Below are 57,671 nucleotides of genomic sequence, written 5' to 3' on the forward strand. Positions count from 1 at the left end.
GAGTGACGGGACTCGAACCCGCGACAGCCAGGATCACAACCTGGTGCTCTACCAACTGAACTACACTCACCATCGCATTCGCCGGCAACCTCTCGGTCGCTTGCGCCTGCGGTACAGATACTAGCCTGACGAAGACGAAAAAGACGAATCGGCTGGTCAGGCCGGTCCCAGGTCCTTCACGACGGCTGCAAGATCGGCCGGAGTGGGGCCGGGAGGTGCCACGAAGGCCGTGCGCCGGTAGTAACGCAGTTCGCGGATCGACTCCTTGATGTCCGCGAGTGCCCGGTGCGACAGGCCCTTCTCCGGCTGACCGAAGTAGATGCGCGGATACCAGCGCCGGCACAGCTCCTTGATCGAGCTGACGTCCACCATGCGGTAGTGCAGGTAGTTGTCGAGCTCGGGCATGTCGCGGGTGATGAACGCGCGGTCGGTCGCGATGGAGTTGCCGGCCAGCGGCGCCGTGCCCGCCTCGGTGACGTGCTCGCGGATGTACGCGAGGACCTGTTTCTCCGCTTCGGCGAGGCTGACCGTCGAGCGGCGCACCTCTTCGGTGAGGCCGGACCGCTCGTGCATCTGCTGCACGACCTCCGGCATGTCGGCGAGGGCGTCGTCATCGGCGTGGATCACGATGTCCACGCCCTCGCCGAGCACGTTGAGATCACTGTCGGTGACCAGAGCCGCGATCTCGATCAGTTTGTCGCTGCCGAGACGCAGCCCCGTCATCTCACAGTCGATCCATACCAGTTTGTCCTGCACGACAGACAGACTATCCATCGACGCCGCACCCACGAGGCGCGGCGTCGACGGTCCGGGACGAAATGTGCACCGTCATGCCTTCACGGCGACGGTGCGCGGCGCGGCCGGGCGGGTGGGACGACGTGCCGCCGGGGTGTGCTGCCGGTCGAGGGTCCGGCCCTCTGTGCTCACTTCGGTGGCGGTGGACCCGCGCTCCGCGGCCGCGTCCGGAGCGGTGAAGTCGTGCCGCAGGAAGGACTCGGGGGAGTCGTCGAGGATCTCCATCCACGGTGCCGGCAGCGGCGGAGCGACGGTTCCGGTGAGCGTCGAGGGGTAACTGTTGTTGCGGTAGCCCATGATGTCGCGCTTCTTGTCCTGTTTCCACTGCTTGAACACCTCCCCCTGGCGTTCGACGTGGAACTCGGGGTAATCGGTGCGGTCGACGAGATCGCGGATGTACGCGGCCTGGAAGTCGATTTCCTCCACCGGCGACGACAGCTTCTCCTCACGTGCCCGCCAGTGGTCGATGTCCTGCTCGCGGGTGTCGCAGTCGGGCAGGTCGACACGGCCGAGCATGAAGTCGCGTGCGTACCAGGCCTGGGCGTCGAACATGTTGAACGTGAAGTACTGGTCCTGCGCACCGAGGTACATCAGCTTCGGGTTGCGCTGGAAGAAGATGCCCTTGTAGATGTCGCGCGGGTAGAGCCGGTTGTTGGTGCGCAGTGCGAGTTCGTCGGGCAGGAACGGGTAGTGGTGCTTGTACCCCGTGCACAGCACGATGGCGTCGACCTCGCGGGTGCTGCCGTCACGGAAGTGGGCGACCTTGCCGTCGACATGGGTGAGCAACGGCACCTCGGAGAACTGCTCGGGCCAGTCGTGACCCATCGGTGCGCTGCGGTAGCTGAAGGTGACCTGTTCGGCGCCGTACTTGATGCACTGCGTTCCGATGTCCTCGGCCGAGTAGCTGCTGCCGACGAGCAGCAGTCGCTTGCCGGTGAACTCGCGGGCGTCACGGAAGTCGTGGGCGTGCAACACACGTCCGGGGAACCGGTCGAGACCGTCGAAGTGGGGGACCTGCGGGGTGGAGAAGTGTCCGGTGGCGACGACGACGTGGTCGAACTCGTCGGACTCCAGCGCGCCCCGGTCGTGGTTCATCACCGTCACGGTGAACTTCTGCGTCTCGTCGGACCACTCGACCCACCGCACTGCAGTGTTGAACCGGATGTACTTGCGCACGTCGCTCTTCTCGACGCGACCCATGATGTAGTCGAGCAGGACGGCGCGCGGCGGGTACGACGGGATGGGGCGTCCGAAGTGCTCCTCGAAGGAGTAGTCGGCGAATTCGAGGCATTCCTTCGGGCCGTTGGACCACAGGTAGCGGTACATGCTCCCGTGGACGGGCTCACCGTGCTCGTCGAGTCCCGTGCGCCAGGTGTAGTTCCACATTCCTCCCCAATCGGGCTGCTTCTCGTAGCAGACGATGTCGGGGATCTGCTCCAGACCGGCCTTTCGGGCTGCTTCGAAAGCACGCAGCTGTGCGAGTCCACTGGGACCTGCTCCGAGAATGGCGATCTTGGGCGTCAATGTGTTTCTCCTGTGTTCGTGGAATATGTCGCGTAGTTCGTTGCTAGCACACGTCGTTGTTTTTGCGAACGATCCTCACGTCGTCGACGGCACAGATTCTCGTAGGGAACGTGCAGGTCAATGCGGTGTACCAGCCGGGAAACCTTGCCGCTGCTGTTGTGAGCGGAATCACTGTAATGCGACAATTCTGGCATCCGATAAGAATGGTTCTTCCGTGGGTTCGACGGCCCGGTACCGTCGCGGTGGGCGAGGTCGAGGCCGGAGGGGGCGAGCATGACCGACAAGCCGGAGATCACCGCCGCGACCATCGCGGCCGGGTACGAAGTGATCGGCGAGGCGCTGGAACTGGGCGCCGTCGTGCTCGACGGCGTCGCCGATCCCGACGCGCCGGTGCGCATCCCGCTCGCCACTCTGAATCGTCACGCGCTGGTCGCCGGTGCGACCGGCACGGGCAAGACCAAGACGCTGCAGGTCATGGCGGAACAACTGTCGGCGGCGGGGGTGCCGGTGGTGATGGCCGACGTGAAGTCCGACCTGTCGGGCCTGTCGGCCGCCGGCGAGCCCGACGATGCGGTGCTCAACCGCGCGGCCGACACCGGCGACGAGGACTGGACGCCCACGGGGCATCCCGTGGCCTTCTACTCGCTCGGTACCGACGGGGTCGGTATCCCCGTCCGCGCCACCGTCACCTCGTTCGGGCCGATCCTGCTCTCGAAGGTGCTGGGGCTCAACGCCACTCAGGAGTCCACTCTCGCGTTGATCTTCCACTGGGCCGACCGCCACGGCCTGCCGCTGCTCGATCTCGCCGACCTGCGGCAGGTGATCCGGCACCTGACGAGCGACGAAGGGCGCGACGCACTCGCCGATCTCGGCGCCGTGTCGCCCGCGACCGCCGGCGTCATCCTCCGCGCGGTCGTCAACCTCGAGAACGCGGGTGGGGACGGATTCTTCGGCGAACCCGAACTGGAGGTCGAGGACCTACTGCGGGTGATCGACGGTCAGGGCACGATCAACCTGTTCGAGTTCGGCGACGAGGCCACCCGACCAGCGCTGTTCTCGACATTCCTGATGTGGTTGCTCGCCGACCTGTTCCAGTCGCTACCGGAGGTCGGCGACGTCGACACACCGCGGCTCGTGTTCTTCTTCGACGAGGCGCACCTGCTCTTCACCGATGCGTCGAAGGCGTTCCTGCAACAGATCGAACAGACCGTGAAGCTCATCCGGTCCACGGGCGTCGGTGTGGTCTTCTGTACGCAGTCGCCCACCGACATCCCCCGGAGCGTGCTCTCACAACTGGGAGCGCGGATCCAGCACGCATTGCGCGCCTTCACCCCCGAGGACGAGGCGGCGCTCGCGAAGGTCGTGCGTACCTTCCCGAAGACCGACGCCTACGACCTCGCCGACGCTCTGACCGGTTTGGGGACCGGGGAAGCGATCGTGACGGTCCTGTCCGAGCTGGGCGCCCCCACACCGGTCGCCTGGACGCGTCTGCGACCGCCGCGCTCGCTGATGGGCACAGTGGGGGAGAGCGCGATGCGTGCGTCGGCGCAAGCGAACCCGCTCTACGGGAAGTACGGCCGCACCATCGACCGGGAATCGGCCTACGAGAAGCTCACCGCGTCGGTGGTCGGGGCCACCGACGTCGAACCGATCCCGGACATGCCGTCGCAGGCGCCGGACGATGCCGGGGCGTCGGTCGTGGAGCAGGTGCTCGGCAGCGAAGCCGTGCGCAGCTTCATCCGCTCGGCGGCGTCCGCGGCCGGCCGGGAGATCGGCCGGAGCCTCTTCGGCACAGGACGCCGCCGAAGGCGGTGAAGGAACGATTCGTTGGGCGGTCGCCCGTCAGCTGCCGCCGAGCTTCTTGTAGAACGCGCCGGCGATCGGGGCCGAGATGGACCGCGGCGAGAACTGACCGGCAGCCGACATGGCCTTGCTGATCACACCGGGCACGATGCGCATCCGGTTCGCAGCGAGCGCGTCGAGCGACACCTTCGCGGTGTGTTCGCTCGAGATCCACAGGAAGTCCGGGACCAGCTTGTCGACGATCGACGCCTCGGCCGGGTCGGGTTCCTCGGTGCGCACCGGGCCGGGGGCGAGCAGCGTGATGTGCACGCCGGTGCCCTTGAGCTCACCGCGCAGGGACTCGGAGAAGGTGTTGACGAACGCCTTCGTCGCGGCGTAGGTGGCGTTGTTCGGGATCGGCATGTTGCCTGCGGCCGAACCCACCATGAGGATCGCGCCGGAGTTCCGCTCGACCATCTGCGGCAGCACCGCGAGGGTGAGGTCGTGGACGGCGACGGCGTTGAGCTCGACCTGTGCCCGCTCGTAGGCCGCGTCGAGCTCGGCGACCGCGCCGAAGGTGGCGATACCGGCGTTGTTGCACAGGATGCTGATGCGCCGACGTCCGAGTTCGTCGACGAGCGGCGTCCGTGCGTCGCGGTCGGACAGATCGCAGGCGCGCACCTCGACGGTCACGCCGTGCTTCGCGCGCAGGGTCTCGGCGAGGGCCTCCATCACCTCTCCGCGACGGGCGACCAGGATCAGCGAGTGGCCGCGGGCGGCGAGTTCGGTTGCGAGGGCCTCGCCGATGCCGGAGGACGCTCCGGTGACGACGGCACGGGCATCGGGATGGGGATTCGGCAGAGTCACAGTGGGTCAGCGTAGCGGCAGGCTCGGGAGCGGCGACCGGGCCCGCCCCGGCCATGGGGCCGAGTCGTTCGGTGCCGCGCGACGGAGTCGTTCCATGCCACCGCAGCTCCGGAAGCCTAGGCTCCGGGGCATGAATGCGTTCACGGACACGGCGAGCGGGGCCGGGGAGGCCACGACACGTCGTCAGGTCGTCTCGTGGGGTCTGTGGGACTGGGGTTCCGCGGCGTTCAACGCCGTGATCCTGACGTTCGTGTTCTCCGTCTATCTCACCGACGCGGTCGGCGACGACCTGCCGGGTGGGATCTCGGCGAGCACCTGGCTCGGATGGTCGCTCGGCATCGCCGGGTTCGTCATTGCCGTGACCGCGCCGGTGTCGGGCCAGCGGTACGACGCAGTCGGGCGACGGAAATGGTCGCTGGGCATCCTCACCACGGTCACCGTCGCGGCGATGGCGGCGATGTACTTCGTGCGCGACGACTACCACTATCTGTGGCTCGGGCTGGTCCTGCTCGGCGTGGCATCCGTGATGTCCGAGCTCGCGCAGGTCCCGTACAACTCGATGCTGCGCCAGGTGTCGACGCCGGACGACATCGGACGGGTGTCGGGCTTCGGTTGGGCGATGGGCTATTTCGGTGGCATCGTGCTCCTGCTGCTGTGCTACACCGGGTTCATCGCCGGCGACGGCGACACCCGCGGATTCCTCGGTGTGCCCACCGAGGACGGCACCAACATCCGGCTCGTCGCGCTGTTCGCGGCCGTGTGGTTCGCCGTGTTCGCCGTGCCCGTGCTGCTCGCCGTCCCGGAGAAGCCGGTCGCGCGTGGCGACGTCGCCCGCCGCGCCGGTTTCGTCGAGTCCTACCGCGTGCTGTGGCGCGACCTGACGGAGTTGTGGCGGGCGGACCGTCGCACCATCTGGTACCTCGGGGCGTCGGCGTTGTTCCGGGACGGTCTCGCCGGCGTCTTCACCTTCGGGGCGGTCCTCGCCGTCACGGTCTACGGGATCGGAGCGGGCGACGTGCTGATCTTCGGTGTCGCCGCGAACGTCGTCTCCGCGGTGGGCGCACTGGTGGCCGGACGCGTCGACGACCGGGTCGGGCCCAAGGCGGTCATCGTGGGCTCGCTGGTCGCGATGATCGCGACCGGCATCGTCCTGCTCGTGGTGTCGGGTCCGACGATGTTCTGGATCTTCGGCCTGGTGCTGTGTCTGTTCGTCGGTCCCGCCCAGTCGTCGGCGCGGACCTTCCTGGCGCGCCTGACCCCGCCGGGACGGGAGGGGCAGATGTTCGGTCTCTACGCGACGACGGGACGTGCGGTCTCGTTCCTGGCACCGACGCTGTTCGGGTTCTTCGCGTGGTGGTTCGGCACCGACCGAGCGGGGATCGTGGGGTTGCTGATCGTGCTCGGCGCGGGCCTGGTGTCGTTGCTCGCCGTGCGGGCTCCCGAGACGTCGGCGCAGGCGTGAACCGGCTCAGTCGGTGATCGTGGCGAGCACCTGATCGGCGGCGTTGCGGTGCCCGGCCGCGTTCGGATGCAGCGGGATCGATCCGGCGGCCGGCTGCAGGCCGGCCATCCACCGGGTCTCCGGATCTGCGCACGCGTCGTGGTCGCGGCTCGAATCGCGCAGATCGACGTAGTCCACGTCCGCGGCCTCGGCCTGCTCGCGCATGACGGTGTTCAACCGGTCGATCTTCTCCTGCAGGTAGGTCGCATCGTCGGGCCAGATCCGCTGCTCGGGGAAGCACCCGCCGTCGCGGATCCCGGTGGGATAGCCGACGAGCACGATGCGTGCCTCCGGGGAACGCCGGCGGATCTCGTCGATCACCGTGGTGTAGACGGGCGCGAAGGCTTCGATGGCGGCGTCGACACGGTCGGTGCCGTCCGGGGTGTTCGTGATCGCGCACGACGCACCATCGGGTGGCGCCGAGAGATTGACGCATCCCAGCGCCAGCTGGACGAGACCGATGTCGTTGCCGCCGATACCCACGGTGACGAGTTCGGTGTCGGGGCGCAGCGCGTCGTACTGCGGTGGCACCGTCGCGCCGCGGAAGGTGGTCTGCGGCATCGCGAAGTCGAGGGAGGTGGCGGCGCCGCACGAGGCGTCGACGAAGTCCTCGATGCCGAGATCGGTCGCAACGAGGGTGGGGTAGTTGCTCGCCGACCGCCCGCACGGATCGCCTTCGGTCTGCGGGGGGATTCCGGGTCCGGAGGTGAACGAATCTCCCAGGGCGACGTACGACGCGTAGTCTGCGGCCGCTTCCGGCTCCTGTGTGTCGGCGCAGGCGACCGTGCCCACGGTCGCGAACGCGATTGCGGCGCAGGCGATGACACCCGACCGTCGGAGGAGTCTCGGCATCGTCACAGTGGACCTCGCAATTCGGGGAGAAGATGTTTCCGAGGCTACAGGTGTGCCGGTGACGCGGGCGGGCGCCGAACACGGACCGCTCGGGTCGGCCGGGCACCGACCGCTGCGATCATGCCTTGAAATAGACGATCTGGTGCGAGGTCGCGAGCAGGATGCCGTCGCGTCCCCACAGATGTGCGCTCTGGTCGAAGAAGCCCTGTTCGAAACGATTCGCACGTGCGGTCGCGAGCACGGGACTGTCGGATTGCGCGGCAACGGTCTCCGGGTCCGCGTGGAAGTAGACGGTCATCGAGACCGTGCCGGCAGGCAGCACTCGACCCAGCCGTAGGAAGGCGCGGGGATAGAAGATGTCGCACATCGCGGTGAGCGAGGCGAAGTCGAGCGGACGCGACGGGACGTCGCGGACCCACAGTGTCGACGTGGAGTCGGCGACCTCCGCGCTGCCCTCCTCGGGAACGGCTCCCGCGGCGTACCTCATCTCGTAGTTGCGTGCCCACGCGATGTAGTCGGGCAGAGGTGTCGGCTCGAGCGAGTCGGGTGCCGGGGCGGTCGGTGCCTGCAGTTCGGTCGACGACCAGGTGGGGCGACGAAGACCGAAGACGGCTGTCGCCGTGGTGGTGACCTCACCGCCCTGCGACAGCTCGATCGACCAGTGCTGGGTGGTCCGATTCGTGCGCACCGGGCGCACCGCGATGTCGAACGGGCCGTCGGCGATGGGGCCGGCGTAGTTGACGGTCAGGGACAGCGGCATGCCGAGGACATCCGGGTGTCGTTCGACCGCGCGGAGGAGGGTCGCGGCGGTGATACCGCCGAACGGGCCGACCATGTTCGCGTAGGCGGGGTGCGTGTGCCCTTCGGTGTGATCGTCCCGGACCTCGAACAGGTCGACGGCAGCGTCGAAGACGTGAGTGGTCACCGAGACGTCGGTCATGGCAGGGTCTCCTCGGAAAATGGTGTCGCGCAAGATCGGATCCGTACGACAACATACATAGAATATGGGGGACAACCACCACTGCCGGAGGAACGGGTGAGCGCTGCAGAACGACGGGACGGACCGCGCGCGGCGATGATCGCCAGCGCGATCGCGCTGATGAGCGAACGAGGGGTCGCGGCCACGTCGTTCCGGGACGTCCTCGAACACAGCGGTGCGCCGCGCGGTTCCATCTACCACCACTTTCCCGGCGGCAAGGCGCAACTCGTCGAAGAGGCCACGGACCAGGCCGCGAGCCGGATCGAGCGGTCGCTGACGGCGAAGGTCGACGGTCTCGGTGTGGTGGACACGGTGCGCGCCGTCGTCGACCTGTGGCGTGAGGGTCTCGTGGCCACCGACTATGTCGCGGGATGCCCGGTGGTGGCCGCCGGTCTCGGGACCGAACCGCGGGCGCGCGCACGGGCCGGGGAGGCCTTCGACACCTTCGTCGACGTCGTCGCGCGGTCCCTGGTGGCCGACGGCGTCGGCGCGGAGCGTGCGCGGTCGTTGGCGAACCTGGTCATCGCCGCACTGGAGGGCGCACTGGTCGTGGCCCAGGCGCAGCGCAGCCCGGCTCCGCTCGATGCGGTCGTCGCCGAACTCGAAGTGCTGCTCGCCCCGGTCGTGGGCTGACGGAAGCCGCGGTGGGCGGGCTCTCAGCCGTTCCGCCGCCGCGTGACGGCGTTCGCGATCTCGTCCGGCGCCTCCTCCGGGATCCAGTGCGAGACGTCGGGCAGGACCACGAAGTCGTACTCGGCGTCGACGAATTCGCCACACCGTTCGGCGCCGGCGCGGCCGATCGCCATGTCGGCGGTGCTCCAGATGTAGGTCGTCGGGACGCGGACCGGGGGAGTCGAATCGAGATCCCGTGTCATGGCGCGATACCAGTTCAGGGCAGCGGTCAGAGCGCCCGGCGCGGACATGGCGGCGACGTAGTGGTCGACCGAGTCGTGGTCGACGGCAGAGGTGAACATCGCCCGCAGGCGCCGCGCGTCGTCGGCGAGGAGGAGCTCCTCCGCCTTGCCCTCCTGGCGGAACAGGCCGATGTAGGAGGAGCGCTCGCGCTGGTCGGCGTCCTCCCGCAACGCCCAGCCGTAGGCAGCAAGGTGGGGGACCGAGACCGCGGTCAACGCCGAGACGCGGTCGGGATTGTGCGCGGCGAAGTACCACGCCACAGCGGCGCCCCAGTCGTGCCCGACGAGGTGGACGCGATCGAGCCCGAACTCGTCGAGCAGGCCGAGGACATCACCGGCGAGCGCCGGCACCCCGTAGTGCTCGACACCGGTCGGCCGGGCACCGGGGGAGTATCCGCGCTGGTCGGGGGCGATCACGCGGAAACCGCGCTCGACGAGCAGTCGCGCCACCGGCGTCCAGCTGCGTGATGTCTCGGGGAAGCCGTGCAGGAGCACGACGGGCGTGCCGTCCCTCGGACCCGCCACGCGCACGTCGAAGGTCAGGTCGTCGTAGGTGGCGGGTTCGGTCGATGCCATGGGAACCACGTTACGGAAGGGGAGTGTCTGCGACAGGATTTCCCGTCCACCTCGGCGAACCGGCGTCGCGCCGGCCTGTCACCGGTCGCCGGACGTCCGTCGCGGCCGCCATGCCGCCGCACCCAGCAGGATCAGACGCATCTGTTTCTCCGCGCGGGTGACGACCTCCGCCTCCTGCGCGCTGCCGGGACGTTCGACGGCGAGCAGGTCGAGGACGAAATCGAGCATCGCGGTCACCAGCAGGTCGGCGGCCATCTCGAGATCGTCGAAATCCCAGTCCTCGAGGCCCGGGGAGCGACCCAGGTCGGCGGCGAGCTCGCTGGTCAGCAGGCGCAGCTCGACGGAGATCGCGGCGGCCACCTCGGGAACGCCGCCGTGGCGTTCGCGTGCCAGGAACCGGAAGGCAGCCTTGTGAGCCCGTACCTGCTGGACCAGCACGTCGAGCGATTGCCGCGCCCCTGCCGGGCCGGGTGTTCGACGCGCGTCGCGCAGCAGGCGCCGCAGCACCCGCATCGTGTCGGCGGCGAGAGTGACACCGAGCTCGTCCATGGACGAGAAGTGCCGGTAGAACGCGGTGGGCACGATGCCCGCGCTGCGGGCCACCTCCCGCAGGCTCACCCCGCCGAGTCCCCGGTCGGCGGACAGTTCGAGGGCGGCGTCGAGAAGCGCCTGACGTGTGCGTTCCTTGCGTTCGGCGCGGGTGGTCGGCGGGGGTACGGAAGCGGTGGACACCCCCCGAGTCTAGGCACGACGTTCCGGGCGGTGTCCGGTCATCTGTGTCTGCGGTCACATCGGGGTTGACAGACAGGTGTGTCCGACTGTCACACTGATTTCAGTGCACATTCGTTCACTGAGCACGCAGAGGTCTACCGAAAGGCGGACAGACATGATCGTGCGCGACCGTCCGACACCCGTCCCGCGCTCGGGTTCGTTGCGGAAACTCCTGGTAGGAGCACTCGGGATGCTGTCCTATCCGCATCACCCGGACCGCTACCTGGAACTCGCCGACCCACTTCTCGTCACGTCGGCGAACTACGCCCGGATTACAGATGTGGACCGAAGTGCCACCGACTCGCTCACGGTCACGGTGCGGCCCGCGCAGCCGTGCCGACCCCTTCCCGGACAGTACGTGACCGTGTCGGTCCGCGTCGACGGCGTGCGGCACACGCGCTGCTACTCGCCGACGCTCGTCGACGCGGGGTCGAAGCGCAGGCCCGACCTGCGGTTCACCATCGGCAGGCATTCCGAGGGCACCGTCTCGCGCCACCTCCACGACCGTGCGCAGCTCGGAGATGTCGTCGAACTCGGTTCTCCCGCAGGCGAGTTCGTGCTGCCGAGCCCACGCCCTCGACGCCTGCTGTTCGTCGCCGCGGGCTCCGGGCTGACGCCCGTGCTGTCGATGCTGTCCGGTCTCGTCGCCGAGGGGTACGACGGGTCCGCGGTCCTGCTCTACTACACCCGCACCCCGGGTCACGTTCCGCGCCGCGCCGAACTCGAGGCGCTCGCCGACCGCCCCAACATCGAGATCGTCCACGCCCACACCCGCTCCGACGACGGGTTGCTGCAGGGGCGGTTCGACCGCAGCCACCTCGCGGCCGTCGCGCCCTGGTACGCCGACACGCCCACCTTCGTGTGCGGTCCGGCCGAGATGGTCGCGAGCATCCGCGAGGTCTACGCCGAACGGGGCGCCGAGACGATGGTGAACACCGAGGAATTCGTCCTCGCACCACCGGTCGTGTCGACGGACGATGCCGGCGGCGAGATCTCCTTCGCCGAATCCGGCGTCGTTGCCGAGAACACCGGGTCGACGCTGCTCGAACAGGCCGAAGCGGCCGGTCTCACGCCCGAACACGGATGCCGCATGGGCATCTGCCACAGCTGCACCGCCGTCCGGCTGTCGGGGTGCACGCGCGACGTGCGTACCGGCGACGTCGATTCGGAGCCGGGCCGCCGCATCCAGATCTGTGTCAACGCCCCGGTCGGCGACGTCGCCGTCGAACTCTGAACCGGCCGTCCGGCGACACCACCGAAACCATTGGAGGACATCATGTTCGGATTGTCCCTACCCACCGTTCCCTTTCTGCCCTTCCTGTCCGGCCGCAGTTCTTCGGCCGAGAACGAACCGCTCGTCCTCGACTGCGACAGTGTCGAGGAGATCGGCCGTGAACTCGACGCACTGCGGGAGCAGACGCTCGCATCCCTCGGTGACGAGGACCGCGAGTATCTCTACCGGATCATCAAGGCACAGCGCGGATTCGAGATCGCCGGCCGCGGTCTGCTCTTCGTCGGATTCCTCCCGCCCGCATGGGTCGCCGGTGTGGCGGCGCTGAGTGTGTCGAAGATCCTCGACAACATGGAGATCGGGCACAACGTGATGCACGGTCAGTACGACTGGATGCGCGAACCGTCGCTGAATTCCCGTGTCTTCGAATGGGACACGGTGTGCCCGTCGGACCAGTGGCGGCACTCGCACAACTACGTGCACCACACCTATACCAACATCCTCGGTCAGGATCGTGACATCGGATACGGGATCCTGCGCATGGACCCTGCCCAGAAGTGGCATCCCTACTATCTCGGCAACCCGGTCTACGCGACTGCACTCATGTTCCTGTTCGAGTGGGGCGTGATGATGCACGACGCCGAGGTCGACCGGATCGTCGCAGGCAAGCGGTCGTGGCGCGACGTGATCCCGATCTCGAAGGGCTGGTGGCACAAGGCCGGCCGTCAGGTGGTCAAGGACTACATCGCGTTCCCGCTATTGAGCGGTCCGATGTTCGTTCCGACCCTGCTCGGCAACGTCACCGCCAACCTGGTGCGCAACGTGTGGGCGTATTCGATCATCTTCTGTGGTCACTTCCCGTCCGGCGTGCAGTCCTTCACCGAGGAGGAGACCGCCGAGGAGACCCGTGGTGAGTGGTACGTCCGGCAGATGCTGGGCAGCGCGAATATCACCGGCTCACCGTTGTTCCACATCATGTCCGGCAACCTGTCGCACCAGATCGAGCACCACCTGTTCCCCGACCTGCCGGCACACCGCTATCCGGAGCTCGCTCCGAAGGTCAGGGAACTGTGCGAGAAGCACGGACTTCCGTACAACACCGGTGGCCTCACAGCCCAGGTGACGTCGGTCTGGAAGAAGATCTTCAAGTTCGCCCTCCCGCCCGGTTGGCTCGCGCCCGAACCCGAGTCGCAGGTGATCATCCAACGTCACCGCTCCACCGATCGCCGGCTCGACGATGCGGGTACCCTCGCGGACGACACGATCGAGGGGGTCGAACATGGTGGGAAGATTCGAGCGTAACAAGGACACGATCCAGGAGGTCACCGAGTCGGCGGCCACCCACGTCGGCGCGATCGCGGGGATCATCACCGGAGCGGTCCGGGACGTCACCCGCGAGATCGGCGAACTGATCACCGACGCGATCGAGATGCGCGAGGCCGCCCGCGCGGCGCGCGACGACGACGAGCGTGCGGCGCGCGACGGCGAGGAAAGCGGAGAAGGGCCGGCGACGTCGGATCGTCGCTCGGCCCCTCCCGCGGAATAGCGGATCGAGTTCCTACCGGGTGGGGACGCCCGAGATGGTGCGGGTGACGAACTTCGCCACCTCGTCGCGCATCTCGCCGCTGCGCGGCACCGCGCCCGACATCCAGAACGCGCCGTGCACGAGCCCGTCGAACCGGCGGATCGTCACGTCCACGCCGGCTTCGCGCAGCCGCCGTCCGTAGAACTCACCTTCGTCGCGGAGCACCTCGTTCTCGGTGGTGAGCACCAGGGTCGGTGGCAGGGCGTCCACATCGGCTGCGCGTGCGGGCAGCGCATAGGGCGTCTCCGCGTCCCCGGGTGAGGTGAAGTACCGGTCGAGGAACCAGTCCATGTCGGCGGCGGTGACGATGTACCCCTCGGCGAACTCGCGGCGCGAGGGCAGGTCGGCAGCGCGGTCGAGCGCCGGATAGATCAGCACCTGTCCGCGCAGCACCGGTGCGCCTTCGTCACGAGCCCGCAACGCGACTCCGGCTGCGAGGTTGCCCCCGGCGCTGTCGCCCATCACCACCAGGTTGTGCGGGTCGCCGCCGTACTCGGCGATGTGGGCGGTGACCCACTGCAACGCAGCCCACGCGTCGTCGGCCGCTGCGGGGAACGGATGTTCCGGCGCCAGCCGGTATCCCGCGGTCACCACGGTGGCTCCGGTCGCCAGGGCGACCGCCCGGGCCGGTTCGTCCACGACGGTGAGGTCGCCCGCGACGAACCCGCCGCCGTGGAAGTAGAGCACCACCGGCTGCGGTCCGGTGTCCGCCCCGGGGGTATAGATCCGCAGGGGGAGATCGACGCCGTCGCTCTCGTAGTGGGTCTCGTCGACGCGAGCGACGTCCTGCGGTGGGAGTTGGAGGTCGGTGAAGGTCGCGATCGTCGCGCGGACCTGATCGACCGTCATCTGCGAGAACGAGGTGAATCCCTGCTGCCGAAGTCCTGTGATGAGGCCTGCGGCGTGCTCGTCGAGTGCCATGGGTGCTGTCCTTCCGAGTGATGGGGAGTTCGGTGCCCTACGAGGCGGCCGGGACGGTGGCTCGCGCCGGGGCCAGGTCGAAGCCGACGTAACCGCCGTCGACGACCTCGGCGCAGACCTGCCGGTAGGTCGGGGCGCCGCCGAGGTAGACCATGCAGGCACGCGGTTTACCGGGGATGTTCGCGCCCATGTACCACGAGTCGGTCTGCGGCAGCAGCGTCTGCTCGGCGATCTCGGTGGTGGTGCGCACCCAGTCGGCTTCGGCCTCGGCGGTGGGTTCGATGACGTCGAGATCGTGTGCGCGCAGATACGCGATCGCGTCGGTCGCGAAGTCGACGTGGTCCTCGATCGCCAGCGGCATGTTGTAGAGCACCGAGGGTGACTGAGGTCCGGTGATCGTGAACAGATTGGGGAACTCGTTGCTCATGATGCCGAGATAGGTGCGCGGTCCGTGCGCCCACCTGTCGGCCAGGCGCACACCGTTGCGTCCGCGGATGTCCATGGCCATGAGCGGTCCGGTCATGGCGTCGAAGCCGGTCGCGAGCACGATGGTGTCGACCTCGTAGGTGCGGTCGCCGACGCGCACACCGGTCTCGGTGATCTCGCTGATCGGGGTGCTCTTCACATCGACGAGGTGCACGTTGTCGCGGTTGTAGGCCTCGTAGTAGTTCGTCTCGAGCGGCGGACGTTTCGTGGCGTAGGCGTATCCCCGGGGTGCGAGCTTGTCGGCCTTGGCCGGGTCCTGCACCCGTTCACGGATCCGCTCGCGGATGTACTCGGCGGCGGTGTCGTTGGCCTTCCGGTCGAAGAGGATGTCCTGGAAACTGTCGATGAACAGGCGGAACCCACCCGCGTTCCAGCGTTCGTCGAACACCCGCCGACGCTCCTCGGCATCGACGGCGAGCGCCGACGGCCGGACCTGGTCGAACGGAACACCCAGGAAGTGGTTGCGTGCGGCCTCTCTCAGTTCGGGGTAGACCTGCTTGGCCTCGTCCAGCACCTGCGGGTCGAGCGGACCGTTCCCGAGCGGGGTGGCGAACTGGGGTGTGCGCTGGAATACCACCAGTTCCGCGGCCTGCTGCGCGATCAGTGGGATCGCCTGGATCCCACTGGCACCGGTGCCGATGATCGCGACGCGCCTGCCGGTGAAGTCGACGGGCTCGTGCGGCCAGTTCCCGGTCAGCAGCACCTGCCCGCGGAAGTTGTCGATGCCTCCGAACTCGGGCTTCTTGGGAACCGAGAGGTTGCCGGCGCCGGAGATGAACCACCGGGCCGTCACGGTCTCGCCGGTGTCGGTGCGGACCGTCCACCACGAGTTCTCGTCGTCCCAGTGCACACCGATCACCCGAGTGCCGAATGTGATTCCCTTCCGCAGGTCGAAGCGGTCGGCCACATGGTTCAGGTAGCGGAGGATCTCCGGCTGCCCGGCGAACTTCTCGCTCCACTGCCACTCCTGCTGCAGGTCCTCGTCGAACGAGTACGAGTAGTGGATCGACTCGATGTCGCAGCGGGCGCCGGGATAGCGGTTCCAGTACCAGGTGCCACCCACATCGTCGCCGGCCTCGAAGACCCGCACGGACATGTTCATCCGGTCGCGCAGTCTGTGCAGCGCGTACAGGCCGGCGAATCCGGCTCCTACGACGACGACGTCGGTGTCGGGGGTGGTGGAGGAAGTGGTCATCTGTCCTGGCTCCTCGGTATCGGGGATGTCGCTCCGGCGTCGAACCGGAGGTCTGCATCGACGATGACGTGGATCACACACGAGGACGCGGGGTGAATTACCCCATTGGTTACCTGTGTTGGCCGTCACACGACCACCCGGGTATGTTGGGCCCACTATCTCTGAGAAGCGTGACGATGGAATCTGCCCTGCCGGAATCTGCACCACCCCGCACCCCGGGGCCCACCCGTTCGGTGACGACCTTCATCGGTCGCCGTCGCGAGATCGACGAGGCCCGGTCGTGTCTCCAGCGGACCCGGTTGCTGACGATCCTCGGTCCGGGTGGTGTGGGAAAGACCCGGGTGGCGGAGGAACTGGCGGTGCGCACCTCGCGTGCGTTCCGCGATTCGTTCCGCTGGATCGATCTGGCGGTGGTGCGGGATCCGGAGTCCGTTCCCTCGGCTGCAGCGGCCGCTCTGGGGGTGACCGACCAGTCCACCAGGCCTGTGATGGACAAGATCATCGACCGTCTCCGCGACGAGCACATGCTGATCGTGGTCGACAACTGCGAACACCTGATCGCGACCGTGGCCGATTTCGTCGCTGCCGTCCTCGGTGGCGCGCCAGAGGTGCGGATCCTCGCGACCAGTCGTGAGCCGCTCGCGGTGGCGGGGGGAGGCGGAGTACGTGCTTCCCCCGCTGACGACACCGGACGGATCGACGGGGAACCGGGCGGCCGATCTCGGGCGGTTCGAAGCGGTGGGTCTTCTCGTGGAACGGGCCCGGCAGGTGGTCCCGGGCTTCGAGGTGACCGACGGCAATGCCGATGCCGTTGCGCAACTGTGCATCGCGCTCGACGGCGTGCCGCTCGCTCTCGAACTCGCGGCCACCCGGCTGCGTTCGTTGTCTCCGGCGCAACTCGTCGACCGACTCGATCGTCGTTTCGCGCTGCTCACCGGAGGCAGTCGCGTGGCGGTGCCGCGGCAGCAGACGTTGCGTGCGCTGATCGACTGGAGCTACGAACTGTGCTCCGATGCCGAGCGGACGCTGTGGGCGCGATTGTCGGTGTTCACCGGCAGTTTCGACCTCGAAGCCGCGGAGACCGTCTGCGCCGACGACGATCTCCCGAGCGAGCAGGTCATCGACCTGCTCGACAGGTTGATCGCGAAATCACTTGTGGGAGTCGATCGTTCGTCTGCCGTGTTGAGGTACTCGCAACTGGTGACCGTGCGCGAGTACGGTCACGAACTGCTCGACGCCCGCGGGGAGCGCGAGCAGTTGTACCGGCGGCATTGCGAGCACTATCTCGACCGCGCCCGTCGCTGCGCCGAGAGTTGGTACGGGCCGAAGCAATCCGCCCTCCTGTCCTCCATGCGCGCCGACCATGCGGATTTCATGGCAGCGCTCGACCGGCCGATCCGGGACGACGACGAACTCGCCTCGGGGGCGGCGCTCGCCGTCGCGCTGCGCTATCACTGGATCGCGGGCGGCTACCTGTCCACCGGACGGGCCCGGCTCGAACGACTCCTGCAGCGACTTCCGCGCTCGAACAGCGAGCGCGGGAACGTGCTGTGGGTGACCGCGTGGACGGCCCTCATCCAGGGAGACCGCGACGGGGCGGCGGTCCACCTCGACGAGTGTCGTTCGATCGCAGACGAATGCGACGACGTACGGTTGCGGGCCCACTGCGATCACTGGAGTGCCCTGCACGCACTGTTCTGCGGGGCGACGGCCGAGGCGATCGACCTCTACCTCCGTGCGGCCCGGGTCCATCGTGCGCACGGCGACCACGCCGCCCACCTGACCTGCCTGTTCCAGCTGGCCATGGCGCAGACCTACGACGGACGACTCGACGACGCGCTGGAGACGTGCGCTCGTGTCGTCGAGATGGCGGACCAGCACGGTGAGCGGTGGAACAAGGCCTACGCGCTGTGGGTTTCGGGACTCGCGCATTTCCATCTCGGACGCCTCGACTCTGCGGTCGGAGCGGCGAACGGCGCGCTCGTCGTCCAGCGCGATTTCGAGGACAAGATCTGCACGGCGCTGTCGCTCGAACTGCTGGCCTGGTCGGCGGGCGCCGAAGGCGATACGGAGAAGGCAACAAGCCTGTTCGGGGCTGCACGGACGGTGTGGCAACGTCTCGGTACGACGATCGCAGCATTCGGGCCGCACATCGAGCAGGACTCGATCGCAGAGGAGCGTCGTCTCCGGGAAAGGGTGGGGGAGACGGACACCGTCGGCTCTCCTCACCCGCAGTCCGGCATGAGCATCGTCGATCTCGTGGACAGCGCACTGGAGCCGAGGGAGTCCTCGGGAAGGCACGTCTCGCGTGCTCAGGCCTCCGACCGTCGGCACCGCGGTGCGGACGAGCCCGCCTCCCGGACCTCCCCGCTGACGAAGAGGGAACAGGAGATCGCGGGACTCGTCGCCGGAGGCCTGAGCAATCGCGCGATCGCCGACCGGCTCGTGATCTCACGCCGGACCGTCGACGGTCACGTCGAACGGATCCTCGACAAACTCGGCGTGCACTCCCGCACGCAGGTCGTCTCGTGGTTGCATGCCCACGGGGCGCCCGGAGCGTGACCGTGCGGGACGACGCTCCGGCTCAGGACCGGGCCGGGACCGATTCCCGGCGTGCCGCGGGCACCTTCGTGATCACCGTGAGCGCGACGGACACCAGCGCGATGATGCCGATGGTGGTGTAGGCGAGGGTGTAGGCCTTGTCGTCGCCGAGGAGCGTGGACGCGATGATCGGGCCGATGATGCCGCCGATGCTCCACCCGATGAGCATCAGGCCGTAGATGGCGCCGGCGTTGCGGACCCCGAAGAAGTCGCCGGCGGTGGCGGGCATGGTGCCGAATGCGCCGCCGTAGCAGAGGTAGATGATCGCGGCCAGGATCGAGAACAACACCACGCCGGTGGCATGCGGCAGCACGATCAGGCACACGCCCTGCAGCACGAGCAGTGCGGTGAAGGTCTTCATCCGGCCGATACGGTCGGAGATCGCCGCCCACACGATCCGGCCGGCGCCGTTGAAGATCGCGAGCACGCCCACGAGTGCCGCCGCGCCGGAGGCGCTGAAACCGGCGATGTCGGACGCACTCGGCTTCGCCTGCGAGATCAGGGAGATGCCGGCGGTCACGCACAGGGTGAGGATGGCGGTCAGGAGATACCACTGGGGCGTGCGGAGGGCCTCGCCCTGGGTGTACTCCTTGCCGCGGTCCGCTCCGCCGCCGTTGCGGCCGACGGGGTCGAAACCCGGCACGGTGTACCCCTCGGGCGGGTTGCGGAAGAGTGCCGCACCGGCCAGCGACATCACGAGGTAGGCGATACCCAAGGGCAGGAAGGCGCTCGTGGGGTCGTCCGGATTCCGGTCGATGAGCCACTGCGCGACCGGCGAGGTGAGCACGGCGCCGAACCCGAAACCGCCCACGGCGAGTCCGGTGATGAGACCGGTCTTGTCGGGGAACCACTTCTGCAGCATGGCGATCGGGACGATGTACGCGAAGCCCAGCCCGAAGCCACTGATGATGCCGTATCCGAGGATGAGCAGCCAGTAGTCGTCGGCTCCGTCGGTGAACGAGGCGAGGAGGATGCCGAGCGCGTAGATGATGCCGCCGATCAACGCGACGACCCGGGGACCTTTCAGGTCCTGCAGTCGGCCACCGAGATAGGTGCCGATGAAGATCATGCCGATGGTGACGGTGAACGGCAGTGAGGCCCGGACCGTGCTCAGTTGCCAGGAGTCGGCGCTCTCGAGGGCTCCGCCGAAGACCGACCACGCATAGACCGCGCCGATCGAGAACTGCAGCAACAGACCCCCGGCGACGAGGAGCCAGCGGAAGCTGCCCGGAGGCTGTGCCGTCGGGGCGTCGCCGTGTGGTTCGCGCGTGGGCTTGCCGGAGTCCATGCGTTCTCCTTCGTCCTGCCCGCGAGCCGGATCTCAGCTGCGGTAACGAACGGGTTCCCCGCGATCGACTCGTTCACGCTGGGGAACGACGGTGTACTTGGGATCCTTCGCCGACGCGATGCCGGCCTCGTAGACTCCGACTCGCGTACACAGCGAACCGACCATGAGTGCGGCACCGGACACTGCCGACACCACCCGATTGCGGCGACCGACGAGTGCGCCGAGCGCGCCGGCCACCGTCAATGCCTTACTGGCCTTCATCAGTCGCCCGGGGCGGCCCTGGTGGAGCGTCTCGGCCGACAGGCCCATCGACTTCTCCATCTGCTGCTCGGTCGCGAGTTCGACGAGCGCGCCGCCGACGGCGAAGGCGCGCGCCGGCCCGGCCTCGGCGACCGGTGCGCCCAACAGTCCGAGACCTCCCGATGCGGCGGCCGCGGACCCGCAGAACACGAAGGGAATCTCCTTGTAGGCGGAGTGCCATGCCGGAGTTGCGGTGTCGGACAACAGGACCCCGGTGTAGGCGGCGACCGGCGGTGCCGTCAGCGCACCCACGATCCCGGCGGGCCGTCCGAGGGCGAGCAGCAGGCGCACCGGTCCGCGCTTCCATCGGGCGGGGAGCATCTCGGCAATCTCCGCGACCGCAGCGAGGCCCGCGAACGGACCGTGCAGCGACAGGATCCACGTACCGACCGACATCGGGGAGGTCGGTTTGGCGACCCGCAGCATGTTGAGGAATCGGCTCGGTTTGCCGAGATCGTGGACCAGCGCACCGACACTGACGAGCAGCGATGTGAGCGAGCCGAATCGGGCGACGCGACGGAGGGCGGGCCGCCCCGTGAGATCGGCACCCGCAGCGAGCAGCGAACTGCCCGCGGCCACGCCACCGGTGAACAGATAGATCGCGATGTCGTGTTCCCACGGAGCCGGTTTCACGATCTGGCGCCCGTAATAGGATTCGAAGTCGGCCTCCGGCACCATCACCCGGTCGCCGCCGCGACCACCTCCGGACCGGCGGGAGTTGCCCGGGCTGCCGCCGTGCTGCACCTGTGTCATCAGCGCCTCCTCAGGAACGACGCGGCGGCGCCCGCCAGCATCGCGACCGCTGCCACGGCGGCGCGGGTCCACATCTCCGGCAGATCCTTGGTCGTCACCACCGGATCCGGCGGCAAGCCGTAGACCTCCGGTTCGTCGAGGAGCAGGAAGAAGGCGCCGGTCCCGCCGACCCCGTCCTCGGGATCGTTGCCGTAGAGCCGTGCCTCGCTCACGCCGCGCTCGTGCAGGGCTGCCAGTCGTTCCTCGGCGCGGGCGCGCAGTTCCTCGACGTCGCCGTACTGGATCGACTCCGTGGGGCACGCCTGCGCGCAGGACGGGGTCTGGCCGTCGGTGAGCCGGTCGTAGCAGAGCGTGCACTTCTGGGCGATACCGACCTTCGGGTCGCCCTCCGGACCCTTGCGGCGGTCGATGACGCCGTACGGGCACGCGGCCACGCAGTATCCGCAGCCGTTGCAGATGTCGTCCTGCACGACCACCGTGCCGAACTCGCTGCGGAACAGCGACCCGGTCGGGCACACGTCGAGGCACGCCGCGTGGGTGCAGTGCTTGCACACGTCCGAGGACATCAACCAGCGGAAGTCCGGCTTCTCCTCCTCCGGAAGTTCCGTCGGGGTCGCGCCGACGGTCGGCATCCCCAGCGAGACCGGGGGTTTCGACTCCGCGGGGCGCTCGATGAAGGCGACGTGCCGCCACTGGTTGGCGTTGAGCGAATGACTGTTGTCGTACGAGGTGCCGAGCATCGCGAAGAGGTTCTCGGGGACGTCGTTCCACTCCTTGCAGGCCACCTCGCAGGCCTTGCATCCGATGCACACGCTGGTGTCGGTGAAGAAGCCCTTGCGAGCCGGCGGATCCTCGTACCCGGCATCGGGTGCCGGGTCGATCGGTCCGAAGAAGCTGTTGGGGCCGGTCACTCGTCCTCCTCCGGGGGATGTCGGTCGTCCGAAGCCTCCGGGGCACGTGGGTCGTCCGAGGCCGTATCGCCGTCCGGGACCGTCACGATGGGTGGGTACACGTGATCGGTTACCCCGGCCCGCCGCGCATATCCCTCGACGTACTCCCGCAGTGCCGCTCCGGACGGTCGGCGTCCGGCCCGGACGTCGCACGTACCGACCTTGGTCTCCTGGATGAGCACGTTGGGGTCCAACGTGATTCCGAACAGATCGTTGGTCGAGTCGCCGGTCACCATGCCGCCGCTGCCCCAGTGATAGGGCATCCACACCTGGTGGACGGTCCGTCCCTCCACCTTCAGCGGGCGCAACCGCTCGGTCACCAGCACCCGGCCCTCGATCGCGGAGCGGGCGGTGACGACGTGGCACCAACCCATGTGCTCGAGTCCGCGTTCGGCCGCCAGGGCGGGGGAGACCTCCACGAACATCTCCGGTTGCAGTTCGGCGAGATGTTCGAGATAGCGGCTCATGCCGCCGGCGGTGTGGTGCTCGGTGAGACGGCTCGTCGTGAACACGAAGGGGAACACGTCGATGTGGTCCTCCGGCGGCGCCGGATTCATCGGGTTGTCGTCGCGGCGGTACTCCTTGCGCGTCGGGTTGGCCTGCTGCGCGTAGAGCGGGTTGCGGAAGGGCGACTCCACCGGTTCGTAGTGCGTCGGCATCGGACCGTCGACGAGCCCCTGCGGCACGTAGAGGGCACCCTTGCCGTCGCCCTGCATGATGAACGGGTCGATCCCCTCGAGCGCCTCGACACCGTCGGCGCCTTCGGGGGAGCGATAGCTCGGCGGCTTCGTCTTCTCGAAGTCCGGAACGTCCGCACCCGTCCACTGCTGCGCGTCGTCGTCCCACCACACGTAGGCCTTGCGTTCGCTCCACGGCCGGCCCTCGGGGTCGGCGGAGGCCCGGTTGTAGAGAATGCGGCGGTTCATCGGCCACGCCCAGCCCCACTCGGGAGCCACGAACGACTGCTCGTGCCGGGACTTGCGCCGGTTGGCCTGGTTGACGCCGTCGGCGTAGACCCCGGTGTAGATCCAGCAGCCACCGAGGGTGGAGCCGTCGTTCTTCATCTCGGTGAACGACGAGAGCGGCCGGCGGGTTGCGACGTCGTAGCCGTTGATCTCCATGAGCACCGCGTCGGCACTCGGCTCGTCGTACTCGCCGTGCACGGGGTAGTCCCACGCCAGGTCGAGCAGCGGACGGTCGCGCTCGTCGGTCGACTCGGCCAGACGCTCCCGCATCATGCGGCCGAGGTGGTAGAAGAACCACAGTTCCGAGCGACAGTCCTCCGGCGGCTCGACGGCCTTCTCCCGCCACTGCAGCATCCGCTGGGTCTGCGTGAAGGTGCCTTCCTTCTCGGCGTAGGAGGCCGCCGGGAAGAGGAACACCTCGGTGGCGCACTCCTCGGTCACGATCTCGCCGGTCTCGATCTCCGGTGAGTCCTTCCAGAAGTTGGCGCTCTCGATCTCGAACAGGTCGCGCACCACGAGCCAGTCGAGGTTCGCCATCCCGAGCCGCTGGGCGCGCCCGTGGGCGGAGCCGACGGCCGGGTTCTGCCCGAGGAGGAAGTAGCCCTTGACCTTTCCGTCGATCATGTCGAGCACCGAACGGTAGGTGCCGTGGTCGCCGGTGATCTTCGGCATGTAGTCGAAGCAGTAGTCGTTGTCGGCGGTCGCTGCGTCGCCCCAGTAGGCCTTGAGCAGGTTCACGGCGTAGGCGTCGGCCTTCGACCAGAAACCCTTGCTTCCGGGGTTGCGGACACTGTCGACCCAGTCCGTGAACGAGTGGTGCTTGTTCGCGTCGGGCATCGGCAGGTAGCCGGGCAACAGGTTGAACAGCGTCGGGATGTCGGTCGAGCCCTGGATACTGGCGTGACCGCGCAGCGCCATGATGCCTCCGCCGGGGCGGCCCATGTTGCCGAGCAGCAGCTGCAGGATCGCGCCGGTACGGATGTACTGCACACCGACACTGTGCTGGGTCCAGCCCACGCTGTAGACGAGCGCCGTCGTCCGCTCCCGGCCGGAGTTCTCGGTCCACGCGCGGCAGACGTCGAGGAAGTCCTCCTGCGAGACGCCGCACACCTGCTCGACCATCTCGGGGGTGTAGCGGGCGAAGTGCCGCTTGAGCACCTGGTAGACGCACCGCGGGTGCTGCAGCGTCTCGTCGCGCCTCGGGTGGCTCGCCGTCTGCATGCCGTGCGCCTCGTTCTGCAGGCCCGCGGCCGTCTCCCGATGCTCGGCGTGCTCTTCGGAGCCGTTGGCCTGCGACTTGTGCAGGTCGCCGGATTCGTCCTCCACGTCGTACTGCCAGCTCGTCGGATCGTAGGTCCGCTTCTCGGGGTCGAAGCCCGAGAAGAGCCCGTCGAGATCGTCGGTGTCCTCGAACTTGTCGCTGACGAGCACCGCGGCGTTCGTGTAGTTGACGACGTACTCGCGGAAGTCCAGCTCGTTGCTCAGGATGTAGTTGACGATGCCGCCGAGGAAGGCGATGTCGCTGCCGACCCGGATCGGGACGTGCTTGTCCGCCACCGCGCTGGTACGGGTGAAGCGCGGGTCGATGTGGATGACGCGGGCACCACGCTTCTGGGCCTCCACGACCCACTGGAAGCCCACCGGGTGGGCCTCGGCCATGTTGGAACCCTGGATGATGATGCAGTCAGCGTTCGCCAGGTCGGCTGTGTAGCCGGTGGCACCGCCGCGCCCGAAGCTGGTCCCCAGACCGGGGACGGTGGCGGAGTGTCATATGCGGGCCTGATTCTCGATCTGGACCGCCCCCATCGCTGTGAACAGCTTCTTGATGAGGTAGTTCTCCTCGTTGTCCAGCGTGGCACCGCCGAGACTGGCGATACCCATCGTGCGCCGGACACGGTGGCCCTTGTCGTCGAATTCCTGCCAGGTCTCGCGGCGGGTCTTCAGCACGCGGTCGACGACCATCTCCATGGCCGTGTCGAGATCGAGGTCTTCCCATTCGGTGCCGTAGGGCCGGCGGTAGCGGACCCGGGTCTCGCGTAGCTCGCTGGTGACGAGGTTCTTGCTCGCCGAACCCTTGGGACACAGGCGCCCGCGGTTCACCGGACTGTCGGGATCGCCCTCGATCTGGACGACCTTGTCGTCCTTGACGAAGATCTTCTGTCCGCATCCGACAGCGCAGTAGGGGCACACGCTGCGGGCGACACGATCGGCGGTGGAGGTGCGCGGTTCGATCTCCTCGGTACGACGGGACCGTGCGGCCTTGCCGCGTCCGAGCAGATCCTTCCCGAGGAACTGGCGCAGGACGGGCCAGGGGAGGGACGTGTCCTTCTCCGCCATCTGTGCTCCTTTCCTGCGCTCTCGTTCCGAAGCTACCGTCTACCCCCGCTTCGTGCCGGTTAATCCGGTGCAGGTGTGTCGGCATGTCCGACGATGAACGGGGTCAGCGCACCCGGATCGCGTGTTCGCCCGCGGGAACCACCTCGCCGACGACCGGATGACCGGGCAGCTCACCGACGACCAGCAGACCGCCGGACGTCTGGGCGTCGGCGAGCAGGAGCAGTTCGTCGTCGTCCACCTCGGAGTCGACCGCGTCGCGTACCCAGTCGAGATTGCGCCGGCTCCCGCCGGGGACGAATCCCTCCGCGAGCGACTCCCGCGCCCCGGCGACGTACGGCACGGCCGCGGAGTCGATCACGGCGGTCGTGCCGCTGGCCCGCATCATCTTCATCAGGTGCCCGAGCAGACCGAAACCGGTGACGTCGGTTGCGGCGCGGACACCGGCCTCGTGCGCGAGCTGCGCCGCCTCGCGGTTGAGTGTCGTCATCACCGCGACCGCTTCCTCGAAACGCTCGCCGGTGGCCTTGTGACGGTTGTTCAGGATGCCGAGACCGAGCGGCTTGGTGAGGGTGAGCGGCAGGCCGGGCGTGGCAGCGTCGTTGCGCAGCAGGCGATCCGGATCGCCCAGACCGGTGACCGCCAGCCCGTACTTCGGCTCGCGGTCGTCGATGCTGTGCCCGCCGGCGAGATGGGCACCCGCCTCGGCGCACGCGTCGGCACCGCCGCGCATGACCTCGGCGGCGAGTTCGAACGGGATGAGCTCGCGCGGCCAGCCCAGGAGGTTGACCGCGATGATCGGCGTGCCACCCATCGCGTAGACGTCGGACATGGCGTTGGTGGCGGCGATCCGTCCCCAGTCGTAGGCGTCGTCGACGACCGGCGTGAAGAAGTCGGCCGTCACGATGACGGCCCGGCCGCTCCCGTCGGGCGCCGGTTCGATCCGGACCGCGGCACCGTCGTCGCCGTTCTCCACACCCACCAACAGTTCGCCGGCGGCCCGTCCACCCTGCAGACCGCCGAGCACCCGTTCGAGTTCACCCGGCGGAACCTTGCATGCGCAGCCGCCGCCGGCGGCGTACTGGGTGAGTCGGATGGCGCCCTCGGGAAGGTCGACGTGTGCGGTCATGAACCCAAACATACGGGCGAGTCGTAACCGAGGGCCCGACTTCGGTTAGGGTGAGCGCGGAGGTGGTTCTCGTCTGGTGACGGTCGCGGTCTTCAAAACCGTTGTGGCCCAGTATCTGGGCTGGGCGGGTTCGATTCCCGTCCGCCTCCGCCAAATGTTTTCGTCGACCGTGGGATGAGGAGCGCGTGCCGGATCCGAGACGGGACGTTCCCCGCACCGACCAGGTCCTGGCCGATCCGCGCCTGCGCGAGGCCGTCGACCGGCTCGGCGCCCGACTGGTCAAGCAGACCGTCGTCGCGGCCCAGCAACGGTGCCGCGACGGCGAGATCGGGCCCGACGCCGTCGCCGACGTCGCGGTCGCGTCGCTGCCGCAGCAGGCGACCACCCTGCGTCGCGTCGTCAACGCGACCGGCGTGGTGGTGCACACCAATCTCGGTCGCGCCCCGCTGTCCCGAGCGGCGGTCGAGGCGGTGTCCACCGCGGCGGGTGCCACCGACGTCGAACTCGACCTGGCCACCGGCCGGCGCGGACGGCGAGGACGCGGCGCCCTCGAGGCGCTCGCCGAACAGGTACCCGACGCCGGCGGCGTCCACGTCGTCAACAACGGTGCCGCGGCTCTCGCCCTGGTCACCCGGGTGCTCACACGCGGTGGTCGCTCGATCGTGATCGCACGGGGCGAACTGGTCGAGATCGGCGACGGCTTCCGGATCCCGGAACTGCTGGAATCCGTGGGCGCGACGCTGCGTGAGGTCGGCACCACCAACCGCGTGCGCCTGAGCGACTATGCCGCGGCCGTCGACGACGACACCGCCTTCGTCCTCAAGGTGCATCCCTCGAACTTCACCGTCAGCGGCTTCACGTCGTCGGTGTCGGTCCGGGAACTCACCGGACTCGGACCGCCCGTCGTGGTCGACATCGGATCGGGTCTGCTCGCCCCGCATCCGCGGCTGCCGAACGAACCCGACGCCACCACCGCGCTGCGTGCCGGCGCCGACCTGGTGACCGCCTCGGGCGACAAGCTCCTCGGCGGTCCGCAGGCCGGCCTGCTGCTCGGGCGGGCCGAACTCGTGGAACGCCTGCGGCGCGACCCGTTCGCGCGGGCGCTGCGCGTCGACAAGCTCACCCTGGCCGCTCTCGAAGCGACCCTGACGGGACCGATGCCACCCGTGGCGTCGGCGCTGGCCTCCCGCCCGGAGGATCTCCGCGCCCGCGCACAGGCGATCTGCGTGGCGTTGCCCTCGGAGTGCCACCCCGAGGTGGTCGACTCCGACGGCGTCGTCGGGGGCGGCGGCGCCCCGGACGTCGTCCTGCCGAGCGTCGCGATCGCCCTGCCCGAACATCTCGCACTCCCGTTGCGGCTCGGTGAGCACCCCGTGGTCGGCCGCGTCGAACGCGGCCGGTTGCTGCTCGACCTGCTCGCGGTCGACCCCGCCGAGGACGGCGAGCTGATCGACGCCGTGACGCGCGTGGCTACTCGCGAAGGATCCTGATGTACGTCGTCGCGACCGCCGGTCACGTCGATCACGGGAAGTCGACGCTGGTCGAGGCGCTCACCGGTGCGAATCCGGATCGGCTCGCCGAGGAACGGCGACGAGGACTGACCATCGAGCTCGGCTACTGCTGGACGTCCTGGCCCGAGGTGGGGGAGGTCGCCTTCGTCGACGTCCCCGGACACGAGCGATTCCTGACGACGATGCTCTCCGGAGTGGGATCGGTCCCGGCCGCGCTGTTCGTGGTGGCCGCCGACGATCCGTGGATGCCGCAGGCGGCCGAACACCTCGCAGCGCTCGACGCGCTCGGCGTGCGTCACGCGGTCGTCGCCGTCACCCGCGCCGATCTCGCCGATCCGGGACCCGCGGCCGCGCGGGCCGCGGCGGAGGTCGCCCGTACGAGTCTGGCGGGGGCACCCGTCGTCGCCGTGAGCGGGCGCACCGGGATGGGCCTCGACGATCTCCGGGGCGCCCTGACGACGATGGTCGCCTCGCTCCCGGACCCCGATCCGCAGGCCGACGTCCGGCTCTGGGTGGACCGCCGGTTCACCGTGCGTGGATCCGGAACCGTCGTCACCGGAACGCTTCCCGCAGGCACGGTGCGCGTCGGGGACACCCTCGCGCTCGGGGACACACCGCTGCGCGTCCGCAGCGTGCAGGCACTCGGTCGCGACCGGACCGCGGTGAGCGGCGTGGCCAGGGTCGCCCTCAATCTCACCGGGCGGGTCGACGATCTGGGACGGGGCAGTGTGCTCGTCACGCCCGGCGCGTGGCACCACACCTCCGTCGTCGACGTGCGGATCAGCGGCGACGACCGGCCGCCCGTCGCTCCGGTGCTGCACATCGGAGCCGCGGACGTCGGTGTCCGGTGCCGTCCGCTGGCAGACGGTCTCGTCCGGCTCACCCTCGACCGCCCGCTGCCCCTGCGGATCGGCGACCGCGCGTTGCTGCGCGACCCGGGCCACCGGATGATCTGGCGGGCCGACGTTCTCGACCCCGATCCACCCCGATTCCGGCGTCGCGGCGCGGCGGCACGCCGTGCGCTGCAACTGGCGGGGGCCGACGGGACGCCGCGCCTGGCCGACGAGCTCGCCCGCCGCGGACTCCTGCACCGGCAACGGTTGCGACAGTTGGGCATCCCACTCGAACGGGGAGAGCACCTGACGGTCGGGCCGTGGCTCGTCGCATCCGGTCTCGCGAAGGCCGTCGCCGACCGGCTGCCCACACTCGTGCAGGCCCATGCCCGCGCCCATCCACTGGATCCGGCGGCGCCGTTGACGGTGCTGGCGTCGCAGCTGCGTCTTCCCACGCCCGACCTCGTCCGGGCGCTGGTGCGACCTCCGCTCGAAGTGGTCGGGGGACGGGTGATCGCTCCCGGCGCCGACGGTCTACCGCCGAAGATCCGCAAGGCCGTCGAGCAGGTGCGCCGCGATCTGTCGGCCGCCCCGTTCGCGGCCCCGACCGCCGATCGCCTACGTGAGCTCGGCCTCGACGACCGGGCCCTCGGCGCGGCCGAACGCAGCGGACGGTTGTGGCGGGCGGGTCCGGGCATCGTCCTGCTCCCCGACGCCGCCGACACGGCCGTGGAGCTGCTGGGCGAATTGGACCAGCCCTTCACGACCAGTGCCGCGCGCGAGCGGCTGGGAACGACACGGCGGGTGGTCCTGCCGCTGCTCGACCGGCTCGACAAGGCGGGCCGCACACGCCGGCTCCCCGACGACCGCCGCGAGATCGTCCGCTAGAACAACCGCCCGTCTCCCCGGTCGGACAACTCCTCACCCGAAACACGAAGTGCGGGTACCGAACTCGTCGGTACCCGCACTTCGCATGAAGAATCGGTCGTCAGATGACGCCCGGTGCGAACACAGCGTCAGATGACGCCCAGTGCGAACATGGCGTCGGCGACCTTCACGAAGCCGGCGATGTTGGCGCCGTGGACGTAGTCGCCCGGCTTGCCGTACTCGGCGGCGGTCTCGACGCACCGGCCGTGGATGTCGGCCATGATGCCGGCGAGACGCTCGTCGGTGTAGTCGAAGTGCCACGAGTCGCGCGAGGCGTTCTGCTGCATCTCCAGTGCGGAGGTCGCCACGCCACCGGCGTTGGCGGCCTTACCGGGCGCGAAGGCGACTCCGGCGTCGCGGAAGACGCTGATGCCGCCCGGGGTGGTGGGCATGTTGGCACCCTCGGCGACGATCTTCACGCCGTTGTTGACGAGGGTCTTGGCCGACTCCTCGTCGAGCTCGTTCTGCGTGGCGCACGGCAGTGCGACGTCGCAGGCCACGTTCCAGATGTTGCCGCCGGGGAAGAACTCGGCGTCGCCGCGCTCGTCGACGTACTCGGAGATGCGTCCGCGGCGGACCTCCTTGATCTCCTTGAGGAGAGCGACGTCGAGGCCCTTGCGGTCGACGATGTAGCCGGAGGAGTCGGAGCACGCGATCGCGGTGCCGCCGAGCTGGTGGATCTTCTCGATGGCGTAGATCGCGACGTTGCCCGAACCCGAGACGACGGCAGTGCGGCCCTCGAGCGAGGTGCCGGCGGTCTTGGTCATCTCGTTGACGAAGTAGGCCGCGCCGTAACCGGTGGCCTCCTTGCGCACCTGCGAACCACCCCAGGTGAGGCCCTTGCCGGTGAGGACGCCGGACTCGTAGGAGTTGGTGAGGCGCTTGTACTGGCCGAACAGGTAGCCGATCTCGCGGCCGCCGACGCCGATGTCACCGGCCGGGACGTCGGTGTACTCACCGATGTGGCGGTGCAGCTCGGTCATGAACGACTGACAGAAACGCATGATCTCCTGCTCGGAGCGACCCTTGGGGTCGAAGTCCGAGCCGCCCTTGCCGCCGCCGATGGGCAGGCCGGTGAGCGCGTTCTTGAAGATCTGCTCGAAGCCGAGGAACTTGACGATGCCGAGGTTGACGCTCGGGTGGAAGCGCAGGCCGCCCTTGTAGGGGCCGAGAACGCTGTTGTACTGCACGCGGAAGCCACGGTTGACGTGGACGTTGCCCTGATCATCGATCCACGGCACGCGGAAGATGATCTGCCGCTCCGGCTCGCACAGGCGCTCGATCAGGCCGGATTCGAAGTATCCGGGGTGCCGCTCGAGCACGACATGCAGAGACTCGAACACTTCGGCCGCAGCCTGGTGGAATTCGGGCTCACCTGCGTTGCGGGCCTTGACCTGCTCGTAGATCTCTTCGATGCGGTCCGATGTCGACACGCCCACCTACCTGACTCTGTGAGGATTCTGTAACAAGGGTTTTACGACGAAAACTATAGGGCGTGGCCCTTAGCATGTGTTAGCCCGCCTCCAAGGTGGGATGAGAAACACACGGTCCGAACGGCCTGTCCGTCGGGCGGATTGCCCGGTTCATCGGTACGATGTGCGACCCCGCGGCGGGCGCTGCGCCGACGGTCGGAGGTGCCCCCGGCAGGACTCGAACCTGCGACCTAGAGATTAGAAGGCTCTTGCTCTATCCAGCTGAGCTACGGAGGCGCGGCCAGAATCTTAGCGGGTGCTTCCTGTGGTCGCCGCACACACCCTCGCGCCCGCCGGGATCAGCGCTCGAGCGTGCTGCCGCGTTCGTCGTCGGGGCTCGATTCGCCCCGGGGAACGTCCACTCGACCGGCCTTGAACCGCTGGATGAGATGGTCGATTCCGACACCCAGGACCACCGCGACGCAGATGGCCACCGCGGCGCCGAACAGCGGCTGCGATTCGAACCAGCCGCCGACGAGACGCCCCACGAACGCCGAGTACAGCGCCCAGGTCGTACCGCCGAGGATCGTGAGCGGCACGAACTTCTGCCGCGGGTAGCGGGTCGCTCCGGCCGTCATGTTCACGGCGATCCGACCGATCGGGATGTAGCGGGCCGTGAGGATCACTGCGGCGCCGCGCTTGTCGAGTCCGCGCCGCGCCCACGCGAAGGCGGCCTGCGCCTTCGGGCGGCGCATCCACCGGAACCGTTCGGTGCCGACCTTCCGTCCGATCGCGTAGGCGATGTTGTCGCCGATGATCGCGCCGAGCGCCGCGAGCACGATGACGATCCACAGATAGGGACGGCCGGTCGAACCCGAGAGGGACGACAGGGTGACCAGGACGGTCTCGCTGGGCACGGGCGGGAAGAAGCCGTCGAGCATGCACACGGCGAAGAGCAACGGGTAGACCCACAGGGCTGCGGCCTGGCCGATGATGAATTCGTTGATCACGTCCATGGATTTGCGTGGTGCTCCCGTCGCGTCCGCCGGATCGGCCTGCTTCCACGCTATCCGCTCGCGCCGCCGAGGGCTCCTGACGAGGACGGTTCGACCCTCCACCCGCCGTCCCGGACACGGGGGGTCGGTCCAGATCGTCCGTTTCGCCGCGCGGATCGGGGCTCGGGGCTAACCTGGGCGCCGAAGGGGGAAGTGCGGACGGATCGGCGGGGGAAACCCGATGCGACCGCCCGAGGGTGGGAGTTGTTCATGCAGGTTCCTGGCCCGTTCGAATACGCGCGCGCAACCGGAGTGGAGCACGCCGTCGAGTTGCTCGACCGGCACGGAGAAGATGCCCGCGTCGTCGCCGGCGGACACAGTCTTCTCCCGATGATGAAGCTGCGGCTCGCGAATCCGGAATTCCTGATCGACATCAACGACCTCGGGGACGAACTCGACCACATCACGGTCGAACCCGAGGTCGTTCGCATCGGTGCCCTCGTGCGCCACCGCCGGCTGCTCGAATCCGACGAACTCGCCGAGATCTTCCCGATCTTCCGGGACGCGGAGAAGGTCATCGCCGATCCGGTCGTCCGCAACCGCGGGACGCTCGGAGGGTCGATCTGCCAGGCCGACCCCGCCGAGGACCTGTCCACCGTGTGCGCGGTGCTCGGCGCGACGTGCGTCGTCCGCGGTCCGACAGGGGTGCGCGAGCTCCCCTTCGACGAGTTCCATCTCGGTGCCTACGAGACGGTGGTCGCCCCGAACGAGTTGCTCGTCGAGGTGCGACTGCCGCGGAAGGGCACCTCCTCCAGCGCGTACGAGAAGGTCGAGCGTCGCGCGGGGGACTGGGCGGTGGCCGCGGCGGGCGCCGCGCTGTGGATGTCGGAGGACGGACGCATCACCGACGCGCGTGTCGGGCTGACGGCCGTGCGCCCCGACGAGACGGCGTTGTCGAGGGTGCCCGAACTGTTGCGCGGCTCCCCACCTTCGGAGGACCTGTTCCGTGAGGCGGGCGCCGCGGCCGCGACGGCATGCGATCCGGAGACCGATCAGCGCGGCACCGCCGCCTACAAACGTCACCTCGCATCGGAGCTGACGGTGCGGGCCCTGCGCCGATCCGCCGAACGTCTCGGCGTCACCGAAAGGGTGTGAACCGATGCAGATCTCGATGACGGTCAACGGCGAGAGCGTCACCGCCGACGTCGAGCCCCGGACACTGCTCGTGCACTTCCTGCGCGACCACCTCGGTCTGACCGGAACACACTGGGGATGCGACACGAGCAACTGCGGAACGTGTGTCGTCGCCGTGGACGGCGAACCGGTGAAGTCGTGCACCACGCTGGCGGTCATGGCTGTCGGCCACGAGGTGCTCACCGTCGAGGGACTCGAACGCGACGGTGTCCTCGACCCCGTGCAGGAAGGCTTCATGCGCTGCCACGGGCTGCAATGCGGCTTCTGCACGCCGGGAATGATGATCACCGCCCGGGCCCTGCTCGATCGCGATCCGGATCCCGACGACGCGACGATCCGCGAGGCGATCTCCGGGCAGATCTGTCGCTGCACCGGCTACACCACCATCGTCCGGTCGGTCCGGTGGGCCGCCGAACACTCCTCGAACGTGCAACCCACGGAGGTGTCGTGATGACCGCGGTCGAACCGGACACGCGCCCGGAGGAACAGGACAACGATCGCAAGCCGTGCGGACACGGCCGGATGCTGCGCAAGGAGGACCCGCGGTTCGTGCGCGGCCGCGGCAACTACGTCGACGACGTCCGGCTACCCGGCATGCTGCATCTCGCGGTGCTCCGATCGCCGGTCGCGCATGCCCGCATCAACGGCATCGACACGTCCGCAGCCCTCGCACACCCGAAGGTGCGAGCGGTGATCACGGGCGCCGACCTGTCCGAGAAGGGCCTGGCCTGGATGCCGACGCTGTCGAACGACGTGCAGGCCGTGCTGGCTACCGACAAGGTGCGCTTCCACGGCCAGGAGGTCGCCTTCGTCGTCGCCGACGACCACTACTCGGCGCGCGACGCCCTCGAACTGATCGACGTCGACTACGAGATGCTCGACCCGGTCGTCGACGTGCGCACGGCCCTGTCACCCGAGGCGCCGGTGATCCGGACCGATCTCGACGGCAAGTCCGACAACCACTGCTTCGACTGGGAAGCCGGCGATGCCGCGGCGACCGACGCGGTCTTCGCGAAGGCCGACGTCGTCACCCGGCAGGAGATCGTCTATCCGCGGGTGCATCCCGCGCCGATGGAGACCTGCGGTGCGGTCGCCGACTACGACCGGATCTCCGGCAAGCTGACGCTCTGGTCCACCACGCAGGCCCCGCACGCCCACCGCACGCTGTACGCGCTGGTGGCGGGTCTGCCCGAGCATAAGATCCGCGTCATCTCACCCGACATCGGTGGGGGATTCGGCAACAAGGTCCCCATCTACCCGGGTTATGTCGGAGCGATCGTGGCGTCCCTGGTCACCGGGCATCCGGTGAAGTGGATGGAGGACCGCAGCGAGAACCTCATGAGCACCGGCTTCGCGCGCGACTACATCATGGTCGGCGAGATCGCGGCGACGAAGGAAGGCCGCATCCTCGCCATCCGGTCGCGGGTCCTGGCCGACCACGGCGCCTTCAACGCCACCGCCGCCCCGGTGAAGTATCCCGCCGGTTTCTTCGGTGTGTTCACCGGCAGCTACGACATCGAAGCCGCCTACTGCCACATGACGGCCGTCTACACGAACAAGGCGCCCGGCGGCGTCGCCTACGCCTGCTCGTTCCGCATCACCGAGGCCGTGTACTTCGTCGAACGACTCGTCGACTGCCTCGCCTACGACCTCGACATGGACCCGGCGGAACTGCGCCTGAAGAACCTCCTGCGTCCCGAGCAGTTCCCCTACACGAGCAAGACCGGCTGGAAGTACGACTCGGGCGACTACGAGACCACCATGCGCAAGGCCATGGACATCGTCGGCTACGACGAACTGCGCCGCGAGCAGGCAGAACGCCGCGCGCGGGGCGAGCTCATGGGCATCGGCATGTCGTTCTTCACCGAGGCCGTGGGAGCCGGTCCGCGCAAGGACATGGACATCCTCGGTCTCGGCATGGCCGACGGGTGCGAACTGCGTGTCCATCCCACCGGCAAGGCCGTCGTGAGGTTGTCGGTGCAGTCGCAGGGACAGGGGCACGAGACGACCTTCGCGCAGATCGTCGCGGAGGAGATCGGCATTCCACCCGACGACATCGACGTCGTGCACGGCGACACCGACAACACCCCGTTCGGGCTCGGCACCTACGGGAGTCGCTCGACACCGGTGTCCGGGGCGGCCGCCGCGCTCGTCGCGCGGAAGGTGCGCGACAAGGCGAAGATCATCGCCGCGGGAATGCTCGAGGTCTCCGTCGCCGACCTCGAATGGGAGAAGGGCCGCTTCCACGTGAAGGGCGACCCGGGAGCGTCGGTGACCATCCAGGACATCGCGATGCGCGCCCACGGTGCCGGCGACCTGCCGGAGGGTCTCGAAGGTGGTCTCGAGGCGCAGATCTGCTACAACCCCGAGAACCTCACCTATCCGTACGGTGCCTACTTCTGCGTCGTCGACGTCGATCCCGGCACCGCGCAGGTGAAGATCCGCCGGTTCCTGGCCGTGGACGACTGCGGCACCCGCATCAACCCGATGATCATCGAGGGCCAGGTGCACGGCGGCATCGTCGACGGGATCGGCATGGCCCTGATGGAGATGATCGCGTTCGACGAGAACGGCACCTGCCTGGGCGGTTCGTTCATGGACTACCTCATCCCCACGGCACTCGAGGTCCCGACGCTCGAGACCGCGTTCACCGTCACCCCGTCGCCGCACCATCCGATCGGCGCGAAGGGCATCGGCGAATCCGCCACCGTCGGTTCGCCGCCCGCGATCGTCAACGCGGTCGTCGACGCGTTGAAGCCGTTCGGTGTCCGGCACGCCGACATGCCGCTGACGCCGTCGCGGGTATGGGAGGCGATGCAGGGCCGCGCGACCCCGCCGATCTGAGCGACACGACCGGAGGGTGCCAGTGGAGCGATCGGAGGACGGGAACATGGATCTCGCGGTGCGGGCGGAGCAGTTGCGCAGCGAACGACAGCCGTTCGTCGAAGCGACGGTCGTGCGGGCGCAGCCACCGACGTCCGCACACTCGGGCGACCGGGCGCTCGTCCTCGCCGACGGCACGATCGAGGGGTTCGTCGGCGGGCAGTGCACCGAGAGCTCCGTGCGCGAGGCATCCCGCACGGTGCTCGAACAAGGGGAGAGCATGCTTCTGCGGGTGCTGCCCGCCGGGTCCGGCGAGTTCCCCGACACCCCGGGAGCGACGATCGCGGTCAACCCGTGCATGTCCGGTGGGGCCACCGAGATCTTCCTCGAACCGCGGATGCCCCCGATCGTGGTGGCCGTCTTCGGGGACTCGCCCGTCGCCGAGGCCATGGGCGAGTTCGCGCGGCGCGTCGACTACTCGGTGGAACAGATCCTCGGGACGAGCGTGCCCGCCGAGGCGTCGGTGGTGATCGTCGCGAGCCACGGGGGTGACGAGGCGGGAGTGATCCGTGCGGCCCTGGACGCCGGGAGCCGATATGTGGGCCTGGTCGCGAGTCGCACCCGGGGCGCCGCGGTGCTCGACGATGTGGAACCGACCGACGAGGAGCGTGCCCGCCTCCGCACCCCGGTCGGCCTCGACATCGGCGCCCGCACCCCGGCGGAGATCGGATTGTCGATCGTCGCCGATATCGTGCGTGTCGCGCGCAGCGGCGGACTCGCACGGTCGTCCGGGGAGAGCGGGCGCCGTGTCGAGGTTCCGCGGGGGACGGGCCCGAAGCCGCGCACGGCGGTCGACCCGGTGTGCGGGATGACCGTCACGATCACCGAGTCGACACCGCATCTCGTCCTCGCCGGGCGGACGGTGTGGTTCTGCTGCCCGGGCTGCCGCCGTCGCTACGAGAAGGACGACGTGGCGTGACCGATCCGTCGTCCCCGGGCATCTTCGACGACGTCGACGACGTCGTCGCCAGGTTCGACGACCACGACCATCTGCTCGATCAGGGCACCGCCGCCGCGATCCACCTCGCGGTCGCGCTGGGCCGGCCGTTATTGCTCGAGGGCGAACCCGGGGTCGGTAAGACCACCGCCGCCAAGGTGCTCGCGCAGATCCTCGGCAGCCCGCTGATCCGATTGCAGTGCTACGAGGGACTGTCGGTCGCCGAGGCCCTCTACGACTGGAACTACCAGCGTCAACTACTCGCGATCCGGCTCGCCGAAGCGCGCGGCGAGGTTCCCGCCGAGGCCGACCTGTACTCCGAGGACTATCTCCTCGAACGCCCCGTCCTGCGCTGCGTCCGCCATCGCGGCGACAGACCCGCCGTCTTGCTCGTCGACGAGATCGACCGCGCCGACGACGAATTCGAGGCCCTGTTGCTCGAATTCCTGGGAGAGTTCGCCGTCACCGTCCCCGAGCTCGGCACCCTCACCGCGGCCCGCCCGCCCGTCGTGGTGCTCACCTCCAACCGGAGCCGCGACCTGCACGACGCACTGCGAAGGCGCTGCCTGTACCACTGGATCGACTTTCCCGATCGTGCCCGAGCGGTGGCGATCCTGCGGCGCACGGTGCCCTCGGCGAACGTCGCGCTCGTCGAACGTGCCACGGATTTCGTCGCGGTGGCCCGCGGACTCGATCTCGACAAGGCACCGGGGATCGCGGAGACCATCGACTGGGTGTCGGCGCTGGCGGCGCTCGGCGTCGCCGACCTCGTCCGGCCCGAAGCGGTGATGTCGCTCGCCGCACTGGCGAAGACCCCCGACGACGTCGATGCGCTGGGGGAGGCTCTGGCCACCTTCGTCTCCACCGAGGTGTCGTGAGCGCCCGGTTGCTCCCGGGGGTCGATCACGCGGCCTTCGCGGTCGGACTGGTCGACCGGCTCAGATCCGCCGGGATCGTGGTCCCGGCGGACGGAGCCGCGACCTTCACGCGTGCTCTGCGCGTGTGCGCTCCGACCACACGGAGCCGGTTGTACTGGACGGCGCGGCTCACCCTCGTCGACCGGCACGAGAGCCTCGCCACCTTCGACGCGGTGTTCGACCGGGTCTTCGGCGACGCTCCGCTCCCGCTCGACCCGCATGCCCGCCGCACCGGACCCGAGGACGACGGCACACGCGCGACGCCCACCTCGGACACACCTGGTCGCGTGCAGGATGCTCCGGCCGGCCAGGACGTCCCATGGGTCACGAGGACCGTCGTCGAATCGGCGGAGGGGGAGCGGGCCGCCGACCGGCCCGGCCGCGAAGTGGCGAGTGCGCTGGCGGAGATCGCCGACCAACGATTCGACGACCTCGACCCCGCACGACTCGCACTGCTCGAATCATGGATCGAGGAGGCCGGGGTCCGATGGGCGACCCGCCGCACCCGCCGCCGGGTCGAACGCCACACCGGTCGCGTCGACGTGCGGGCGAGCATCGCCGCCTCGCGTAGCACCGGGTTCGAGCCGCTCCGGTTGATCCGTACCCGTCCCGGTCGACGACGGCGGCAGATCGTCGTCTTCTGCGATGTCAGCCGGTCGATGCGGCCCTACGTCGGGGTGTATCTGCATCTCGTCCGTGCTCTGGCACACACCGGAACGGCCGAGGTCTTCGTGTTCTCCACCACAGCGACGCGTGTGACGCCGGTCCTGCGGCACCGGTCGGTCGAGCAGGCGATCGACGTCGCCAACGACCGTGTGCGGACCCGGTTCGGGGGCACGCGCATCGCCGGATCCCTCGCCCAGGTGGTCACCTCCCATCACGGACACCTGCTGCGCGGAGCGATCGTCGTCGTCGCCTCGGATGGTTGGGACAGCGACGATCCCACCGCACTCGCCCACGTCCTGGCCAGGATCCGGCGTCGCGCGCACCGGGTGGTGTGGCTCAACCCGCGGGCGGGGCAGTCCGGATTCACGCCCTCCACCGGGTCGATGTCCGCGGCGCTCCCGCACTGCGACGCGATGGTGGCGGCCGACACGCTCCTCGCGCTGCAGCATGCCGTCGACGTCGTCACAGGCACCGATACCGGCCCCGGAGGGCTCCGACGGCGTGTCGTAGGTCATGGCGTGGACGTCCTACCCTGGTAGGCATGGCAACATCCGAGCTCGCGTCTCCCGCGCAGCCTCCGGCGCCCGCCCCTACGAGGGGAAACCCGCCGGCACTGCTGATCCTTTTCGGCCTCCTCGCCGCCGTCGTCGCGGCGTTCGCGGTCGGGCTGTCCGCTGCGCAGGCGCTGGTGTTGCTCGGCATCCCCGATCCCGGTCCGCTCACCACCTACGGTCTGCCCGCGGTCCGCGCGATCTCCGAGATCGCGACCGTCATCACGATCGGATCGCTGTTCTTCGCCGCCTTCCTCGTGCCCCCGCAACAAGGGGGTGTGCTCGACGTCGGCGGCTATCGCGCCGTCCGGACCGCGGGCGTCGCGGCGACGGTGTGGGCGATCACCGCGGCGCTGATGGTGCCGCTGACCCTGTCAGACACCTCCGGCAGCCCGCTGGGCGAGGCCATCCGTCCGCAGAACCTCTTCTCGGCGCTCGGCCAGGTGGAAGTGTCGCTGGCCTGGGCCTGGACGACGGTGCTCGCCCTGATCACCGCCCTGCTGATCCGGCTCACGGTGCGCTGGTCGTGGACGCCCTATCTGCTGCTGCTGTCGGTCGTCGCACTCATGCCGATCGCCCTGACCGGGCACTCCTCGTCGGGTGGTTCGCACGACATGGCGACCAACAGCCTCGTGCTGCACCTCGTCGCGGCGTCCGTCTGGGCGGGCGGGCTGTTCGCCCTGCTCGCGCACTCCATGCGAGGCGGCGAGCACACCGACATCGCGGCCCGGCGGTTCTCCTTCGTTGCCGGACTCGCCTTCGTCGTCATGGCCGTCAGCGGCGTCATCAACGCCGCGGTCCGCATGTCGTTCGACGACCTGACCACGACCACTTACGGCAGGCTGTTGCTCGCGAAGATCGTCGCGCTGGTCCTGCTCGGCATCTTCGGCTGGGCACAACGCCGCCGGGCACTGCCGGCACTCGAAGCCGACCCCACCAGCCGGTCCGCGCTCGTGCGGTTCACCCTCGTCGAGGCGTTCGTCCTCGCCGCGACGATCGGTCTGGCCGTGGGACTCGGTCGCACGCCCCCGCCGCCGCCGGCTACGGTGCCGACGATCCAGGAGGTCGAGCTCGGCTACCAGCTCGACGTACCGCCGTCGTTCGTGAGCCTGTTCTTCGGCCAATGGCGCTTCGACTTGATCTTCGGCACGGCTGCTCTCGTGCTCGCCGCCGCCTACGCGGTCGGACTGTGGACGCTGCGCAAGCGCGGCGACTCGTGGCCGATCGGCCGGTCGATCGCCTGGTTCTCGGGCTGCTTCGTGCTGTTCGTCGCCACCAGTTCGGGCGTCGGGATGTACTCGCCGGCGATGTTCAGCGTGCACATGGGCGCGCACATGGCCCTGTCGATGCTCGCCCCGGTGCTCCTCGCACTCGGCGGGGCGATGACCCTCGCCCTGCGTGCGTTCAAGCCGGCCGGACGCAACGCCCCTCCCGGACCGCGCGAATGGATCCTCGAGTTCCTGCACAGCCCGCCGTCGCGGTTCTTCACGCATCCGATCGTCGCGTCGGTCATGTTCGTGGGCGGCTTCTACGCCCTGTATCTCGGCGGGATCTTCACCGCGTTCATCGACAGCCACACCGCGCACGTCCTGATGAACCTGCACTTCCTGCTGAGCGGCTACCTCTTCTACTGGGTGGTGATCGGCGTCGACCCGTCGCCGCGCGACCTGCAGCCCGTGACGAAGCTGGCCATGGTCTTCGGCTCGCTCCCGTTCCACGCCTTCTTCGGCGTGACTCTCATGAGCATGGGCACGGTGATGGCCGAGAGCTACTACCGCGGCCTGGCACTGCCGTGGAACTACGACCTGTTCTCCGATCAGAAGGTCGGCGGCAGCATCGCGTGGTCGGCCGGCGAGATCCCGCTCGTGCTCGTGATGCTCGCCCTGCTCGTCCAGTGGTCGCGCAGCGATCGGCGCACGGCGCGACGTGTCGACCGGGCCGCCGAACGTGACGACGACGCCGATCTCGCGGCACACAACGCGATGTTCGCCGAGCTGGCGCGCCGCGACCGCGAGGGTCGCTGACCGCACCCGCCCGACGTGCACATCTCGTCGCGCCACGCCGAAGCGGACCGACGAGATGTGCACGTCCGAGGGAATCAGGCGGCTGCTGTCGTGCGGGTGGGGGAGCGCTCGGCGCCGATGCGGGCCACCACGGTGGCCACGACCGCGATGACCGCGGCCGTCATGGCGGCGACCGCTGCGGGAGTGGACACCAGACCGCCGTCACCCGTGCGGGCGACCGCGATCCATGCCAAACCCCACACGAGCGCACCCGTCACGGCCAGCCGGCCCCGACCTGCCGTCGCGAGGACCACGGAGACGGCGGCGACGACGGCCAGCACGATGATCGCCCACACGTCGGCTCCCCAGCCGAACGGATCGATGTCCTCGTAACGCAGCGCCGCGGCGGTGTTGGCGACGGTCGCCACCGACACCCAACCCAGGTAGACGAACATCGTGCCGTCGACGACCACCGCTTCGAGCCTGTTCGACGGCAGCACGCGCGTGAAGATCAGGAACACCCGGACGAGCACCGCGAGCAACGCGACGATCACCACGACACTCAGCCAGACCTGATCGAACTGGATCGCCGTGATCCACGCGGCGTTGAGCAGCATCGACGCGACGATCCACCAGCCCGCGGCGCGCTGACGCGCATCGGCGTGGTTCGCCGGCAGTGCCTGCCACACCGCGAGCGCGAGCAGACCGGCGTAGATGAGGGTCCAGATCGAGAACGCCGGGCCGCCGGGCGCGACCGCCGTGGCATCCGCCGACAACGCACCACCCGCGGCCTCCGCGACCGGCGTCCCACCGGCCGCGCCCGAACCGAAGAACGACACCACGACGGCAAGCGGAGCGCTCACCGCCACGGCCACGACGCGGGCGATGTCGCGACCGGTGCGGGTCGCGGGGGACGTGGCGGGCGCGGATCCGGGTGAGTGGGATGTCATGCCGGGAGGGTGCCCGTCCTACGGATCACTCAATCCCGATCCGACGAATCGGACGAATGCGGACGTAGCGGCCTTTGTTCCTCCCCCCGGGGCCTGCGCGACACGACGGTGCCCGCGCCGCTCGCGTTCGAGCTGATCGCGGATCTGTGGGCCGGTGGCGCGAACGCCCAGTTCAGGACGTACCCCACGGGGCATTCGGAGACGATGTTCGCGTCGCTGCCCGACACGACAGGCTTCGTCGCGGAGCTGCTGCGACCCTGACAGCGGCTCCGGCACCTGCGGGACTCCGGCGCCGGCCCCACCTGTCGGGTTCGCACGATGTGGGTTATCGACCGTCGACCGATACGCTGGTGGTCATGGCGGAGTTCATTTACACGATGAAGAAGGTGCGCAAGGCGCACGGTGACAAGGTCATCCTCGATGACGTCACCATGAGCTTCTACCACGGCGCGAAGATCGGCGTCGTCGGACCCAACGGCGCGGGCAAGTCGTCGATTCTCAAGATCATGGCCGGGCTCGATCAGCCCAGCAACGGCGAGGCCTTCCTCGATCCGGAGGCCACCGTCGGCATCCTCCAGCAGGAGCCGCCCCTCAACGAGGAGAAGACGGTCCGGGAGAACGTCGAGGAGGGCCTCGGCGAGATCAAGGTCAAGCTCGACCGGTTCAACGAGATCGCCGAGCTCATGGCCACCGACTACTCCGACGAGCTGATGGAGGAGATGGGCAAGCTCCAGGAGGAGCTCGACCACGCCAACGCGTGGGATCTCGACTCGCAGCTCGAGCAGGCCATGGACGCACTGCGCTGCCCTCCGCCGGACGAGCCCGTCACCCACCTCTCCGGTGGTGAGCGCCGCCGTGTCGCGCTGTGCAAGCTGCTGCTGAGCAAGCCCGACCTGCTGCTCCTCGACGAGCCCACCAACCACCTCGACGCCGAGTCGGTGCTGTGGCTCGAGCAGTTCCTCGCGTCCTACCCGGGCGCAGTGCTGGCCGTCACCCACGACCGGTACTTCCTCGACCACGTCGCGCAGTGGATCTGCGAGGTCGACCGCGGCAAGCTGCACCCCTACGAGGGCAACTACTCCACCTACCTGGAGAAGAAGGCCGAGCGTCTCGAGGTCCAGGGCAAGAAGGACCAGAAGCTGCAGAAGCGGCTCCGCGAGGAACTCGAGTGGGTCCGCTCCGGTGCCAAGGCACGGCAGACGAAGAACAAGGCGCGTCTGGCCCGCTACGAGGAGATGGCAGCCGAGGCCGAGAAGCACCGCAAGCTCGACTTCGAGGAGATCCAGATCCCGACGCCGCCGCGTCTGGGCAACGTCGTCGTCGAGGTCGAGCACCTCGACAAGGGCTTCGACGGCCGTGTCCTGATCAAGGACCTGTCGTTCACGCTGCCGCGCAACGGCATCGTCGGTGTCATCGGCCCCAACGGCGTCGGCAAGACCACGCTGTTCAAGACCATCGTCGGTCTCGAGGAGCCCGACAGCGGCACCGTCAAGGTGGGCGACACGGTCAAGCTGAGCTACGTCGACCAGAACCGCGCGAACATCGACCCGAAGAAGACGGTCTTCGAGGTGGTCTCCGACGGTCTCGACTTCATCGAGGTCGGGCAGAACGAGATGCCGTCGCGCGCGTACGTGAGCGCGTTCGGGTTCAAGGGTCCCGACCAGCAGAAGCCGGCCGGTGTGCTCTCCGGTGGTGAGCGCAACCGCCTGAACCTGGCGCTCACGCTCAAGGAGGGCGGCAACCTGATCCTCCTCGACGAGCCGACCAACGACCTCGACGTCGAGACCCTGTCGTCGCTCGAGAACGCGCTGCAGCAGTTCCCGGGTTGCGCCGTCGTGATCTCCCACGACCGCTGGTTCCTCGACCGCACCTGTACCCACATCCTGGCGTGGGAGGGCAACGTCGAAGAGGGCAAGTGGTTCTGGTTCGAGGGCAACTTCGAGGCCTACGAGGCGAACAAGGTCGAGCGTCTCGGAGCCGATGCGGCACGTCCGCACCGCGTCACGCACCGGAAGCTCACGCGTGACTGAGCGCAACGGCCACCGGCCCTACCGGTGCCCGGTCGAGGTGCGCTGGGGCGACTCCGATCGGCTCGGGCACGTCAACAACGCCAAGGTCGTGGAATACCTGCAGGAAGGGCGCATCAAGTTCTTCCGGAGCGAGCTGCCGGCACGCGATGCCGTCGTGCTCCGGAAGATGGACGTCGAGTTCCTGCGTCCGATCAAGGATTCCTCGGCGCCGATCGAGGTCGAGACGACGGTGCTGCGTCTCGGCACGAGCTCGTTCACGGTGCGTCAGACGATCCTCGACCGGGAAGGCGTGGTGTGCGCGGTCGCCGACACCGTGCTCGTCGGCTTCGATCCCGAGACCGACACGTCGCGGCCGCTGACAGACGAGGTACGGGCGGTGCTCGACCGGCACCGCGCCGTCACGCCCACCGGCTGAGCGGGTACATCCTGTCGACCGGCCCGGCTGTTACCCGACCCGCCGGTTCCGACCCCCCGACTGCGCGCCGCGGATAGGCTCGATCACGAGTCCGTCCGCGGCGCGCGGTGTATCCGCCCGATAGAGCAGGAGGGGTGTCGATGGCCGATCCGGCTGTGGCGCAGACAAATTCAACAGGCAGCGATGCCTCTCCCGAGGCGGTCCTCGAGCGGATCTATCAGAGCTCCGGAGAGTTCACCACCGACCACGGCGCGGCCGCGCTCGAGCACGTCCGTCTCGGTCGTCGGCGCGCACCGGACACCGCTGTCGTCGGTGTGCGCCGCACCGACGGCATGGGTGTCGCCGTACAGATCGTCACCGACGACATGCCGCTGCTCGTCGAATCGGTGCTGGCACTGCTGTCCCGGCTGGGTGTCTCGGTGGCGACGGTCATCCACCCCGTCCTGTCTGCGCGCCGCACCGCCGAGGGCGACCTCGAGCGCCTGACCGACGAAGGCGGACGGACCTCGGGTGGAGTCGCCGAATCATGGATGCACATCGAGTTGCGCGGGCCCGTCGACGACGAATCGGTCGAGGAGATCGATCACGGCCTGCGGCGCGTACTGTCCGATGTGCGGCAGGTGGCGTCGGACTCCGGGGAGATGCACGCCCTGCAGCGCGACCTGGCGGACGCGCTCGACGGCCTGGCCGCCGATCCGCCGGCGCACTACACGGCCGACGAGCTCACCGAGACCGCCGAACTGCTGCGCTGGTTGAGCGGCGGGAACTTCACCCTCCTCGGCTACCGGCGCTACGACTTCGTGCCCGACGGCGGCGACGACAACGTGCGCGCGACGCCCGTGCCCGGCAGCGGCAGGGGAGTGCTGCGCACCGATGCCTCGGTCGCGGACCCGCTCGACCTGCCCGGTGAGGTCGGCACGGGTCGCCGTCCGCTCCTCGTGCTCACTCAGGGCGCGCTTCCCGCCACCGTGCACCGTTCCGTCTATCCGTACTTCGTCGGCGTCGCCCGGCTTGACGCCGACGGCGCGGTCGTCGGGGAGGATCGTTTCCTCGGTGTCCTCACGGTGACCGCTCTGCACGAGAACATCCTCGACATCCCCGTGGTCTCGCGCCGGGTGCGGGAGGTCGTCGCGCGGGCGCGGGTCGAGCTGTCGTCCTACAGCGGCCAGGCGATGCTCGAGATCATGCAGACGGTGCCCCGCGCGGAACTGTTCTCCATGGACACCGACACCCTCTACGAGACCGTCACGGCGGTGGTCGACATCCGCCGGCAGGTGCGGTTGTTCGTCCGCGTCGACACCTACGGGCGGTACATCTCGTGCCTGGTCTACCTGCCGCGCGACCGCTATACGACGAAGGTGCGCGTGGCGATCCAGGACATCCTGTTGCGCGAGTTCGGTGGCGGCGTACTCGACTACACCGCGCGGGTCTCCGAACGCGACCTCGCGTTGCTGCACGTGACGATCCGGTTCTCCGGGCGCGCACGTCGCGAGGTGGACACCTCCGAGGAGAACCGCCTGCGGATCCAGGCGATGCTCGCGGAAGTGACCCGCAACTGGGCCGATCGGCTCGGTGAGGCGGCGGCCGCGACCGGCGATCTCGATCCGTTGCTGGTGCAGCGGTACGCCGAGGTCGTGCCCGAGGCGTACAAGGAGGACTTCGGTTCCGAACGTGCCCTGGACGACCTGCGGCGTCTGGAAGCGCTCGACTCCGGCGATCTCGACACGCACCTGTACCGTCCGGGTTCCGACGATCCGTTGTCGTTGCGTTTCACCCTGTACATCGCCGACGAGACGGTCACCCTCGGCCGGATCCTCCCGGTGTTGCAGAGCCTCGGCGTCGAGGTCGTCGACGAGCGACCCTACCGGCTGCCGCGATCGGACGGAATCGATTGCTGGATATACGATTTCGGACTCTGCCTGCCCGAGGACATCGAGCACGGCATCGTCGAGACCGATCCGACCCTGGCGGATCGTCTCACCGACACCTTCACCGTGGCCTGGCGGGGCGCGGTCGAGACCGACCGGTTCAACCAGCTCGTGCTGCGCGCCGGGCTCACCTGGAAGCAGGTCGTGCTTCTCCGCGCCTACGCGAAGTACCTGCGCCAGACCGAATTCCCCTACAGCCAGTACAACATCGAAGGTGTGCTGCTCGGCGCCCCCCACACCGCGGCGCTGCTCGTCGGGCTGTTCGAGTCCCGGTTCGATCCGGAGGACGCCTCCGCCGAACGCGAACAGCAGATCGCCGAGGAACTCACGACGACGATCGCGGAGGTGACCGCCCTGGCCACCGACCGCATCCTCCGGGGGCTGTTCTCGTTGATCCGTGCGACCCTGCGCACCAACTTCTACGTGGCCGGCGGGATCGGGCACGAGCGCCCGGACGGTCGGGCGTTGTCGCTCAAGTTCGATCCGCGACGGATCGCCGAACTACCCCAGCCGCGACCGGCTTTCGAGGTGTTCGTCTACGCCCCGGACGTCGAGGGCGTCCACATGCGGTTCGGTCCCGTCGCCCGCGGTGGGCTGCGCTGGTCCGACCGTCGGGAGGACTTCCGCACGGAGGTGCTCGGCCTGGTCAAGGCGCAGGCCGTGAAGAACGCGGTGATCGTGCCCGTGGGTGCGAAGGGCGGCTTCGTCGTCAAGCGCGCCCCGCGTCCGACCGGTGACGCCGAGGCGGACCGGCGCGCCGTCCGCGAGCGCGGCGAACGGTGCTACCGGTGCTTCATCGCCGGTCTGCTCGACATCACGGACAACCTCGACGCCGCCCGCAACGACACGGTCCCGCCGCAGCGGGTCGTGCGTCACGACAACGACGACCCGTATCTCGTGGTGGCCGCGGACAAGGGCACCGCGTCGTTCTCCGACCTCGCGAATTCCGTTGCGGCGGAATACGGCTACTGGCTCGGTGACGCGTTCGCGTCAGGTGGCTCCGCCGGTTACGACCACAAGGAGATGGGCATCACCGCGCGCGGTGCATGGGAGAGCGTCCGGCGTCACTTCCGCGAACTCGGATCCGACCCGCAGACGGACGATTTCACCGTCGTCGGAATCGGTGACATGAGCGGCGACGTCTTCGGCAACGGCATGCTGCTCAGCCGGCACATCCGGCTCGTCGCCGCGTTCGATCATCGGCACATCTTCCTCGATCCCGACCCCGATCCGGAGCGGTCGTTCGAGGAGCGGCGCCGGTTGTTCGAACTGCCGCGGTCGTCGTGGAAGGACTACTCGACAGAACTCGTCTCGGCCGGGGGCGGGGTGTGGGACCGGACGGCCAAATCGGTGCCCGTCGGTCCCGAGGTGCGTGCGGTGCTCGACCTGCCCGACGACGTCACCGCACTCCCACCGCCCGAACTGATCCGCGCGATCCTGCGCGCACCCGTCGACCTGTTGTGGAACGGCGGTGTCGGCACCTACGTGAAGGCGTCGACGGAAACCCATGCGGACGTGGGGGACAAGAGCAACGACGGCGTGCGCGTCGACGGGCGGGAACTGCGTGCCCGGGTCGTGGGCGAGGGCGGCAATCTCGGCGTCACGCAACGCGGCCGCATCGAGTTCGCGCGCGCCGGTGGGAAGATCAACACCGACGCGATCGACAACTCGGCCGGCGTCGACAGCTCCGACCACGAGGTCAACATCAAAATCCTCCTCGACGCCATGGTGACTGCCGGCGAGCTCGCGGCGGAGGACCGCAATCCGCTGCTCGCGTCGATGACCGGTGACGTCGCCGAACTCGTTCTCGCCGACAACATCTCGCAGAACGCCGTGCTCGGACTAGAGCGGGCCGTAGCGCCGTCCCTGTTGGGGGTGCACCGTCGGATGCTCGCAGCCCTGGAACTCGATCGCGGACTCGACCGCGGCCTCGAGGCCCTGCCCGACGAGGCCGAGTTCGATCGTCGTGAAGCGGCGGGGGAGGGATTGACGTCGCCGGAGCTGGCGCAGCTCCTCGCCCACGTCAAGCTCGCCCTCGTCGACGACCTGCTGGCCACGGACCTGCCCGACAACGAGACCTTCGCGTCGATCCTGCCCGCCTACTTCCCGCCCGCTCTGCGCGAGCGGTTCCGGGCCGGGATCCGGGCGCATCCGCTGCGTCGGCAGATCGTTGCGACCATGCTGGCCAACACCACGGTCGACAACGGCGGCCCCACCTACGTCTACCGGCTCGCCGAGGAGGCCGGGGCGACGGCGACCGACGCCATCCGCGCCTACACCGCCGTCACTACCATCTTCGGGCTACCGGCCCTGTGGGACGAGATCCGGGCCGCCGGGCTGCCTGTCGATATCGAGGACGACCTGCTGCTCGAATCCCGCCGCGTGCTCGACCGGGCGTCGCGCCGGCTCCTCGCCACGCGACCGCAGCCCCTCGCAGTCGGTGCCGAGATCAGCCGTTACCGCGACGCCTTCGCGCGTCTCGCACCGCGGGTCGCGGACTGGATGCGCGGGCACCACGCCGAGGACTTCCTGCGTCGTACCCGCCCGCTCCTCGAACGAGGAGCACCGGAGGAGCTCACGGGCGTCGTCTTCCGGCTCCTCGACCAGTTCCCGCTGCTCGACGTCGTCGACATCGCCGACATAGAGCAGCGCGACGAGGCGGAGGTCGCCGACCTCTACTACGCCCTCGACGCGCGTCTCGGCGTCGACCGCCTGCTCACGGCGGTCTCCGGTCTCGAGCGGGGCGACCGCTGGCATTCGCTGGCACGCCTCGCGCTGCGCGACGACCTGTACGGCTCGTTGCGGTCGCTCGTCCTCGACGTGCTCGCCGGCGCCGAACCCGGGGAGTCGACCGAGGAGATGATCGAGGACTGGGAGTCGTCCAACGGCTCCAAGCTCGTCCGCGCGAGGGCGGCGCTCGACGAGATCTTCGCGTCTGGAAGTCTGGACCTCGCCACCCTTTCGGTGGCGGCACGACAGATCAGGGGCATGGTGCGCACGGGCGCATCCGATCGGAGGTAACGAGTGAGCGGTGCGGGCGAACAGTTCGGTTTCCACACCGAGGTGATGGTGCGGTGGTCCGACATGGACGTCTTCCAGCACATCAACCACGCGCGGATGGTCACGCTCCTCGAGGAAGCACGGATCCCGTGGTTGTTCGCCGACGGTCGCCCCACCCGCAACCTGCGCGAAGGTGCCGTCATCGCCGATCTCCACGTCCGTTATCGCGGGCAGTTGCGCCACGACGACGGTCCGCTCGACGTGCTGATGTGGACCGAGAAGGTGCGGGCCGTCGACTTCACGATCGGTTACGAGGTGCGGCCGGGCGGTGCCCCGGTCGACTCGGCGCCGGCGGTGGTCGCGTCCACCCAGATCGCGGCGTTCGACATCGAGACCCAGCGTCTGCGCCGGCTCACCGACGAAGAACGTGTCTTCCTGCGGCAGTGGCAACGCGACTGACGGTGGCAGTGGCAGTGGCAGTGGCAGTGGCAGTGGCAGTGGCAACGCGACAGCGACAGCAACAACGCAACCGATGAGGGCGATGTGAGCGACGATCGGATCCGACACGCAGAGCGCCTCCTGACGCTCGCAGGCCCCGACGACAGCGTCGATCTCGCCGCCTTCCTGGCCCGGGCCGCGCGTCTCGACGAGGCCGCCGTGGTGCGGTTGCGCCGGCGCGGTGACGGACTGCTCGGCATCTGGACGCGTACCGGTTTCGAGGTGCTCGCAGGACGTGTCGTCCGTGGAACCGTGGCACCGGCCGACACCTGCGTCGCCGCAGAATCGCTGCGGGCCGCGCTCCTCGCCGGGTCCGGGCCGCGCACCGAGGTCGACCCGGGCTGGGCGATGGATTCCGCCTGGCGCGGGGCACTCCCGCCCGACGACGGCTACGTCCACGTCGACGACGTGCCGGCACGGATCCTCGTCGAACTCGCGCAACGCGGCGTCGCGCTCACCCGCGAGCACGGCGCGCAAGGGCCGCCGGCGTCGCTGCTCGCCCAGGAGGTTCTCGAGGTGAGCGGCGCCGGGACCACCGTGGGCGTGCCGATGCGCATGGTGTTCGCGCTCGGTGCGATGGGCTTCGTGCCCGGTGCCGGTCGCGACACCGTCGACTCGGCGGGCATCGATCCCACCGAGGTGGTCCGGGTCCGGGCGTCCGCTACCTGGATGCGCCTCGACGCCCGCTTCGGGTCGGTCTACCTGCGCCGCGGCGGCGGGCTCGGTCTGAGCGTCCTCTGAGGGTGCCTCACGCCAACCAGGCGGCGGTGTCCGGTGGCAGTACGTGTCCGGTGAGCGGCGCACTCGCGAGCAGCACCTCGCCCGGAGGCAGATCGACCGCGACGTCGCCGGCGTTGAGCACGCAGGTCAGGCCGTCGGAACGGCGGAACGCCAGGCACCCGGCCGGGCTTCCGTACCAGCCGATCTCACCGCCCTCGGATCGCCTTCGCTCCGTGTCGATGGGGCGCCTTCGCTCCGTGCGGATCTCGATCGCCCTGCGGTACAGCGAGAGCGTCGAGTCCGCGTCCTCGAGTTGCTTCTCGACGGTGAGCGCCGACCACTCCGGCGGCTGGGGCAGCCACGCGGACCCGGCTGAGGTGAACCCGAAGGGCGGTGCTCCGCCCTCCCACGGCAGCGGCACGCGGCAACCGTCGCGTCCGCGTTCGGTGTGGCCGGATCGTTCCCAGACCGGATCCTGCAGTACCTCGTCGGGCAGATCGACGTTCGGCAACCCGAGTTCGGCGCCGTTGTAGACGAACACCGTTCCCGGGAGCGCGAGGGCGACGAGGATCATCGCGCGTGCCCGTGCGAGCCCGACCTCGTCGCCTCCGTATCGCGTGACCTCGCGGTCGACGTCGTGGTTCGACAGTGTCCACGTCGGTGAGGCCTGCACCGACGTCACCGCGGCCAGGCCCTTCTCGATCGCGTCCCGGACGGCATCGGCGTCCCAGTCCGACAGCGTCAGGTGGAAGTCGAAGGCGAGATGCAGTTCGTCCGGGCGCAGGTACTCGGCGAACCGCTCGTGATCGTCGACCCAGATCTCACCGATCGCCACCGAGTCCGGATACTCGTCGAAGACCCGCCGGATGCGGCGGTGGATGTCGTGCACCTCGGGATTGTTGAACCGAGGGTCGGCGCGGGAGTGCCCGAGCAGTTCGTTGGTCTCCCACCCCTCGTGGTCGGGAAGATCTGCGGGCTTGGCCATGCCGTGGGCCACGTCGATCCGGAAACCGTCCACGCCCCGGTCCAGCCAGAACCGCAGGGTCTTGTCGAGGTCCTCGACGACCTCCTCGTCGCCCCAGTTCAGATCGGGCTGCCCGGGAGCGAAGACGTGCAGATACCACTGGCCCGGCGTGCCGTCGGGTTCGGTGACGCGGGTCCAGGCCGGTCCGCCGAAGACGCTCGGCCAGTTGTTCGGTGGTGCGCTGCCGTCCGGTCCGCGTCCGTCCCGGAAGTGGAAGCGTCGGCGTTCGCGGCTGCCCGGTCCGGCTTCGAGCGCGGCCCGGAACCAGCGGTGCTCGACGCTGACATGGTTCGGTACGAGGTCCATCACAACCCGGATTCCGCGGGCGTGGGCGTCGGCGATCAGCGCTTCGAGATCGGCGATGTCCCCGAACAGCGGGTCGATGTCGCGGGGATCGGAGACGTCGTAGCCGTGATCCGCCATCGGCGACCGCATCACCGGGTTGAGCCAGATCGCGTCGACACCGAGCAGTTCGAGATAGCCGAGGCGGCTGCGCACACCCGCGAGGTCGCCGATGCCGTCGCCGTTCGCGTCGACGAACGAGCGGGGATAGACCTGGTAGAAGACCGCGTCTCGCCACCACGGCGATGCCGGGTCGCCTCGTCCGGAGGTCGGTGCTGCGGGGTGGGCCACGGGAGTCATCGTGTCAGACGGCAGGGCGAAAGGCAGGGCGAACGGTGCCCGCGGCCGTTCCGTCAGGGCTTGCCCGCATGATAGGACGAACGGCATGAATACGACATCGATCGTCGCGGTCCGGTTGGACGACGTGGAGTTGCGCGACGACCCGATCGACCCTGCGTGGATCCGCGAGGGTGCGCCCGTGGCGCGCAGCGGTCAGTGGGCGACCAGCGCCGACCGCACCACCACCACACACGTGTGGGACTGCACGGCCGGTCGCTTCGACTGGCATTTCGGCGTCGACGAGATCGTCCACATCGTGGAGGGCTCGGTCATCGTCTCGTCCGCCGACTCCGAACCCCGGACGTTGCGTGCCGGTGACGCGGCGCTCTTCCGCGCCGGGACCACCGCGCTGTGGGAGGTCCCCGAATACGTGCGCAAGCATGCCGTCCTGCGTCGTCACCTGTCGCCGGTCGCTCGGTTCACCCAGAAGGTGGAGGACCGCCTGCGCCTGATCCTGGGGCGCTGACCCTCAGGAGACGCCGACCCCTAGATCGGGGAATTCATCATCGAGTCGGCCGCCATGTTCATGTAGTCGACGAGTTGCCGGCGGTGCTCGTCGTCGAGCGTCTTCTCGTCGATCGACGCGATCGCGGTGTGCATGCATCGCAACCAGGCGTCGCGCTCGAGCGGCCCGATCCGGAAGGGATGATGACGCATGCGCAGCCGCGGGTGGCCCCGCTCCTCGGAGTAGGTGCGCGGGCCGCCCCAGTACTGCTCGAGGAACATCCGCATGCGTCGTTCGGCCGGACCGAGATCCTCCTCGGGATACAGGGGCCGGACGATCTCGTCCCGTGCGATCTCCTCGTAGAACCGTGCAGTGAGCCGGCGGAACGTCTCGGCGCCACCGACCGCCTCGTAGAAGGTCTGCTCGTCACTCATCTGTATTCGTTCACCGTCCCTCTCGACCGTCCATTGTGCCTGCTCCCGACCGCACACCGCCCGACGAGCCGTGCCGGGCGGGACCGACACCGGATGTTCACCGGCCCGACCTGGACCGGTCCGCTGATTTCGGGTGCGATTCGGGAGCATCCGTGGTCCACTGTTCCCAGTCTTTTCGGAGGTCGTATGAAGCACAGCAACAGCTCGCATCGACAACTCCCGCCCGCGGACGCCCCTGCAGGGGTGCCGGGGGCTACCACACTGCGCGTGGTGCACGACAGCACCGCGACGGTACCCGACTGGTTGAAACGTCGAGTGTTGCTGCTCAACGCCACCTACGAGCCGCTCACCGCCCTGCCCGCCCGCAGGGCCGTGGTCCTGATGGCCGGGGGCAAGGCCGATACCGTGCACGACGATCCGCTCGCCCCGCTCGTGCGGTCGGCAGAATGGTCCGTGCAGCTGCCGTCGGTGATCCGTCTGCGCAACTATGTGCGCGTTCCGTATCACGCGCGGGTGCCGCTCACCCGGGCCGCGCTCATGCACCGCGACCGGAACCGGTGCGCCTACTGCGGGGGCAAGGCCGAGACGATCGACCACGTCGTGCCGCGCAGCCGCGGCGGCGAGCACACCTGGGAGAACTGCGTCGCATGCTGCGCGCCGTGCAACCATCGCAAGGCCGACAAGCTGCTCACCGAACTCGGGTGGACCCTGCGTGTGGTGCCGAATCCGCCCAAGGGCCGGCACTGGCGCCTGCTCGCCACCCTGCCCGAGTTGCACCCCACCTGGCTGCCCTATCTGGGGGAGGGCGCGGCCTGATCGGGCCGTTCTGCGGGGCATATGAGGCCTTTCGGGCCCGGCTGGGCTAACGTTTGGCTGTGAGCATTCTCGAGACAACCCTGATCTTCGTCGGCATCCCGCTGCTGATCGTCTTGGTCTTCGGTGGGCTGTCCTTCGTCATGAGCAAGTACCCGGGCTCCACGCCGTCGGACGACCCGTACACGCTCGACCGGAAATGGGAGCACGGACCGCTCCTGTGGACCGCGACCGACGAATCGACCCATCCCTGGAAATACCCGCATCATGGTCACGGTCATGCCGCTCTGACCTCGGCGGAGCTGATCGGAGGTACCGCAAGTGGCAAGTGGTGACGTGATCCAGCGTCCGGCCGTAGCGCCGGAGAACCTGCCGCACGGTGCGGCACTCACCGCGAGCGGACGCATCTCCGCCGTGCGCGGTCTCGGTCAGGCCTTCACGGGTGCGCCCTTCAAGGACCGCGACCTCATCACCCTCGACGACACGCTCACGCACGCGACGCGGATCACCAACGTGCGGTTCACCGTCTACATCGGTGACGACGTGAATCCGGCTGCGGCGACCGACGCCCTGCTGCCGACGACGCCGGACGCCGACAACTCGGTCCTCGTCGCCGTCTTCCCGAACCAGCGGAGCATCGAGATCCGCTCGGGTCGCACCGCCGCCGACCGCGCCACCGACCGGGTGCTGCAGCTCGGCGTGACCGCGGCCGTGTCGTCCTTCGGTCAGGGGAATCTGCTCGACGGCATCACCAGTGCCGTCCGCGTCATCGCGAACGCCATGGTCGCTCCCTAGTCCGGAGCCCACGACCATCTGTGGCCCGCTGCCACTCCGTGAAGGAGAGGCAGCGGGCCACAGTCGTTCGGTGAGGTCGGCGCGTCAGGACGCGTCGAACGCGCGTGCCTTCAACGAGCGCACGACCCCGGCACGGCCTTCGACGACGAGCCGGCGCAGCGCCGGCGGATGGTCGCCGGCGAGGAACTCGTCCGCCGCCGCCACCGACTGCTCACTGATCGACCACGACGGGTAGAGCCCGATCACGACGGTCTGCGCGACCTCGCTCGAACGGCGCTCCCACACCCCGGGCACCTCCGCGAAGTACCGCGCGACGTACGGCTCGAGCAGTTCGCCCTGACCTGCGGGGGCGAAACCGCCGATCACGGCGCGCGCCGTGATGTTCGGGACACTGTCGTCGTGCACGACCGTCTGCCACACCTGTTCCTTGACGGCTTCCTGCGGACGTGCCGCGCGGGCGGCCGCCGCCTGGCGGGCACCCGCAGCGGTCGGGTCGCGTTCGGCCTCCGCATCGATGAAGGGCGACTCCACGCCCTCGGCATCGACCTCACCCGCTGCGGCGAGCGCTTGGACGATCCGCCAGCGCAGATCGGTGTCGACCGTCAGCCCGGGCAGGCCGACCGTCGCCGGATCCGCGCCCAGCAGCTCCTCGAGCACCTCGGTGTGCCAGGGCGACAGGTACGCGGTGGTGAGCGCGTTGACGAACGCGAGCTGATGGTCGGAGCCTGCCTCGGACTCGCGGGCGAGCTCGAGCAGACGGTTGGCGAAGTCCGCCCGGCCCTGCTCCGCGGCCCAGGACGGGTCGGCGTAGCTCTCCAGCGCGGTGTGCGCCTGCATGAGCAGACGCTGGACGACACCGACCTCGGTCTCGGCGGCGATACCGCGCTGCACGAGGGCGACGAAGTCGCGCGCCTTCATCTCGGCCTGGCGGGTCATCTCCCACGCCGCCGACCACACCAGGGTGCGCGGCAGCGACTCGGCGATGTCGCCGACCCGGTCGATGACGGTCGCGAGCGACTCCTCGTCGAGACGCACCGAGCAGTACGTCAGGTCGTCGTCGTTGACGAGGACGAACGCGCCGCGCGGCACACCCACCAGATCGGGGACCTCGGTGCGCTCGGCGGCGTCGACGTCGATCTCCACGCGGTGCGTGCGGACGAGCTTGCCGGAGCCGTCGTCGTCGTACACACCGATCGCGAGGCGGTGCACGCGGAACTCACCGGCGCCGGGCTGGGCACCTTCCTGCACCACCGCGAAACGCGTGAAGCGTCCCTGGTCGTCGACCTCGAAGTCCGGTCGCAGGATGTTCAGGCCGGTGGTCTTGAGCCACTGGGCACCCCAGTCCGACAGGTCGCGGCCGGAGGCCTTCTCCAGCGCGGCGAGCAGGTCGTCGAAGGTGGCGTTGCCGTAGGCGTGGTCGCGGAAGTACTCGCGCAGACCGGCGAGGAAGGGCTCCTGCCCCACATAGGCGACGAGCTGCTTGAGCACCGACGCGCCCTTGGCGTAGGTGATGCCGTCGAAGTTGACCTCGACCGCGGCGAGGTCGGGGATGTCGGCGGCGATGGGGTGCGTCGACGGCAGCTGGTCCTGCCGGTAGGCCCACGACTTCTCCACGTTCGCGAAGGTCGTCCACGCGTTGGTGTACTCGGTGGCCGAGGCCTGGCACAGCACCGACGCGAACGTCGCGAACGACTCGTTGAGCCACAGGTCGTCCCACCAGCGCATGGTGACGAGGTCGCCGAACCACATGTGCGCCATCTCGTGCAGGACGGTCTCGGCGCGGCGCTCGTAGGAGTAGCGGGTGACCTTGGAGCGGAAGACGTAGTCCTCCAGGAAGGTCACCGCGCCGGCGTTCTCCATCGCCCCGGCGTTGAATTCGGGCACGAACAGCTGGTCGTACTTGCCGAAGGCGTAGGGGATCCCGAAGTTGGCGTGGTAGAAGCCGAAGCCCTGCTTGGTCTCGGTGAACAGCCGGTCGGCGTCCATGTACTCCGCGAGCGACGCGCGGCAGAAGATGCGCAGCGGGATGGTGCCGTGCTCGTCGGTGTACTCGTCGGACCACACCGCGTACGGACCGGCGATGAGCGCGACGAGATAGGTGCTCATCCGCGGGGTGGTGCGGAAGATGTGCAGACCCGGCTGCGCGGCGGCGGTCTGCACGGTGTCGGCGTTGGAGATCACGGCCCAGTCCTGCGGCGCGGTGACCTTCAGGTCGAAGGTGGCCTTGAGATCGGGCTGGTCGAAGCACGCGAACATCCGCTTGGCGTCGGCCGTTTCGAACTGCGAGTACAGGTACACCGCGTCGTCGGTGGGGTCGACGAACCGGTGCAGGCCCTCGCCGGTGTTCGTGTACAGGCAGTCGGCGTCGACGACGAGTTCGTTGTGGGCGGCGAGCCCGGTGAGGGCGATGCCGGTCTCCTCGGAGTATCCGGACACGTCGACGGGTTCGCCGTTGAGGGTCGCCGAGTGCACGGTCTTCGCGATGAGGTCGACGAACGTCGAGGCGCCCGCGGTCGCGTCGAATCGGACAGTGGTCACCGACCGGAAGGTCGTGGTGCCCGGCGCGCCGGCACCGTCGGTGAGATCCAGTTCGATGCTGTAGTTGTCGACGGACAGGATCGCGGCCCGTTCGGCGGCCTGCTCGCGGGTCAGATTCGGTGGTGCCACGGGAGAACTCCTTCTCACGACGGAATGTCGGTCGGCGTCCATCCCATCATGATCGGCGAACCCTCACGGAGCGACGTCGGACAACGGCACCGTGGTGTCCGTCAACCGGCCGACGTCGACGGGCCGCCCCGAGGCGATGAGAG

Annotated in this window: 46 protein-coding genes, 3 tRNA genes and 2 pseudogenes (2 of these 51 only partly in view); 28 read left to right on the plus strand and 23 right to left on the minus strand. The window is 68.8% G+C overall.

What is annotated here, in order from left to right; translation table 11 throughout:
• From CKW34_RS08640 to CKW34_RS08650, 3 genes are all read right to left on the minus strand, one after another.
• Positions 1–70, minus strand: a tRNA-His gene (locus CKW34_RS08640); it reaches 3 nt to the left of the window's first position.
• Positions 71–156: 86 nt separating this feature from the next.
• Complete coding sequence (orn, locus tag CKW34_RS08645) at positions 157–756, minus strand: oligoribonuclease (RefSeq protein ID WP_024100533.1); 600 nt, start codon at positions 754–756, stop codon at positions 157–159.
• 72 nt (positions 757–828) lie between these two features.
• Positions 829–2,319, minus strand: coding sequence for a flavin-containing monooxygenase (locus CKW34_RS08650; RefSeq protein WP_059383948.1), 1,491 nt, complete (start codon positions 2,317–2,319; stop codon positions 829–831).
• A 273-nt stretch (positions 2,320–2,592) separates the two neighbouring features.
• Between CKW34_RS08650 and CKW34_RS08655 the strand changes: the two genes are divergently transcribed.
• Positions 2,593–4,134 (plus strand): helicase HerA-like domain-containing protein, encoded by a 1,542-nt coding sequence (locus CKW34_RS08655; protein WP_059383947.1) that lies wholly within the window; start codon positions 2,593–2,595, stop codon positions 4,132–4,134.
• A 27-nt stretch (positions 4,135–4,161) separates the two neighbouring features.
• Here CKW34_RS08655 and cmrA read toward each other — a convergent pair whose 3' ends face one another.
• On the minus strand, positions 4,162–4,968 hold the full coding sequence (gene cmrA, locus CKW34_RS08660) for a mycolate reductase (RefSeq protein WP_059383946.1): 807 nt from the start codon (positions 4,966–4,968) through the stop codon (positions 4,162–4,164).
• Between the two features lie 130 nt (positions 4,969–5,098).
• Between cmrA and CKW34_RS08665 the strand changes: the two genes are divergently transcribed.
• Entirely contained in the window at positions 5,099–6,430 is a 1,332-nt protein-coding gene (locus CKW34_RS08665; protein ID WP_059383945.1) for an MFS transporter, read from the plus strand.
• Between the two features lie 6 nt (positions 6,431–6,436).
• Here the strand turns inward: CKW34_RS08665 and CKW34_RS08670 are convergent, their stop codons facing one another.
• Together CKW34_RS08670 and CKW34_RS08675 are read right to left on the minus strand one after the other, a co-directional pair.
• Positions 6,437–7,327 carry an SGNH/GDSL hydrolase family protein gene (locus CKW34_RS08670; protein WP_059383944.1) on the minus strand — a complete coding sequence of 297 codons (891 nt, stop codon included), beginning with the start codon at positions 7,325–7,327 and terminating at the stop codon, positions 6,437–6,439.
• 112 nt (positions 7,328–7,439) lie between these two features.
• Positions 7,440–8,261, minus strand: a complete 822-nt coding sequence (locus tag CKW34_RS08675) for an acyl-CoA thioesterase (protein ID WP_059383943.1) — start codon at positions 8,259–8,261, stop codon at positions 7,440–7,442.
• 96 nt (positions 8,262–8,357) lie between these two features.
• Here CKW34_RS08675 and CKW34_RS08680 point away from each other — a divergent pair, with 96 nt between their 5' ends.
• Positions 8,358–8,933, plus strand: a complete 576-nt coding sequence (locus CKW34_RS08680) for a TetR/AcrR family transcriptional regulator (protein WP_436839758.1) — start codon at positions 8,358–8,360, stop codon at positions 8,931–8,933.
• 23 nt (positions 8,934–8,956) lie between these two features.
• On the opposite strand, the gene CKW34_RS08685 is transcribed toward CKW34_RS08680, so the two are convergent.
• Complete coding sequence (locus CKW34_RS08685) at positions 8,957–9,790, minus strand: alpha/beta fold hydrolase (protein WP_059383941.1); 834 nt, start codon at positions 9,788–9,790, stop codon at positions 8,957–8,959.
• Between the two features lie 78 nt (positions 9,791–9,868).
• The gene (locus CKW34_RS08690) at positions 9,869–10,522 is read right to left on the minus strand and encodes a TetR family transcriptional regulator (RefSeq protein ID WP_059383940.1); all 654 of its coding nucleotides are present in this window, start codon (positions 10,520–10,522) and stop codon (positions 9,869–9,871) included.
• Between the two features lie 154 nt (positions 10,523–10,676).
• Between CKW34_RS08690 and CKW34_RS08695 the strand changes: the two genes are divergently transcribed.
• Genes CKW34_RS08695 through CKW34_RS08705 form a run of 3 tightly spaced genes read left to right on the plus strand, consistent with a single transcriptional unit; the run spans position 10,677 to position 13,338 of the window.
• Positions 10,677–11,795: a ferredoxin reductase gene (locus CKW34_RS08695; protein ID WP_059383939.1), complete on the plus strand. Its 1,119-nt coding sequence runs from the start codon at positions 10,677–10,679 to the stop codon at positions 11,793–11,795.
• Between the two features lie 42 nt (positions 11,796–11,837).
• Positions 11,838–13,094 (plus strand): fatty acid desaturase family protein, encoded by a 1,257-nt coding sequence (locus tag CKW34_RS08700; RefSeq protein ID WP_059383992.1) that lies wholly within the window; start codon positions 11,838–11,840, stop codon positions 13,092–13,094.
• Positions 13,072–13,338 carry a hypothetical protein gene (locus CKW34_RS08705; protein ID WP_059383938.1) on the plus strand — a complete coding sequence of 89 codons (267 nt, stop codon included), beginning with the start codon at positions 13,072–13,074 and terminating at the stop codon, positions 13,336–13,338. Before CKW34_RS08700 ends, CKW34_RS08705 begins: the two co-directional genes overlap by 23 nt.
• 12 nt (positions 13,339–13,350) lie before the next feature.
• On the opposite strand, the gene CKW34_RS08710 is transcribed toward CKW34_RS08705, so the two are convergent.
• Entirely contained in the window at positions 13,351–14,298 is a 948-nt protein-coding gene (locus CKW34_RS08710; protein ID WP_059383937.1) for an alpha/beta hydrolase, read from the minus strand.
• A gap of 37 nt (positions 14,299–14,335) precedes the next feature.
• On the minus strand, positions 14,336–15,979 hold the full coding sequence (locus CKW34_RS08715) for a flavin-containing monooxygenase (RefSeq protein WP_059383936.1): 1,644 nt from the start codon (positions 15,977–15,979) through the stop codon (positions 14,336–14,338).
• Positions 15,980–16,155: 176 nt separating this feature from the next.
• On the opposite strand from CKW34_RS08715, the pseudogene CKW34_RS24840 reads away from it, so the two are divergent.
• Positions 16,156–16,551: pseudogene (locus CKW34_RS24840) on the plus strand (nSTAND1 domain-containing NTPase); the annotation flags it as partial.
• Between the two features lie 58 nt (positions 16,552–16,609).
• A complete protein-coding gene (locus CKW34_RS08720) occupies positions 16,610–18,541 on the plus strand; it encodes an ATP-binding protein (protein ID WP_306303680.1) in 1,932 nt (643 codons plus the stop codon).
• A gap of 22 nt (positions 18,542–18,563) precedes the next feature.
• On the opposite strand, the gene CKW34_RS08725 is transcribed toward CKW34_RS08720, so the two are convergent.
• The 5 genes from CKW34_RS08725 to selD all read right to left on the minus strand — a co-directional run bounded on the left by CKW34_RS08725 (position 18,564) and on the right by selD (position 26,299).
• On the minus strand, positions 18,564–19,868 hold the full coding sequence (locus CKW34_RS08725; RefSeq protein WP_059383935.1) for an L-lactate MFS transporter: 1,305 nt from the start codon (positions 19,866–19,868) through the stop codon (positions 18,564–18,566).
• 33 nt (positions 19,869–19,901) lie between these two features.
• Positions 19,902–20,921, minus strand: a complete 1,020-nt coding sequence (nrfD, locus tag CKW34_RS08730; RefSeq protein ID WP_059383934.1) for an NrfD/PsrC family molybdoenzyme membrane anchor subunit — start codon at positions 20,919–20,921, stop codon at positions 19,902–19,904.
• Positions 20,921–21,832 carry a 4Fe-4S dicluster domain-containing protein gene (locus CKW34_RS08735; protein ID WP_059383933.1) on the minus strand — a complete coding sequence of 304 codons (912 nt, stop codon included), beginning with the start codon at positions 21,830–21,832 and terminating at the stop codon, positions 20,921–20,923. Before CKW34_RS08735 ends, nrfD begins: the two co-directional genes overlap by 1 nt.
• Positions 21,829–25,173: a formate dehydrogenase gene (gene fdh, locus CKW34_RS08740; RefSeq protein ID WP_226949799.1), complete on the minus strand. Its 3,345-nt coding sequence runs from the start codon at positions 25,171–25,173 to the stop codon at positions 21,829–21,831. Before fdh ends, CKW34_RS08735 begins: the two co-directional genes overlap by 4 nt.
• A gap of 103 nt (positions 25,174–25,276) precedes the next feature.
• On the minus strand, positions 25,277–26,299 hold the full coding sequence (gene selD, locus CKW34_RS08750) for a selenide, water dikinase SelD (protein WP_059383931.1): 1,023 nt from the start codon (positions 26,297–26,299) through the stop codon (positions 25,277–25,279).
• A 58-nt stretch (positions 26,300–26,357) separates the two neighbouring features.
• Here selD and CKW34_RS08755 point away from each other — a divergent pair.
• From CKW34_RS08755 to selB, 3 genes are all read left to right on the plus strand, one after another.
• Positions 26,358–26,452, plus strand: a tRNA-Sec gene (locus CKW34_RS08755).
• A 32-nt stretch (positions 26,453–26,484) separates the two neighbouring features.
• Positions 26,485–27,789 carry an L-seryl-tRNA(Sec) selenium transferase gene (selA, locus tag CKW34_RS08760; protein ID WP_059383930.1) on the plus strand — a complete coding sequence of 435 codons (1,305 nt, stop codon included), beginning with the start codon at positions 26,485–26,487 and terminating at the stop codon, positions 27,787–27,789.
• Positions 27,789–29,531 (plus strand): selenocysteine-specific translation elongation factor, encoded by a 1,743-nt coding sequence (gene selB / locus CKW34_RS08765; protein ID WP_059383929.1) that lies wholly within the window; start codon positions 27,789–27,791, stop codon positions 29,529–29,531. The genes selA and selB overlap by 1 nt, the downstream gene beginning before the upstream one ends.
• Positions 29,532–29,659: 128 nt before the next feature.
• On the opposite strand, the gene gdhA is transcribed toward selB, so the two are convergent.
• The 3 genes from gdhA to CKW34_RS08780 form a co-directional block, all read right to left on the minus strand.
• Entirely contained in the window at positions 29,660–31,003 is a 1,344-nt protein-coding gene (gene gdhA, locus CKW34_RS08770) for an NADP-specific glutamate dehydrogenase (protein WP_059383991.1), read from the minus strand.
• Positions 31,004–31,205: 202 nt separating this feature from the next.
• A tRNA-Arg gene (locus CKW34_RS08775) sits at positions 31,206–31,279 on the minus strand.
• Between the two features lie 62 nt (positions 31,280–31,341).
• Complete coding sequence (locus tag CKW34_RS08780; protein ID WP_059383928.1) at positions 31,342–31,998, minus strand: DedA family protein; 657 nt, start codon at positions 31,996–31,998, stop codon at positions 31,342–31,344.
• A 249-nt stretch (positions 31,999–32,247) separates the two neighbouring features.
• Between CKW34_RS08780 and CKW34_RS08785 the strand changes: the two genes are divergently transcribed.
• From CKW34_RS08785 to CKW34_RS08815, 7 genes are read left to right on the plus strand one after another with little or no spacing between them, the layout of a single operon-like run.
• Complete coding sequence (locus CKW34_RS08785; protein ID WP_059383927.1) at positions 32,248–33,132, plus strand: FAD binding domain-containing protein; 885 nt, start codon at positions 32,248–32,250, stop codon at positions 33,130–33,132.
• A gap of 4 nt (positions 33,133–33,136) precedes the next feature.
• Positions 33,137–33,622: a (2Fe-2S)-binding protein gene (locus CKW34_RS08790; protein ID WP_059383926.1), complete on the plus strand. Its 486-nt coding sequence runs from the start codon at positions 33,137–33,139 to the stop codon at positions 33,620–33,622.
• Positions 33,622–36,015 (plus strand): aerobic carbon-monoxide dehydrogenase large subunit, encoded by a 2,394-nt coding sequence (locus CKW34_RS08795; RefSeq protein WP_059383925.1) that lies wholly within the window; start codon positions 33,622–33,624, stop codon positions 36,013–36,015. Before CKW34_RS08790 ends, CKW34_RS08795 begins: the two co-directional genes overlap by 1 nt.
• Positions 36,016–36,061: 46 nt before the next feature.
• Positions 36,062–36,973, plus strand: a complete 912-nt coding sequence (locus CKW34_RS08800; RefSeq protein ID WP_059383924.1) for an XdhC family protein — start codon at positions 36,062–36,064, stop codon at positions 36,971–36,973.
• The gene (locus CKW34_RS08805) at positions 36,970–37,869 is read left to right on the plus strand and encodes an AAA family ATPase (protein WP_059383923.1); all 900 of its coding nucleotides are present in this window, start codon (positions 36,970–36,972) and stop codon (positions 37,867–37,869) included. Before CKW34_RS08800 ends, CKW34_RS08805 begins: the two co-directional genes overlap by 4 nt.
• The gene (locus CKW34_RS08810) at positions 37,866–39,113 is read left to right on the plus strand and encodes a vWA domain-containing protein (RefSeq protein WP_059383922.1); all 1,248 of its coding nucleotides are present in this window, start codon (positions 37,866–37,868) and stop codon (positions 39,111–39,113) included. The genes CKW34_RS08805 and CKW34_RS08810 overlap by 4 nt, the downstream gene beginning before the upstream one ends.
• A gap of 2 nt (positions 39,114–39,115) precedes the next feature.
• Positions 39,116–41,149 carry a cytochrome c oxidase assembly protein gene (locus CKW34_RS08815; protein WP_059383921.1) on the plus strand — a complete coding sequence of 678 codons (2,034 nt, stop codon included), beginning with the start codon at positions 39,116–39,118 and terminating at the stop codon, positions 41,147–41,149.
• Between the two features lie 74 nt (positions 41,150–41,223).
• Here CKW34_RS08815 and CKW34_RS08820 read toward each other — a convergent pair whose 3' ends face one another.
• The gene (locus CKW34_RS08820) at positions 41,224–42,078 is read right to left on the minus strand and encodes a tryptophan-rich sensory protein (protein WP_059383920.1); all 855 of its coding nucleotides are present in this window, start codon (positions 42,076–42,078) and stop codon (positions 41,224–41,226) included.
• Between the two features lie 68 nt (positions 42,079–42,146).
• Here CKW34_RS08820 and CKW34_RS08825 point away from each other — a divergent pair.
• The 6 genes and pseudogenes from CKW34_RS08825 to CKW34_RS08850 all read left to right on the plus strand — a co-directional run.
• Positions 42,147–42,339: pseudogene (locus CKW34_RS08825) on the plus strand (lipase); the annotation flags it as partial.
• 95 nt (positions 42,340–42,434) lie between these two features.
• Positions 42,435–44,108, plus strand: a complete 1,674-nt coding sequence (ettA, locus tag CKW34_RS08830; RefSeq protein ID WP_059383989.1) for an energy-dependent translational throttle protein EttA — start codon at positions 42,435–42,437, stop codon at positions 44,106–44,108.
• The gene (locus CKW34_RS08835; RefSeq protein ID WP_059383990.1) at positions 44,101–44,523 is read left to right on the plus strand and encodes an acyl-CoA thioesterase; all 423 of its coding nucleotides are present in this window, start codon (positions 44,101–44,103) and stop codon (positions 44,521–44,523) included. Before ettA ends, CKW34_RS08835 begins: the two co-directional genes overlap by 8 nt.
• A gap of 140 nt (positions 44,524–44,663) precedes the next feature.
• The gene (locus tag CKW34_RS08840; RefSeq protein ID WP_059383919.1) at positions 44,664–49,472 is read left to right on the plus strand and encodes an NAD-glutamate dehydrogenase; all 4,809 of its coding nucleotides are present in this window, start codon (positions 44,664–44,666) and stop codon (positions 49,470–49,472) included.
• A gap of 3 nt (positions 49,473–49,475) precedes the next feature.
• Positions 49,476–49,910, plus strand: coding sequence for an acyl-CoA thioesterase (locus tag CKW34_RS08845; RefSeq protein ID WP_059383918.1), 435 nt, complete (start codon positions 49,476–49,478; stop codon positions 49,908–49,910).
• Positions 49,911–49,994: 84 nt separating this feature from the next.
• Entirely contained in the window at positions 49,995–50,690 is a 696-nt protein-coding gene (locus CKW34_RS08850) for a hypothetical protein (RefSeq protein ID WP_080968375.1), read from the plus strand.
• Positions 50,691–50,697: 7 nt separating this feature from the next.
• Here CKW34_RS08850 and CKW34_RS08855 read toward each other — a convergent pair whose 3' ends face one another.
• Positions 50,698–52,335 carry a glycoside hydrolase family 13 protein gene (locus CKW34_RS08855; RefSeq protein WP_059383917.1) on the minus strand — a complete coding sequence of 546 codons (1,638 nt, stop codon included), beginning with the start codon at positions 52,333–52,335 and terminating at the stop codon, positions 50,698–50,700.
• An 85-nt stretch (positions 52,336–52,420) separates the two neighbouring features.
• Here CKW34_RS08855 and CKW34_RS08860 point away from each other — a divergent pair, with 85 nt between their 5' ends.
• Positions 52,421–52,840, plus strand: a complete 420-nt coding sequence (locus CKW34_RS08860; protein ID WP_059383916.1) for a cupin domain-containing protein — start codon at positions 52,421–52,423, stop codon at positions 52,838–52,840.
• A gap of 20 nt (positions 52,841–52,860) precedes the next feature.
• On the opposite strand, the gene CKW34_RS08865 is transcribed toward CKW34_RS08860, so the two are convergent.
• Positions 52,861–53,253: a globin gene (locus tag CKW34_RS08865; RefSeq protein ID WP_006551125.1), complete on the minus strand. Its 393-nt coding sequence runs from the start codon at positions 53,251–53,253 to the stop codon at positions 52,861–52,863.
• Between the two features lie 186 nt (positions 53,254–53,439).
• Here CKW34_RS08865 and CKW34_RS08870 point away from each other — a divergent pair, with 186 nt between their 5' ends.
• The 3 genes from CKW34_RS08870 to CKW34_RS08880 are packed head-to-tail and all read left to right on the plus strand — an operon-like array spanning position 53,440 to position 54,861.
• Positions 53,440–54,069 (plus strand): HNH endonuclease, encoded by a 630-nt coding sequence (locus CKW34_RS08870; protein WP_080968374.1) that lies wholly within the window; start codon positions 53,440–53,442, stop codon positions 54,067–54,069.
• 59 nt (positions 54,070–54,128) lie between these two features.
• Positions 54,129–54,401: an aa3-type cytochrome oxidase subunit CtaJ gene (gene ctaJ / locus CKW34_RS08875; protein ID WP_016691850.1), complete on the plus strand. Its 273-nt coding sequence runs from the start codon at positions 54,129–54,131 to the stop codon at positions 54,399–54,401.
• A complete protein-coding gene (locus CKW34_RS08880; protein ID WP_059383915.1) occupies positions 54,388–54,861 on the plus strand; it encodes a DUF5130 domain-containing protein in 474 nt (157 codons plus the stop codon). The genes ctaJ and CKW34_RS08880 overlap by 14 nt, the downstream gene beginning before the upstream one ends.
• An 84-nt stretch (positions 54,862–54,945) precedes the next feature.
• Here the strand turns inward: CKW34_RS08880 and pepN are convergent, their stop codons facing one another.
• Both pepN and CKW34_RS08890 read right to left on the minus strand, forming a co-directional pair.
• The gene (gene pepN, locus CKW34_RS08885; RefSeq protein ID WP_059383914.1) at positions 54,946–57,528 is read right to left on the minus strand and encodes an aminopeptidase N; all 2,583 of its coding nucleotides are present in this window, start codon (positions 57,526–57,528) and stop codon (positions 54,946–54,948) included.
• Between the two features lie 63 nt (positions 57,529–57,591).
• Positions 57,592–57,671 carry the 3' end of an NAD(P)/FAD-dependent oxidoreductase gene (locus tag CKW34_RS08890; RefSeq protein ID WP_059383913.1) on the minus strand. Its footprint extends 1,162 nt past the window's final position, so the window shows 80 of its 1,242 coding nt (coding positions 1,163–1,242); its start codon lies off the right edge, out of view — the gene reads right to left on this strand; the stop codon is at positions 57,592–57,594.

This window comes from Rhodococcus rhodochrous (genome assembly GCF_900187265.1).
GTDB classification, from domain to species: domain Bacteria; phylum Actinomycetota; class Actinomycetes; order Mycobacteriales; family Mycobacteriaceae; genus Rhodococcus; species Rhodococcus rhodochrous.

Bases quoted from the DNA above. Each gene is read 5' to 3' on its own strand.
- CKW34_RS08820 (WP_059383920.1), bottom strand. From the start codon at position 42,078: ATGACATCCCACTCACCCGGATCCGCGCCCGCCACGTCCCCCGCGACC.
- CKW34_RS08795 (WP_059383925.1), top strand. From the start codon at position 33,622: ATGACCGCGGTCGAACCGGACACGCGCCCGGAGGAACAGGACAACGAT.
- CKW34_RS08855 (WP_059383917.1), bottom strand. From the start codon at position 52,335: ATGACTCCCGTGGCCCACCCCGCAGCACCGACCTCCGGACGAGGCGAC.
- CKW34_RS08815 (WP_059383921.1), top strand. From the start codon at position 39,116: ATGGCAACATCCGAGCTCGCGTCTCCCGCGCAGCCTCCGGCGCCCGCC.
- CKW34_RS08705 (WP_059383938.1), top strand. From the start codon at position 13,072: ATGGTGGGAAGATTCGAGCGTAACAAGGACACGATCCAGGAGGTCACC.
- CKW34_RS08695 (WP_059383939.1), top strand. From the start codon at position 10,677: ATGATCGTGCGCGACCGTCCGACACCCGTCCCGCGCTCGGGTTCGTTG.
- CKW34_RS08710 (WP_059383937.1), bottom strand. From the start codon at position 14,298: ATGGCACTCGACGAGCACGCCGCAGGCCTCATCACAGGACTTCGGCAG.
- CKW34_RS08870 (WP_080968374.1), top strand. From the start codon at position 53,440: ATGAAGCACAGCAACAGCTCGCATCGACAACTCCCGCCCGCGGACGCC.
- selD (WP_059383931.1), bottom strand. From the start codon at position 26,299: ATGACCGCACACGTCGACCTTCCCGAGGGCGCCATCCGACTCACCCAG.
- CKW34_RS08715 (WP_059383936.1), bottom strand. From the start codon at position 15,979: ATGACCACTTCCTCCACCACCCCCGACACCGACGTCGTCGTCGTAGGA.
- CKW34_RS08685 (WP_059383941.1), bottom strand. From the start codon at position 9,790: ATGGCATCGACCGAACCCGCCACCTACGACGACCTGACCTTCGACGTG.
- CKW34_RS08790 (WP_059383926.1), top strand. From the start codon at position 33,137: ATGCAGATCTCGATGACGGTCAACGGCGAGAGCGTCACCGCCGACGTC.
- CKW34_RS08860 (WP_059383916.1), top strand. From the start codon at position 52,421: ATGAATACGACATCGATCGTCGCGGTCCGGTTGGACGACGTGGAGTTG.
- CKW34_RS08700 (WP_059383992.1), top strand. From the start codon at position 11,838: ATGTTCGGATTGTCCCTACCCACCGTTCCCTTTCTGCCCTTCCTGTCC.
- CKW34_RS08840 (WP_059383919.1), top strand. From the start codon at position 44,664: ATGGCCGATCCGGCTGTGGCGCAGACAAATTCAACAGGCAGCGATGCC.
- nrfD (WP_059383934.1), bottom strand. From the start codon at position 20,921: ATGACACAGGTGCAGCACGGCGGCAGCCCGGGCAACTCCCGCCGGTCC.
- ettA (WP_059383989.1), top strand. From the start codon at position 42,435: ATGGCGGAGTTCATTTACACGATGAAGAAGGTGCGCAAGGCGCACGGT.
- CKW34_RS08780 (WP_059383928.1), bottom strand. From the start codon at position 31,998: ATGGACGTGATCAACGAATTCATCATCGGCCAGGCCGCAGCCCTGTGG.
- CKW34_RS08865 (WP_006551125.1), bottom strand. From the start codon at position 53,253: ATGAGTGACGAGCAGACCTTCTACGAGGCGGTCGGTGGCGCCGAGACG.
- CKW34_RS08785 (WP_059383927.1), top strand. From the start codon at position 32,248: ATGCAGGTTCCTGGCCCGTTCGAATACGCGCGCGCAACCGGAGTGGAG.
- selB (WP_059383929.1), top strand. From the start codon at position 27,789: ATGTACGTCGTCGCGACCGCCGGTCACGTCGATCACGGGAAGTCGACG.
- CKW34_RS08675 (WP_059383943.1), bottom strand. From the start codon at position 8,261: ATGACCGACGTCTCGGTGACCACTCACGTCTTCGACGCTGCCGTCGAC.
- CKW34_RS08665 (WP_059383945.1), top strand. From the start codon at position 5,099: ATGAATGCGTTCACGGACACGGCGAGCGGGGCCGGGGAGGCCACGACA.
- CKW34_RS08655 (WP_059383947.1), top strand. From the start codon at position 2,593: ATGACCGACAAGCCGGAGATCACCGCCGCGACCATCGCGGCCGGGTAC.
- CKW34_RS08725 (WP_059383935.1), bottom strand. From the start codon at position 19,868: ATGGACTCCGGCAAGCCCACGCGCGAACCACACGGCGACGCCCCGACG.
- CKW34_RS08800 (WP_059383924.1), top strand. From the start codon at position 36,062: ATGGATCTCGCGGTGCGGGCGGAGCAGTTGCGCAGCGAACGACAGCCG.